This is a genomic window from Kitasatospora sp. SolWspMP-SS2h, from assembly GCF_003259315.1.
Classification (GTDB): domain Bacteria; phylum Actinomycetota; class Actinomycetes; order Streptomycetales; family Streptomycetaceae; genus Kitasatospora; species Kitasatospora fiedleri.
On the sequence record NZ_QLLT01000020.1, the window covers coordinates 56,951 to 113,250 of the forward strand.

A 56,300-nucleotide genomic window follows, 5' to 3' on the forward strand; every position below is an offset into this window, starting at 1 on the left:
CACCACCTCGATCCGCTCGTCGCTGCGGACGTACCCGGCCGCCCCCGCCGCGAACGCCGCCGCGACCCGCCCCGGCGCGCCGAGCGGGCCGAGCACCACCACCGCGATCTCCGGCCGCTCCCGGCGCAGCCGCCGCAGCGGCCCGAACGGGTCGTCCGGCCCGCCCGCCGTCCCCAGCAGGCACACCTCCGGCCGCCGGCCCGCCACCAGTTCCAGCACCGCCCCGCACGGCGCCCCGATCCCCAGCACCCGGTGCCCGCGCTGCTGCAGGGCCGCCCCCAGCGCCTCGGCCATCAGCCGGTGGTCGTCCGCCACCACGAGCCGTGCGCTCATCCGCGCCTCCCCCTCCGGGCCCGACAGACGCACCATCACAGCGCACAATCGCCCGCCCCGCCAGAGCACCTCCGGAACCGGCCCCGGGCAACGCGGAACCCCGGGCAACGCGAAAGGCCCCGCCTCACGGCGGGGCCTCGCTGTCCTGAGCCCCCATGCGGAATCGAACCGCAGACCTTCTCCTTACCATGGAGACGCTCTACCGACTGAGCTATAGGGGCTTGTTGCTCCGGGTCCCTCGCGGTTCCCCTTGCGACGAGGAAAACATTACATGCTCCGCGGACGGGTTGGGAAATCCGCTTCGGCCAGGTCGGAGGGCTAAACTGCCCGAGAAGACCCGATCTGCCGTGCAATGTCGCCCAGCAGCCGCGAACTCCCGTGCAGCGAAGGCGTGATCCTGTGTCAGCCACCGGCCGCAGCCGTGCTTCCGGCGACCCCTCCGCGTGGTGGGCGCTGGCCCTGCGGCCGAGCCGCCCGGTGGTGGCGCGGGCGCTGGTGGTGCGGGCCGCGGTGGGGATGGCGGTGCCGCTGCTGGCCGGGCTGCTGTGCGACCGGATGGCGCTGGGGGTGTTCGCCGCGCTGGGGGCGATGCACGCGACGATGAACGACCGGGTGGAGCCGCTGCGGCTGCGGGCGCCGCGGATCGCGCTGGCGCTGACGGCGTCGACGGCCGGGATGCTGATCGGCGCCGAGCTGCAGTACCGGGGCGCGGGCGGCCTGGAGATCGGGGCGGCGCTGACCGCGGTGGGCTTCGCGGGCGGGGCGCTGTCCGCGACCGGGCCGCGCGGGTCGGCGGCCGGGATGCTGCTGCTGGTGTCGGCCTCGCTGGGCGGCGGGATGGCGCTGCCGCACCCGTGGTGGGCGGCGCCCGCGATGATGCCGTGCGGGGCCGCGCTGGTGCTGCTGCTGGGGGTGCGCTACCGCACCGACCTCCGCTCCGATCCGCGCACCCGGGCGCTCGCCGAGGTCTACCTGGCGCTCGGCGGCCTGCTCGCCGCCCTCGGCACCCCGGACGGCGCGGCGGCCCGCCGCCTGCTCACCGGCCGGCTCAACCAGATGCAGGACCTGCTGCCGCCGCCCCGCCCGGGCCGGCGCGAGTCGGAGCGGCTGCGCTGGCTGCTCCGCTCGTACGAGGCGGCGCTGGGCGCCACCGAGGCGGCGGCCGGGCTGCTGTGGGCCTGGCGCCCGGTGCCACCGGAGGTGGCGGAGCTGCCCGCCCGGCTGGCCGGGCGGATCACCGGCGGCCCCGAGCCCGACTACCCCGAGTGGCGGCCGGACACCCCGTCCCGGACGGCGTTCGACACCGCGCTGCGGGCCGCCGCCGACACCGTCGCGGGCCGCTGGGCGCCGCTGGACACCGCCGCCCCGCCGCCGCCCGACCCGTGGCGGCTGCGCGCCCGGCTGCTGTCCCTGGGCTCGGTGCGCTACGGGCTGCGGGTGGCGCTGTGCGTGGCGGTCGCCGAGACGCTGGTCAACGGGGTGGCGCTGAGCCGCAGCTACTGGGTGCCGATGACGGTGGCGTTCGTCCTGAAGCCGGACCTGGGCTCGGTGTTCCAGCGGGCGGTGAGCCGGGCGCTGGGCACCGTGCTGGGCATCGCGGTCACCGCAGTGCTGCTGGCGCTGACCACGAACCCCTGGGCGCTGAGCCTGGCCATCTCGCTCTGCGTGGCGCTGCTGCCGTACTCGACGGCCGCGCACTACGGGCTGAACACCATCGTGATGACGCCGGTCGCGCTGCTGCTGGTGCAGCTCGGCGGGGAGAGCGGGGCCGCCGAGTTCTGGCCGCGGGTCCTGGACACCGCGCTGGCCAGCGGCATCGTGCTGGTCTTCGGCTACCTGCTGTGGCCCGACCGGCCGCCGCACCGGATCGAGCCCAGCGTCGTCACCGCCGCCGCCACCCTGCGCCGCTACCTGGCCGCGGTGGTCGCCGGACGCACCCAGCCGGTCGCCGAGGTGTGGCTGCGCCGCACCGCGTACCGGTCACTGGCCGACGCCCGCCGGCAGGTGGACCTCGGCCTGGCCGAACCCCCGCCCGCCGGCCGGCTCGCCGAACGCTGGCTGCCCACCACCGCCGCGCTGGAACGGATGTCCGGCGCGGTGGCCGCGTACGCCGCCCAGCTGCGCTACGGCGGCCGGCAGCCGGAGCCGGAGGTGATCGAACGGGTGCTGACCTCGCTGGACCGGATCACCGCCGCCGCCCGCACCCACCGGCCCCCGACCGGCCGGATCGCCGGCCCGACCGGCCCGCACGACCCGTCCCGCAGCGCGCTGGCCCGGGCCGCCGACGAACTCGACCAGCTCCTGGACGGCTGAGGCCCGGGCGTCCGGGCTCACGCCGCCGCGCGGCCGGGGCCGAACCGGACCACCGGAACCGAGCAGGACGGCTGAAGTCCCGCCGGACGGCCGGGGCCCGAGCGGAGCGGCTGCGGTCCGCCGGACAGCCGGAGCCCGGGCCCGGGCGACCGAGGCGAGGCCGAGCAGCCGAGCCGAGCCGGGCGGCCACGGCCCCGCCGGGCGTCCGAGGCCCCGCCGGGCGGGTCAGACCTGGTCGGCCAGTTCCAGCCAGGACATCTCCAGCTCCTCCTTCTCCTCGCGGACCTTGCGCAGCTGCGCGTCCAGCTCGGCGACCTTGGAGAAGTCGGCGGCGTGCTCGGCCAGTTGGGTGTGCAGCTTGGACTCCTGCTGGTCCAGCTTGGCGATCTGCCGCTCCAGCTTCTGCATCTCCTTCTTGGCGGCCCGCAGGTCCCCCGCCGACAGCCCGGTGGTCTCCGCGGCGGCCGGCACCCGGGCGGCGGCGGCCTGGGCGGCGGCCTCCGCCATCGCGGTGCGGCGCTCCAGGTACTCGTCGACGCCGCCGGGCAGCATCCGCATCCGGCGGTCGCCGAGCAGGGCGTACGCGGTATCGGTGGTGCGCTCGATGAAGAACCGGTCGTGGCTGATGACGACCATCGAGCCGGGCCAGCCGTCGAGCAGGTCCTCCAGCTGGTTGAGCGTCTCGATGTCGAGGTCGTTGGTGGGCTCGTCGAGGAAGAGCACGTTCGGCTCGTCCATCAGCAGCCGCAGCAGCTGGAGGCGGCGGCGCTCGCCGCCGGACAGGTCGCCGACCGGCGTCCACTGCTTGTCCTTGCCGAAGCCGAACTGCTCGCACAGCTGCCCGGCGCTCATCTCCCGGCCCTTGCCGAGGTCGACCCGGCCGCGGACCTGCTCGACGGCCTGGAGGACGCGGGTGGCCGGGTCCAGCTCGGCGACCTCCTGGGAGAGGTACGCCAGCCGGACGGTCTTGCCGACCTTGACCACGCCGCCGGCCGGCTGCACGTCGCCCTGGGTGGCGTAGGCGGCCTGCATGGCCCGCAGCAGCGAGGTCTTGCCCGCGCCGTTGACGCCGAGCAGGCCGATCCGGTCGCCGGGGCCGAGCTGCCAGGTGAGGTGCTCCAGCAGCAGTTTGTCGCCGGCCTTGACGGTGACGTCCTCCAGCTCGAAGACGGTGCGGCCGAGGCGGGCGTTGGCGAACTTCATCAGCTCGGACTTGTCGCGCGGCTCCGGCACGTCCGCGATCAGCGCGTTCGCGGCCTCGATCCGGTAGCGCGGCTTGGAGGTGCGGGCGGGGGCGCCGCGGCGCAGCCAGGCCAGCTCCTTGCGGGCCAGGTTCTGCCGCTTCTGCTCCTCGGTGGCCTCGATCCGGGAGCGCTCGGCGCGGGCGAACACGTAGTCCGAGTAGCCGCCCTCGTACTCGCGGACCTCGCCGCGCTGGACGTCCCACATCCGGGTGCAGACCTGGTCCAGGAACCACCGGTCGTGGGTGACGCAGACCAGCGCCGAGCGGCGGTTCTGGAGGTGCTTGGCGAGCCAGGCGATGCCCTCCACGTCGAGGTGGTTGGTGGGCTCGTCCAGCACGACCAGGTCGGGTTCGCCGAGCAGCAGCTTGGCGAGCGCGATGCGGCGGCGCTCGCCGCCGGAGAGCGGGCCGATCACGGTGTCCAGGCCGTCGGCGAAGCCGGGCAGGTCCAGGCCGCCGAACAGGCCCTGGACGATGTCGCGGATGCGGGCGTCGCCGAGCCACTCGTGGTCGGCCCGGCCGGCGATCACCTCGTGCCGGATGGTGGCCGCCGGGTCCAGCGAGTCGTGCTGCGTCAGCACCGCCATCTGCAGCCCGCCGGACCAGGTCACCCGCCCGCTGTCCGGCTCCTCCAGGCCCGCCAGCATCCGGACCAGCGTCGTCTTGCCGTCACCGTTGCGGCCCACCACACCGATCCGGTCGCCCTCGCTGACGCCGAGGCTGACCCCGTCCAGCAGGGCCCTGGTGCCGTACACCTTGGTGACGGACTCGATGGTGGCGAGGTTGACGGCCACGAAGCTGCACTCCTGAGGAAGGGGGGCGGAACGACTCCCCAGCCTAGTGGGACGCCGGACGTGGTCCCGGTGGCGTCAGCGGGCGGAGTCCAGCCGGGCGCGCTGCTCGGCCGTCAGCTCCAGGTCGAGCGCCGCCAGGCTCTCGTCCAGCTGGGCCACCGAGGAGGCGCCGACCAGCGGGACGACCGGCAGCTCGCCGCCGAGCAGCCAGGCCAGCACCACCTGGTTGCGGGTGGCGCCGGTCTCCCGGGCGACGGCGTCGAGCGCGGCCAGGCGGGGCGCGGTGCCGGCGTGGTCGAAGGACGGGCCGAGCGGCTTGTCGGCGCGGACGTAGCCGCCGCCGAGCAGCGGGGAGTAGGCGACCATGGTCAGCCCGGGGTTCTCCCGGAGGTAGGAGATCAGGTCGCCGTGCACGGCCGCCTGGTCGCCGTCGGCGGAGCGGAAGCCGGGCTCGTCGGCGCGGCGGCGCAGGTAGGTGTGGCCGTACTGGAGCACCTCGTAGCCGGGCAGGCCGGCCCGCTCGGCGAGGTTGCGGGCCCGCTCGACCCGCCACGACCAGTGGTTGGAGACGCCGAGCAGGCCGACCGTCCCCTCCTGGACGAGCGCGCCGAACGCGTGCACGGTCTCGGCGAGCGGCACCTCCGGGTCCTCGATGTGCGCGTACAGCAGGTCGAGCCGGTCGACGCCCAGGCGCTTGCGGCTGGCCTCGGCGGAGGCCCGGACCACCTCGGCGGACAGCCCCTCGGCGTTCTCGACGAACCCGGTGCCGGGGGCCTTGGGGCGGGCGCCGAGCTTGGTGGCGATCACCACCTCGTCGGTGATGCCGCGGCTGGCCCGCCAGCGGCCGAGCAGTTCCTCGCTGGCGCCGCCCTGGCTGCCGTCCTGCCAGTACGCGTAGTTGTTGGAGGTGTCGATGAAGGTGCCGCCCGCCTCGACGTAGCGGTCCAGCACGGCGAAGGAGGTGGCCTCGTCGGTGAGCGTGCCGAACAGCATCGCCCCGAGGCTGAGCACGCTGACCTCGCGGCGGGTGCGCGGGTCGGTTCCGATGGTGCGCTTGCGCATCCGGGTTCCCCTCGTTGTCCGCGGCCCGCCCGGTGCGGGCCACGGGAGAGAGTCTGGAACCCGGAGCGCGCTCCAGGTCAAGCAGAGGTGTGGACCACCTGCGGCGGCGTGCGCGGAGATGGCGTACCACCGCGCACGGGTGGCGGACGCCCGTCGTCTCCCTTCCCGTCGCTGCCGCGCGGTACCGTACGAAGACCACGACGGTGAGCCGGAGGTTGTGATGACGGCGGTGGAGGACCGGCCGCAGATGCTGGCCGAGGAGTTCGAGCGCATCGCCTTGGCAGCCGAGCGCGAGGGGGTCCGGATGGAGTTCATCCACGGGCGGATCGGAGTCAAGGCGGTGCCCGACGGCGACCACGACGAGATCATCCGCTGGGTGATGGAGCAGTGCATGCAGCAGCGCCCCGACCTGTGGCTGTACCCCGAACGCGGGCTGCGGGTGGAGACCTACCGCAAGGGCCACGCCAAGCCGGACGGCGTGCTCGCCCCGAAGGGCGGCTTCGCCGGCCAGGGCGAGTGGGCCGACCCCGGCCGGGTCGTCATGGTGGTCGAGGTGACCTCGTACGACCGCGACACCGACCGCCGCGACCGGGATGAGAAGCCGCGTGCCTACGCGGAGACCGGCATCCCGGTCTACCTGCTGGTCGACCGGGACGGCGGCGAGGTGCTGGTCCACAGCGAGCCCGAGGACGGCCGGTACGTGAGCCTGGTGCGGCGGCCCTTCGGCAAGCCCGCCGTGCTGCCCGACCCGGTCCGGATCACCCTGGACACCGAACCGCTCAAGGCCTGGGTGCGCTGACCACCTGCGCGCCCGGCACCGGGCCGTGGGTGGCGTGGGCGGTGCGGCAGGTGCCGGAGGTGCGGAGGGCGGCGGCGAGGTGGGCGGCGGAGTCGGCGTCCTTTGCGAGGAAGGCGCAGGTCGGGCCGGAGCCGGAGACCAGGGCGGCCAGGGCGCCGGCCTCGGTGCCCGCGTGCAGGGTGTCGGCGAGGGCGGGGCGCAGCGAGACGGCGGCGGCCTGGAGGTCGTTGCCGAGGGCGGCGGCCAGCGCGACGGGGTCGCCCTCGGCGAGGGCGGCGAGCAGGGCGGGGTCGGCGTCGGGGGTGGGGACGTCGGCGAGCGAGGAGCCGCGGCCCGACTCCTCGCGCAGGCGGTCGCACTCGCGGAAGACGGCCGGGGTGGACAGGCCGCCGTCGGCGACCGCGAACACCCAGTGGAAGGTGCCGGAGACCGGCAGCGGCTCCAGCAGTTCGCCCCGGCCGCGGCCCAGCGCGACGCCGCCGAGCAGCGCGAACGGGACGTCGGAGCCGAGCTCGGCGGCCAGCTCCAGCAGGGTGTCGAACGGGGTGTCCAGGCCCCACAGGGCGTCGCAGGCGAGCAGGGCGGCGGCGCCGTCCGCGCTGCCGCCGGCCATGCCGCCGGCGACCGGGATGGCCTTGTCGATGTGCAGGTGGACGCCCGGGTCGGCGAGGCCGTGGTGGGCGGCGAGCAGCCGGGCGGCGCGGGCGGCCAGGTTGTCCTCGTCGAGCGGGACGGCGGCCGCGTCGGGGCCGTCGCAGCTGAGCGTGACGCCCGCGCCGGGGGTGGCGGTGACCTGGTCGCCGAGGGCGACGGCGAAGAAGACGTTCGCCAGGTCGTGGTAGCCGTCGGGGCGGACCCCGCCGACGCCGAGCTGGACGTTGACCTTCGCGGGGACGCGGACCGTGACCATCACTGCTCCTGGGGCTGGGTCTTCGGCTTGTGCTCGGCGATCGCGGCGAACTGCTCCACCGTGAGCATCTCGCCGCGCAGCGTGTGGTCGATCCCGGCGCCGCGCAGCGCCTCCTCGGCGGCGGCGGGCGAGCCGGCCCAGCCGGCGAGCGCGGCCCGCAGGGTCTTGCGGCGCTGGGCGAAGGCGGCGTCGACCACGGCGAACACCTCGCGGCGGGTGGCGGTGGTGGCCGGCGGGTCGCGCCGGATCAGCGAGACCAGGCCGGAGTCGACGTTGGGCGCGGGCCAGAACACGTTCCGGCCGATCGCCCCGGCGCGCTTGACGTCCGCGTACCAGTTGGCCTTCACCGAGGGCACGCCGTAGACCTTGTTGCCGGGCTTGGCGGCGAGCCGGTCGGCGACCTCGCTCTGCACCATCACCAGCGTGCGCTCGATGCTGGGGAAGGTCTCCAGCATGTGCAGCAGCACCGGCACGGCGACGTTGTACGGCAGGTTCGCCACCAGCGCGGTCGGCGCCGGGCCGGGCAGCTCGGCGACCTCCATCGCGTCGCTGAGCACCAGGTCGAAGGCGTCCGCCTTCGCGGGCATCCGGCCCTTGACGGTGTCCGGCAGGTGCCGGGCCAGCAGCGGGTCGATCTCCACCGCCGTGACGTGCCGCGCCACCTCCAGCAGCGCCAGCGTCAGCGACCCGAGCCCCGGCCCGACCTCGACCACCGCGTCCCGGTCCGTCACCCCCGCCGCCCGGACGATCCGCCGCACGGTGTTCCCGTCGATGACGAAGTTCTGCCCGCGCTGCTTGGTCGGCTTCACGCCGAACGCCTCGGCCAGCGCACGGATGTCGGCGGCGCCCAGCAGGTGGCCGTCGGAGGTGGGTTCGGTGGTGCTCACCCGCCAAGGATACGGGTCAGAGCTCGACCAGCTGCTTGAGATCGATCTCGACGGGGAACGGCAGCTCGGTGCGGAGCAGCCCCTCGTGCACCGTGACCGGGAGGTAGACGCCCTGCTCCGGGTCGAGCCGGAACTCGTGCACGACGGGGACGTCGTCCTCACCGCGCTCGACGCGCCAGTAGGACGGGACGCCGGTCCCGGCGTACTGCGCCGGTTTGCGGAAGCGGTCGGTGGAGCGGGTGGCCGGAACCACCACCTCGACGGCGAGCAGCACCGACCGCAGCGGCAGGGTGTCCGCGGTGCGGACATCGAGGCCGGACGCGTCGTACACCGTCATGTCGGGCCGGACCCAGTTGCCCGGGTCGAGCGCCAGCGTGACGGGGCCGATCACCGACAGCGGCCGCACCGCGCGGGGGCGGACGGCCGTGGCCAGGGAGTCCCGCACCCGGTCGTGCCACCAGTCGTTCAGCGGCACCGGGGTGATCACCCCGTCCACCAGCTCCCAGTTGAACGGGAACTCGGTGTCACCGATCTCTTCGCCGGTCCACCCGCGCGCGGGCGCGTTCATCCATGTGCTCCACACGCCGCCAGGGTAGCCCGCAGGCACTCTCAGTAGCCGAAGGCCCGCGCCGTGTTGGCGGCGATCGCCGTCGCCAACTCGTCCTCCGCCAGGGCCAGGTGGGCCGCCATCGCGCGCAGCGTGACCGGGATCAGGTAGGGGGCGTTGGGGCGGCCGCGGTAGGGGTGGGGGGTGAGGAAGGGGGCGTCGGTCTCGATCAGGACGCGGTCGAGGGGGGTGGCGGTGAGGGCCTCGCGCAGGGCGTGGTTGGCCTTGTAGGTGACGGGGCCGGCGAAGGAGAGGTACCAGCCGTGTTCGGCGCAGGTCTTGGCCATGGCGGCGTCGCCGGAGTAGCAGTGGAAGACGGTGCGCTCGGGGGCGCCCTCTTCGAGCAGCAGGGCGATGACGTCCTCGTGGGCGTCGCGGTCGTGGATGACCAGGGCCTTGCCGTGGCGCTTGGCGATCTCGATGTGCCGGCGGAAGGACTCCTTCTGCAGGTCGACGCCCTCGGGGCCGGTGCGGAAGTAGTCGAGTCCGGTCTCGCCGACGGCGAGGACCTGCGGGAGGGCGGCGAGGCGGTCGATCTCGGCGAGGGCCGCGTCGAGGGCGTCCTGCCCGCCGGGCCCGCGCCGCTGCCCGGACCAGCTGTCGGGGTCGCCGAGGAAGAGCCGGGGGGCTTCGTTGGGGTGCAGGGCGACGGCGGCGTGCACCTGCTCGTACCGGGCGGCGAGGTCGGCGGCCCACTGCGAGCCGGGCACGTCGCAGCCGACCTGGACGACAGTGGTGACGCCGACCGAGGCGGCCCGGGCCAGGCCCTCGGCAGGGGTGCCGGACTGCATGTCGAGGTGGGTGTGCGAGTCGGCGACGGGGACCGCGAGCGGCTCGGGGAGCGGCGGCGGGGTGCGGTCCTGTTCCTTCTTGCCGGCCATCAGGAGGCTGCCTTCTCTTCGAGTCGGGGGAACAGGATCTCGCCCTTAGTGACGGTGGCGCCGGCGGGCAGCCGGCCCCAGTCGGCGACGGTGGCGATCGGCTGGTCGGCGAGCGCGCCGAGCGCGGGCCCGGCGCCGAGCGAGTCCCAGAGCTTGGCGGCGGAGTCCGGCATCACCGGGTTGAGCAGGACGGCGGTGGCCCGCAGCGCCTCGGCGGCGGTGTACAGGACGGTGGCGAGCCGGTCCCGCCCGTCGGGGGACTTGGCGGCCTTCCAGGGTTCCTGTTCGGTGAGGTAGCCGTTGACCAGCTTGACGAACGCGAAGACGGCGGCGATGCCGCCCGCGAAGTCGAGTTCCTCGCCGATCTTCCGGTCGGCCTCGGCGGCGGCCTTCGCCAGCGCGTCGGCGACGGCCTGTTCGGCGGGGCCGTGCGCAGTGGCGGCGGGGAGCGCGCCGTCGAAGTACTTGCCGACCATCGCGGCGACCCGGGAGGCCAGGTTGCCGAAGTCGTTGGCGAGTTCGGAGGTGTAGCGGGCGGTGAAGTCCTCCCAGGAGAAGGACCCGTCGGTGCCGAACGGGATCGCCCGCAGGAAGTAGTAGCGGTAGGCGTCGACGCCGAAGTGCGAGGTCAGGTCGGTGGGCGCGATGCCGGTCAGGTTGGACTTGGACATCTTCTCGCCGCCGACCATCAGCCAGCCGTTGGCGACCACCCGGCGCGGCAGCGGCAGTCCGGCGGCCATCAGCATGGCGGGCCAGATGACGGCGTGGAAGCGCAGGATGTCCTTGCCGACCAGGTGCACGGAGGCGGGCCAGAGCCGGGCGAAGCGCTCGGGGTCGGCGCCGTACCCGGCCGCAGTGATGTAGTTCTGCAGGGCGTCGACCCAGACGTACAGGACGTGCTTGTCGTCCCAGGGCAGCGGGACGCCCCAGTCGAAGGTGGAGCGGGAGATCGACAGGTCCTTGAGGTCCTGCTCGACGAAGCGCAGCACCTCGTTGCGGGCGGCGGCGGGCTGGATGAAGTCCGGGTGGGCGGCGTAGAACTCCAGCAGCTTCGGGCCGTACGCGGAGAGCCGGAAGAAGTAGTTCTCCTCCTCCAGCCACTCGACCGGGCGCCGGTGGACGGGGCAGAGCTTCTCGTCCTCGGTGGCGCCGGGCAGCAGTTCGCCGGGGAGCTTGTACTCCTCGCAGCCGACGCAGTAGGGGCCGGTGTAGCTGCCCCGGTAGATCTCGCCCTTGTCGTGGAGGTCCTGGACGAACTCCTGGACGCGGTCGGTGTGCCGGGCCTGGGTGGTGCGGATGAAGTCGTCGTTGGCGATCCGCAGGTGCTCCCAGAGCGGCTTCCACTCCTCCTCGACCAGCCGGTCGCACCACTCCTGCGGGGTGGTGCCGTGGGCCTCGGCGGTGCGCAGGATCTTCTGGCCGTGCTCGTCGGTGCCGGTGAGGTACCAGACGTCCTCGCCGCGCTGGCGGTGCCAGCGGGTCAGCACGTCGCCCGCGACGGTGGTGTACGCGTGGCCCAGGTGGGGCCGGTCGTTCACGTAGTAGATCGGGGTGGTGACGTAGTACGCGCCGGTACCGGGGTGCTCTTCCAAGGCCGCCATGGCTCGGAATCCTAGTGGCCGCGCCGTCCCGGGCCGGACCGCCCCGGGCGGGGCGGCCGGGCGGAGGAGCGGCCGGGCGGGGCCGGGGTCAGCCGGTGCGGCGCAGCCAGGCGAGCCAGTGGCGGCGCGCCCGCAGCCGGGCGGGTTCGGGCGGGCCCTCCGGTTCGGCGGTGGGGGCGTAGCCGGGGCCGCGCCTGGTGACGGCGGCCATGTCGGCCACCCGTCCGGCCCGCATGATCCGGACCCGTTCGCCGCCGCAGCCCGGGCAGGCCAGCTCGCGCAGCGGGGAGGGGACCCGGACCCCGTTCGCCGTGTACTCGACGACGGTGCGGCCGTCGCGGGCCGTGTGGTGCTCGATGTCGTACGCCTGCTCCCAGCCGTAGCCGCAGTTGAGGCAGGCGAAGGAGTACGCCTCGTGGACCGTCCGCACGGGGGCGGGACGGCTGGTCGTGCCGAGGCCGCTGGGTGCTCCGCCGTTCCGGGGGCTGTCGATCGTGTCGCTCATGCGCCACCTCGCTTCGCTCGGAGCCCGTCGCCCGGCGCTGCCGCCGGGTGCGGGGTGTTCCATCCCAGGGAATGCCCGGGAGGCTCCGTCCGATGCCCGGCTTGCCAAGTCTTGGTCCCGAATTGGCCCTCCGCTGGGGTGCTCATTCCAACGTACGCGCGATTCCGGCCATCGCCATACAAAATGACCGGTGCCGGGCGGTCACGGGGCGTGCTTGGCCGCCACCACCGCGTCGAACACCACCGACTTGCGCAGTCCCAGCTCGGCCGCGACCGCCGCGATCGCCTCCTTGCGGCGCTCCCCGGCCTCCTCCCGGGCGGCCACCCGGCGGGCCAGCTCGGCCGGGCCGACCTCCTCCGGCGCGGCCGGCGGGGCACCGGCCACCACCACGGTGATCTCGCCCCGGACGCCGTCGGCGGCCCACGCGGCCAGTTCGGCCAGCGGGCCGCGCCGGACCTCCTCGTACGTCTTGGTCAGCTCCCGGCAGACCGCGGCCGGGCGGTCGGCGCCGAACGCCTGCGCCATCGCGGCCAGCGTCTCGGCGATCCGGTGCGGGGCCTCGAAGAACACCATGGTGCGCGGCTCGGCGGCGACCTGGGCGAGCTGCCGGGCGCGGTCGCCGGCCTTGCGCGGCAGGAAGCCCTCGAAGGTGAACCGGTCCACCGGCAGCGCGGAGAGCGCCAGCGCGGTCAGCACCGCGGACGGGCCGGGCACCGCGGTCACCCTGATCCCGGCCGCGACGGCGGCGTCCACCAGCCGGTAGCCGGGGTCGGAGACCGAGGGCATGCCCGCGTCGGTGACCAGCAGCACCCGGGCGCCGCCCTGCAGCGCGGCCACCAGCTCGGGCGTGCGGGCCACCTCGTTGCCCTCGAAGTACGAGAGCACCCGGCCCACCGGGGCGACGCCCAGGGCCTGGGTCAGCCGGCGCAGCCGCCGGGTGTCCTCGGCCGCGATGACGTCCGCCTCGGCGAGTTCGGCGCGCAGTCGGGGCGGCGCGTCCTCGACGTCGCCGATGGGGGTACCTGCCAGTACGAGAACACCAGTCACGGCACCATCCTCCCCTACCGGGGGACGGCTCGTGGCTGGTGAGCGCGCGACCGCCGGGGAGCGCGGGCCGAGTACCCCTTGTGCCCTCAGCCGTTGCCCCTACGATGTGGCCCGTGAACGGCGACATGGAGAGTGGTATGGACCACCCCGAGCGGGGCGGCGTGACCGTGCTGGAACCGGCCGACCCGGCCGCCGTTCCGGCACCGCGCGCGGAGCCCGAACCGACCTCCCGATGGGCCCGCGCGCTGTCCGGCGTCGGCTACCGGGCACCCCGGCGCCCCGGCGCGGCCGAGCAGCTGGTGCCGCCGATGCCGGACGGCCCGGGCGTCACCCCGGCGCGCGTTGCGCCCTCCCCGGTGCTGGTCCGGCTCGGCGTCCGGCTGCCCGACCCGCTCTGGTCCTGGCTGTGCCGGTGGGCCGGCTGGCTCGGGCCGCTGGCCGTCGCGCTGTTCGCCGGGGTGCTGCGCTTCACGAACCTCGGCACCCCGCACGCGCTGATCTTCGACGAGACGTACTACGCCAAGGACGCGTACGCGCTCTGGCACCTCGGCTACGAGAGCAACTGGCCCGACGACGCCAACGCGCTGATCACCGCGCCCAACGCGGTCGTCCCGCCGATCGACCAGGCCCAGGCCGCGTTCGTGGTGCACCCGCCGGTCGGCAAGTGGATCATCGGCCTGGGCGAGCAGCTCTTCGGCATGAGCCCGTACGGCTGGCGGTTCATGGTGGCCGTGGTCGGCACCCTGTCGGTGCTGATGCTGGCCCGGATCGCCCGCCGGATGTTCCGCTCCACCCTGCTGGGCTGCGTGGCCGGCCTGCTGCTGGCCGTCGACGGCCTGCACTTCGTGCTCAGCCGCACCGCCATCCTCGACCTGCTGGTGATGTTCTGGTTCCTGGCCGCGTTCGGCCTGCTGCTGGTCGACCGGGACCGCACCCGGGCCCGGATCGCCGAGCGGATCGACCGCGGCCTGGCCGCCGACTGGTGGCACCTCGGCTGGCGCCCGTACCGGCTGGCCGCGGGCGTCTGCCTGGGCCTGATGACGGGCACCAAGTGGAGCGGCGCCCCGGCGATCCTCGCCCTGGTGCTGCTGGCCGCGTTCTGGGACTCCTCCGCCCGCCGCCTGGCGGACGTACGCCGCTCCCCCGGCGGACTGCCGCTCCCGGCCCGCCAGGCGTGGGACTTCTGCTGGTCCGGCCTGAGCCTCGGCCTGACCGCCGCCGTCACCTACCTGGCCAGCTGGAGCGGCTGGATCGCCTCCTCCGCCGAGCCGGGCAAGGGTGGCTACCTGCGCGACTGGGCCGCCCAGCACCCCGGCGGCTCCTGGAGCTGGATGCCGGACTGGGCCCGCAGCCTGTGGCACTACCACCACGAGATCTGGCACTTCAACGTCAACCTGACCAGCCCGCACACCTACCAGTCCAACCCGTGGAGCTGGCTGCTGCTGGGCCGCCCGGTCTCCTTCTTCTACGAGTCCCCGAAGAACGGCCAGTCCGGCTGCACCACCACCGAGTGCGCCCGCGAGGTGCTCGCCCTCGGCACCCCGCTGCTCTGGTGGGCCGGCATCGTCGCGCTGGCCTACTGCCTGTACCGCTGGGCGCTGCGCCGCGACTGGCGGGCCGGGGCGATCCTGTGCGCGCTGGCCGCCGGCTACCTGCCCTGGTTCAACTACCAGGCCCGGACGATCTTCCTCTTCTACGCGGTCTGCTTCGTCCCGTTCCTGGTGCTCGCGGTGACCATGATGATCGGCGCGATGCTGGGCCGGGCCGACGCCTCGCCCGACCGCCGGCTCGCCGGGGCCACCGGCGCCGGGCTGCTGGTCGTCGCCGTCATGTGGAACTTCCTGTACTTCTACCCGATCTACACCGGGCAGACGATCCCGATGGACGACTGGCGGGCCCGGATGTGGCTCGACACCTGGATCTGACCGACCCGCCCGAACGGCCACGACACCTGCACACGTGTACCGGAACTGTCACAAACCAGCGCCGTGTCGTGAGTGCACGGAGCAGGTCGGCCTATGGTGTCGTGGCCGCTGAACTCCGACGGCCACGACACTCCATGGGGGACACGACGTGAACAAGGGCGCGAAGATCGGCGTCTCGGTGGTCGCAGCGGCGGTACTCGTCGGCGGCGGGTACGGGGCCTACGCCCTGGTCTCCGGCGACTCCGGCGGGGCCGGGGCGAAGAAGCCGCGCACCGTGGTCGCCGAGCCCCCCAGCCAGGAGCTCGCCGCGTCCGGCGCCAAGGCGTTCCTGGACGCCTGGGCCAAGGGCGACCTGTTCGGCGCCGCCAAGCTCACCGACGACCCGGACAAGGCGCAGGCCGCGCTGCAGTCCTTCCAGGACGGCGTGAAGCCCAGCGCCGTCCACCTCACCGTCGGCGGCCCCACCACCGCGCCCAGCCCCGCCGCGTCCAAGTCCGCGAGCGCCGCCGCGTCCGCCCCGGCGTCCGCCCCGGCCGCCACCGGGAGCCCCGCGCCCACCGGCGTGCTGGAGAGCTTCAAGGCGTCGCTGGAGTTCGCCGAGAGCGGCACCCCCTGGAACTACGACGGCGTGCTCGGCGTGGTCAAGATGAGCGACGGCACCGCCGCCGTGCACTGGGCGCCCGGCGTCATCCACCCCAAGCTGGACGCCGGCGAGACCATCTCCGTCAAGCCGCTCTACGCCGCCCCGTCCGCCGTCACCGACCGCAAGGGCAAGCCGCTCACCGGCTACGCCTCGCTCACCGGCCTGCTCAACCAGCTGCGGGCCGCGGCCCCGCAGGGCGGCGACCCGACGGACGCGGGCAGCGGGGTGGTCATCTCCCCGAGCGCCCCCGGCGGCACGGCGAGCGGCGCTCCGAGCGGCGCGGCGACCGGCACCCCGGGCGGCACGGCCGGCGGCAGCGGCTCGGGCGGCACGGAGAAGCTGTTCACCATCAAGGAGCCCAAGCCCGTCCCGAACCTCAAGCTCACCATCGACGCCGGTCTCCAGGCCGCCGCCGAGCAGGAGGTCGCCGCCACCGGCAAGCCCTCCTCGCTGGTCGCCGTCGAGCCCAGCAGCGGCAACATCCTGGCCTACGCCTTCTCCCCCTCGACCGGCCAGAACCGCGCCTTCTCCGGCGCGACCGCGCCCGGCTCGACCATGAAGGTGATCACCTCCGCGGCCCTGCTGGAGGCGGGCGTCACCCCCACCTCCCCGATGCCCTGCCCGGAGACCACCATGGTCACCGGCAAGTCCATCACCAACGACGAGCCCGGCGCGCACCCCGAGTACACGCTCACCGACGCGTTCATCCACTCCTGCAACACCTCCTTCATCGAGAAGGGCAAGGACGCCCTCAAGCCGGGCAGCCTGCCCGCGATCGCCAAGGACGTCTTCGGGCTCGGCCTGGTCTGGAAGACCGGCCTGTCGAACTTCGACACCGACATCCCGACCGAGGGCAACATGGCGGGCGCGGCGAGCGAGTTCATCGGCCAGGGCCGGGTGCGCACCAACCCGCTCGGCATGGCGTCGGTGGCCGCGACCGTGCAGTCCGGGGTGTTCCGCCAGCCGATCCTGATCCCCGGCACGGACCAGGTGAAGGCCGCCCGCAACCTCGCCCCCGGGGTCCTGGACAGCCTGCGGTCGCTGATGGTGCAGACCGTCCGGGCCGGCACCGCCGCCGAGGTCAAGCCGGCGCTGCCGGCCGGTTCCGGCGCGAAGACCGGCACCGCCGAGGTGGACAACAGCCCCGACGCGAACTCCTGGTTCACCGCCTACTCGGGCGACCTGGCGGTGGCCGCGGAGGTCCAGGGCGGCGGCCACGGCGCGACCGCGGCCGGTCCGGCGGTCTCCAAGGTCCTGCGGGTCGGCAACAGCAAGTAGCGGAGCGGACGGAACGGCGGAAGGGCCCCCGCGGGGGCCCTTCCCGCGTGTCGGGGCCGGGTCCCGCCGGGGGTCAGTCCCGCGCCAGCCGGGAGTGCTTGGCGCTGTAGCCGAAGTAGAGCACCGCGGCGAGGGCGAGGACGACCGCGAAGGCCAGGAAGGTGTCGGCGTGCAGCTTGGTGATGAGGTAGACGCAGAACGCGGCGCTGAGCAGCGGGGTGACGGGGTAGAGCGGGACCTTGAAGCCGCGCGGCAGGTCGGGGCGGGTGCGGCGCAGCACGATGATGCCGAGCGAGACCGCGGTGAAGGCGACCAGGGTGCCCATCGAGGTCATGTCGGCCAGCAGCTTGAGCGGGAAGACCGCGGCGAGGACCGCGACCGCGGCGCCGACCACCAGGGTGTTCCAGACGGGGGTGCCGGTGCGGGCGGAGACCCGGGTGAAGGGGGCCGGGAGGAGCCCGTCGCGGCCCATCGCGTACAGGATGCGGGTCTGGCCGTAGACCACCACCAGGGTGATCGAGAAGATCGAGACGATCGCGCCGGCCGCGAACACCAGGGCGGGCCAGGTGTGGCCGGTGACGTCCTGCAGGATCTGGGCCAGGCCGGCCTCCTGGCCGTCGAACAGCTGCCAGGGCTGGGCGCCGATCGCGGTGACGGCGACGGCGAGGTAGAGGGTGGTGACGACGACCAGCGAGATCAGGATGGCGAGCGGGAGGGTGCGCCGCGGGTCGCGGACCTCCTCGCCGGCGGTGGAGACGGCGTCGAGGCCGATGAAGGAGAAGAAGATGGTGGAGGCGGCGGTCTGGACGCCGTCCCAGCCGTTGGGGGCGAACGGGGTGAAGTTGCCGGCGGTGAAGCCGGTCAGGGCGACGGCCACGAAGAGCACCAGGATGGCCAGCTTGACGGTCACCATGACGGCGTTGACCTTGGCGGACTCGCCGACGCCGCGGATCAGCAGGACGGTGACCAGCAGCACCAGGACGACCGCGGGGAGGTTGAAGACGCCGCCGGCGCCGGGCGGGGCGGTGAGCGCGGTGGGCAGGTGGAGGTCGAAGGCCAGGTCGGAGAACTGGTTGAGGTACTGGCCCCAGGTGACGGCGATCGCGGAGGCGGAGACGCCGTACTCCATCAGCAGGCAGACGCCGACCCCGAAGGCGACCAGCTCGCCCATGGTGGCGTAGGCGTACGAGTAGGAGGAGCCGGCGACCGGGATGGCGGAGGCGAGTTCGGCGTAGCAGAGCGCGGTGAGGCCGGCGGTGACGGCGGCGATCACGAAGGAGAGGACGACGGCGGGGCCGGCCTCGGGCACCGAGGTGGTCAGGACGAAGAAGATGCCGGTGCCGACGGTGGCGCCGATGCCGATCGCCGAGAGCTGCCACAGGCCGATGGAGCGGCGCAGGTGTCCGGTTCCGGTGCCGCCGGCTTCGGCGATCAGGATGTCCACGGGCTTGCGCCGCAACAGGCGGGTGGTGCTCATCGGTGTCCTTCTGGTGGGGAATCAGACCGGGACAGTACCAAATGGTGTTTTTCTGATGTTTGGACCCGGCCGGCGGTCGAGCCCGGTCGGCGGTTCAGCACGGTCAGCGGTTCAGCACGGCCTGCATGACGGAGCGGGCGATGGGGGCGGCGAGCCCGCCGCCGGTGACGTCGTCGGCCTGGCTGTCGGCGATGACCACGGCGACGGCGACCGGCGGGACGGCGGTGGAGCCGGCCGGGCGGGCCCAGGCGATGAACCAGGCGTACGGGGTGCCGGAGTTGTCGACGCCGTGCTGGGCGGTGCCGGTCTTGCCGCCGACCTCGGCGCCGGGGATGCGGGCGTTGCGGCCGGTGCCGTTCTCGACCACGTCGACCATCAGCTGCCGCAGCTGCTGGGCGACCGAGGAGCCGAACGCCTGGTGGTAGAGGGCGGGGCGCATCAGCTGGACCTGGCTGCCGTCGGCCTTGGTCAGCCGGTCCACGAGCTGGGGGTACATCACCTGGCCGTCGTCGGCGGCCCCGGCGGCGACCATCGCCATCACCAGCGGGGTGGCGGCAGTGTCGTACTGGCCGATCGAGGAGAGCGCCAGCTGGGAGGCGTTCATGTCGGCGTCGAAGTTGGAGCGGGCGGCGCGCACGGGGGTGTCGAGCCGGCCGTCGTTGAAGCCGAAGTTCTTCGCCATGGCGGTCATCCGGTCGAGGCCGGTCCGCACGCCGAGGTAGCCCATGACGCTGTTGCAGGACAGCGTCACCGCCTCGTCCAGGGAGAGCCCGGCCCGGTCGCAGGCGCCGGTGTCGTTGTTGAGCGGGGTGGTGGTGCCGGGCAGGACGTACGGGTAGGGGGCGTCGGTGGGCGCGTCGATGTCGGTGACCGTGCCGTTGGCCAGCGCGGCGGCGGCGGTGACCACCTTGAAGGTGGAGCCGGGCGGGTAGATCTGGCGCAGCGCCCGGTTGAGCATCGGCTGGTCGGGGTCGTCCTGGAGCTTCTTCCAGGCGGCCTGGTCGGCGGCGGAGGTGCCGGCGAAGCTGCCGGGGTCGTAGCTGGGGGCAGAGGCGAGGGCGAGGATCCGGCCGGTGGCGGGTTCGATCGCGGCGACGGCGCCCTGCTGGTTGCCCAGGCCCTGCGTGGCGGCGCGCTGGGCGGCCGGGTCGATGGTGGTGACCACGTCGCCGCCGGGCTGCTGGTGCCGGGTGATCGCGTCCCAGACCGCCCAGCCGGCCAGCCGGGGGTCGGTGCCGGAGAGCAGGTCGTCGTAGACGCCCTCCAGCTGGGTGTTGCCGTAGGTCTGCGAGGAGTAGCCGGTGACGGCGGCGTACAGCGGGCCGTCGGAGTAGGTGCGCCGGTACGCGTAGCGGCTGCCGGTGGGGGCGGAGCCGGTGACGGGCTGCCCGGCCACCAGCAGGTTGCCGCGGGGCTGGGCGTAGCGCTGGATGGTGGCGCGCTGGTTGGCGTCGTTGTGGTCCAGGCCCTGCTTCTGGAACACCTGGACCCGGGTGGCCTGGACGGCGAGGGCGACGATCAGCAGCATGCAGAAGGTGCCGGCCCGGCGGCCGGTGGTGGAGATGCCGGGCAGGCCCTGCGGTCCGCCGTTGGTGCCCGCGGGGCGGGGCGGCCTCACGCGTCCTCCTCGGGGACGGGCCGCCGGGCGAGGTCGCTCATCCGCACCAGCAGCGCCACGATGATCCAGTTGGTGACCACGGACGAGCCGCCCTGGGCGATGAACGGCAGTGTCATGCCGGTCAGCGGGATCAGGTCGAGGACCCCGCCGGCCACCACGAACACCTGGATCGCCACCAGCGCGGCCAGGCCGATCGCGAGCAGCCGCCCGAACGGGTCGCGCAGCGCGATGCCGGTCCGGAAGCCCCGGGCCACCAGCAGGGCGTACAGCAGGAACACCGCGAACAGGCCGGTCAGGCCGAGCTCCTCGCCGACGGTGGCGAGGATGAAGTCGGACTTGGTGGCGAAGCCGATCAGCGCGGAGTGGCCCAGGCCCAGGCCGGTGCCGAGCTGGCCGCCCCAGGCGAACGCGAACAGCGACTGGGCGATCTGGTTGGCGCCCCGCCCGGCCGCGATCGAGGCCAGCGGGTGCAGCCACTCGGTGACCCGGCCGTGCACGTGCGGGGAGAGCCAGCCGACGCCGACCGCGGCCAGCGCGGACAGCAGCAGGCCGATCACGATCCAGCCGGTGCGGGCGGTGGCCACGTACAGCATCACCACGAACAGGCCGAAGAACAGCAGCGAGGTGCCGAGGTCGGTCTCCAGGACCAGCACGCCGACGAACGCGGCCCAGATCAGCAGCACCGGTCCGAGCACCCGGCCCAGCGGCAGCCGGAACCAGAGCACCTTGCGGCCGGTCAGCGCCAGCGCGTCCCGGTGCGCGGCCAGGTAGGCGGCGAAGAAGACCGCCAGCAGGACCTTGGCGAACTCGCCGGGCTGGAAGGAGAACGGGCCCAGCGTGATCCAGATCCGCGAGCCGTACACCGGCGGGAAGAACACCGGCAGCACCAGCAGGACGAGGGCGACGAACGCGCCGACGTACGCGTAGCGCTGGAGCCGGCGGTGGTCGCGCAGCAGGAGCAGCACCGCGGTGAACAGGCCCACCCCGAGGGTGGACCAGAGCAGTTGGGTGGGGGCGGCGGCGCTGCCGGGGTTGCGGTCCAGCCGGTAGATGACGACCAGTCCGAGGCCGTTCAGCAGCACCGCGATCGGCAGCAGCAGCGGATCCGCCCAGCGGGCGCGCCAGCGCACCGCGGCGTGCGCGAGCAGGGCGAGCACGCCGAGCGCGCCGCCGTACTGGGCGGCGTCCGGCGGGGCCTGGCCGTCGAGGTTGACGCCGACCTCGACGTAGCCGAACACCGCGAGGCCCACCGCGGCCAGCACCAGCACCAGTTCGGTCCACCGCCCGGACCCGGCCCGCGGCACCCGGGGCGCCCGGGCCGCCCGGGTCGCGGAGTCAGTCGCCACCGCCAGCCGTCCTCGCCAGCTCGTAGGGGCACGGACGGCGGGGCACCGGGCGGCGGGCGCCCGGCACCCCGCCGGAGGGGGGCCGTCCGGGGGTCAGAGCGCCGACGCGGGGTACGCCGCCTTGGCGATCTCCCGCAGGTGCTCCTCCTCCTCGTGGCTGAGCGAGGTCTGGATCAGCTCGCCGCCGAACTGCGCGACCGCCGGGATGACCTTGTCCTGCGTCGCCGAGCGGACCAGCGCGAAGACCGCGGCCTTGCCCGGGTCCAGCTTCTCGCCGACCCGCCGCATGAAGTCGTCGTCCACGCCGGTGTCGGTGGAGGCGCCGACCGCCGCGCCGGTCGCGCCGCCGATCGCCGCGCCGAGGAACGGCATGAAGAACAGCAGCCCGATCACGCCGCCCCACAGCGCGCCGGAGGCCGCGCCGAGCCCGGTGTTGGAGACCGCCTGGTGCAGCTTGATCTTCCCGTCCTCACGGCGCTCGACCACCACGACGTCCTCCAGGTCGATCAGCTTCTGCTTCTGCAGCCCGACCAGTTCGTCCCTGACCTTCTGCGCGGTGGGGACATCCGGGTAGGCGATCGCGAACAGGTTGCTCACGGCGGGCTTCCTTCCGACTGGCGTTGGGCACGTCTCCCGCACCTTAGCCAGGGGCGGCGGCATTTGGACCGATCCGGTGCGGTGTGTCCGCTTCCGGCGGGCCGCCGCCGGTCCCGGCGCGCCCGACCCCGCACCCGTCGCCGCGCCCGTCGCCGCGCCCGTCGCCGCCGCCGCGCCGACGGCGTCCCCCGGCCCCGGCCGGACGCGCCGTCAGGTGCTCTCCCCGCCCGCCCCGCCCGCCCGTTCGGGACGGGCGCCGCCCACCACCCGCGTTGGGCGATTCGAACTGACGGTCCCTAGGATGCGGCGGGTGATCACCACTCCCACACCACGACGGACGGCCCGCGCGGCCGCCCTGTTCGGGGCCCTGACGATAGTCGTCGGCACCGTGCTGGGCGGCTTCCCCGCGCACGCCGACGAGCCCGGGGCCCCGCCCGCCGCGACCGAACCGCCCAAGGTCGACCTGGTCCTGGACGGCTCGGGGTCGATGCGCACCGCCGACATCCAGGGCAAGAGCCGGATGGCGGTCGCCCAGCAGTCGATCGACGAGGTCATCGACGCGCTGCCGGACGAGACCGAGTTCGGCATCCGCACCCTGGGCGCGACCTACCCGGGCAATGACCAGAAGGAGGGGTGCAAGGACACCCGGCAGCTCTACCCGGTCGGGAAGACGAACAAGGTGGAGGCCAAGACCGCCGTCGCCACCGTCCGCCCCACCGGCTGGACCCCGATCGGGATCGCGCTGCGCGCCGCCGCGCAGGACCTGGGGACCGGGCCGACCACCCGCCGGATCGTGCTGATCACCGACGGCGAGGACACCTGCGCCCCGCCGGACCCGTGCGACGTGGCCCGCGAACTGGCCAGCCAGGGCATCCACCTGGTGGTGGACACCCTGGGCCTGGCGCACGACGACAAGACCCGGCAGCAGCTGATCTGCATCGCCAACGCGACCGGCGGCACCTTCACCGACGTCCGCACCCAGGAGCAGCTGACCGAGCGCGTCAAGCAGCTGGTCAACCGCGCCCAGGACACCCACACCATCGCCCCGGCGCAGGTGGCGGGCGCCGAGAAGTGCGCGGACGCCCCGGTCCTGACCCCCGGCGTGTACACCGACCGGGAGAAGTTCTCCGAGCACCGGGTGTACCGGGTGCCGGTGAAGGCGGGCGAGGAGCTGCGCGCCTCGGTGAGCGTGACCCCGGACCGGGCGGTCGTCCGGGACTACGGGGTGCTGCTCCAGGCCACCGACAGCGGCGGCCAGGAGCTGGTGCGCGGCAGCGACGCCGGTTCGGGCCGCACCGACGTGGCCTCGACCGGCGTGCGCTGGTCCGCCACCGGGGACGGTCCGGCCTCGGCCTCGGCCTCCCCGTCGAAGGGCGCCGGCGCCGGGTCGGACGTCCGGACGGTCTGCCTGGTGGTCAGCAACTCGTTCGCCGCGCAGGCGGGCGTGCAGGCCGACCCGGGCCTGCCGCTGGAGCTGACGGTGGACGTCGCCGCCGCCTCCCCGGCCCCGGACGGCCCCGCGATGGGCCTGGGCCGCGGCTGGATCCTGCTCGGTGTCCTGACCCTGGCCGGCCTGCTCGCCGGTCTGATCCTCGGCTGGCTGGCACGCTGGCGGATCGCCGTCTGGCGGGAGAACTGACGATGCGCACGCTCCGCACCGCCGCAGCCTCGGCCGCCGCGTTCACCGGCCTGCTCCTGCTGGCCCCGGCGACGGCCTCGGCCGCGTCCCCGTCCGCCGCGGCCTCGCCGTCGGCCTCCGCTTCCGCCTCCGCCTCCGCCTCCGGTGGGGCGAAGCCGGTGCTGCACTCGGTCGGCACCAGCTTCCTGACCGCGACCACGCTGGCCTCCGGCCAGGACGCGGACGTCCCGGTCTCCACCGGCGACTACCTGTACTGGGCGTTCCCGGCCGCCGAGGGCCAGACCGCGACCGTCCAGGTCACCGTCACCCTGCCGGACGCCGCGGACCGGCACGGCCCGCAGACCTGGACGCTCGAACTCTTCGACGGCCTGCGCCGCCGGCAGTCCTGCACCGCGGGGCCGCAGGAGGGCACCGGCGAGCAGGGCGCCACCACCCTGGCGCTGAGCTGCGCGCTGCGGCAGATCCGGTCCTGGGCCGAGCCCTGGTCCGGGGACCCGCTGCCCGGGACGTACTACGTCCGGCTGTCCACCACGGACATCCCGCAGACCGACCTCGGCCTGGCCGCCACCGTCCACGTGCACGTCGCCACCAGGGGCGGCGCGGACGACGCCCAGCCCGAGGGCGGCTCGCTCAAGGCCCCGCTGGTGCCGCCGGTGAACGCCGGCGCGACGGCCGCCGCGGCGGCGGCCACCCCGGCGCCGAGCGCGAGCGCGACGTACGCGGCCGCGCCCGCGCCCGCGGCGGAGGAGTCCCACTGGTACTCGGACCTCTTCTCCGGCTGGAACACCCGCTGGTGGTGGACCGTCGCGGGCGGCGTGCTGGCCGCCCTGGCCGGGGTCCTCGGCTACACCCTCACCCGGCACCCGCGCGGGCACCGGCACCGCCCGCACCACCCGGCTCCGGCCCCGGCCCCGGTGCCGCACCAGGCGCCGCCGGGGCAGCCGCGGCAGGACAACTGGCAGTAGGACGGCCCGAGTCGGACCGGTAGGGGCGCGGGGAACCACACGAGCGGCTGGTTCCCCGCGCCCCTCGCTCCGCCCGCGCCCCTACCGGCCGATGGTCTCCAGGATGCGCATCGCCGACGTCCCCAGGTCCGCCGGGACGGCCGTCTTCGGGGCGAAGTGCCGCCGCAGCGCGTCCTCGGTGTAGCGGTCGCACTCGCGGTGCCAGTGCAGGACGGCGGCCATCCAGTCCTCCAGCTCGCGGACGTACCCGTCGAGGGCCTGCGCGGCCTCGCCCTCGATCGCGAAGTCCTGCTTGAGGATCGGGAGTTCGCCCTTGACCACGTGCGCGAACTGGCTCAGCCGGGAGGCCATCAGGTCGGCCACGATGTCGACCGCGACGGGGTGGTCGCAGGAGAAGAAGTTCTCCACCACCCGGACCAGGTTGTGGAACTCGCCCTCGTACTCGACCTCCTTCCGGTACGAGTGCAGGTCGTTGACCAGGCAGGCGTAGTCCGCCGCGGAGTTCTCGATCGCGCGCATGGTGCCGCCGGCGTACACCTCCTCGGGGATCACCTCGCCGCGGCCGAGCCGGGACAGGCTCATCGTCAGGTCGGAGCCGAAGGTGGCGCGGCGCATCTCGATGTAGTCGACCGGGTCGGGGACGCGGTTCTGCGCGCCGTTGGCGAGTTCCCAGAGCCAGCTGTCGAGCATGTCCCCGACGGCCTTGCGGAACTTGGCCCGGGCGCGCTGCGAGAACGGGGCGCTGGTGCGCTGCCAGAGGTCGGCCAGGCCGGCCTCCAGCGCGTTGCGCGGGGGGAACGGGAGGCTGCCGTCGAGCGTCATCAGCGCGTGCAGCCGCTCGTTGGCGGCCTTCGCGCCGGCCAGGTCGCGCGGGCGGCCGAAGACGGCGGGGTAGTAGTCGTCGGCGTAGGTGCCCCAGGTCAGCCAGGCGGAGGAGAGGTCGAGCTCGGCGGGGGTGCCGTCGGGGTCGATGCCGGCGGCGCACAGCGCGAAGTCGTAGTCGCGGAGCTTGCGTTCGTCCCAGATGTCGGAGGCCGGGACGCCGGGCTCCGGGTCGAGCAGGCCGAACTCGCGGGCCCAGTCGACCACGTACGCGCGGGAGGCGTCCAGGTGCGGGTTGAGGCCGAGCGGGTACGGCATCGGGAAGTCGGGCAGCGGGGACGGCCCGGACGTCCGGTGCGGGGCGTGGACGAAGCTGCGCAGGCCGCGGATGCCCGCCGCGAGGCGGATGTTGGCCGCGGAGGTGCCCAGGCCCCGGGGGCCGGGCACCGGGGCGGCCGCGCCGCCGCCGTTCATGTAGCGGCTGGAGCGCAGGTGCCACTCGTGGCCGCCGGACTGCCAGTCCTGCATGCCCTTGACGTAGGCCAGGACGCGGGCGGCCTCCTCCGGGCCCAGCGCGTGCTCGGCGAAGAGCGGGGCGAGTTCGGTGAGCGCGGTGTTCTCGAACTGCTGGAGCCGGGAGGTCAGCAGGTCGTTGACCGCGTCCGCGGCCTCCTGGGTGGAGCAGCCGAGGAAGGTCTCCAGCACCAGGACGCCGTTGGACAGCTCGCCCTCCTCGCCGATCTCGCGCTCGTACGAGAACAGGTCGTTGCGCAGGTGCACGCCGTCCGAGAAGGCGTCCCGCAGGATGCGCAGCGGGCGGGAGTGCGCCACCGCCTCGGGCACCTCGGCCCCCGCCGCGTACTCGATCAGCCCGGCCGACCAGGGCGCGCCGCCGACCTTGCGGCGCATCTCGATGTACTCGACCGGGTTGGAGACCCGGCCCTCGTTGATGTTCGACAGCTCCCAGAGCGACTCGTTCAGCAGGTTCCTGGTCGACTCGGCGAACCGGGCCCGCCAGTCGGCCGACATGTGCGGGACGGTCCGCTGCCACAGGTCGGCCAGACCGGCCTCGACCGGGTTGGCCGCCTCCGGGTAGCCGTCCGCGAGGTCCATCGGCATGAAGGCGGGCAGCCGGTCCAGGTACGCCTTGCCGCCCGCGCGGTCCAGGGTGCGCTTGAAGGTCTCCAGGAAGTGGTCGTCGAAGAAGAACACCCAGGTGTACCAGTCGGTGACGAGGTCCAGCGCCCCGCCGTCGCAGTCGGGGTGGGTGTAGGAGCAGAGCAGCGCGTAGTCGTGCGAGTCGAGGTCGTGCTCCTCCCAGACGCCCGAGCCCTCCAGCATGCCGAAGCGGCGCGCCCACTCCTTGGTGTGGACCCGCGCCTGCTCGTAGTGCGGGTTGATCCTGGCCGGGTACGGCACGTAGAAGTCCGGCAGTTCGAACGGCTGAGCCACTGGGTCCCGCCCCTGGGTGTGCGTCTGATGGGGTGCCGTCGAGGGAGACCGGCACGCTGCCTAACGAGCCCGCGGGCCCGCGGTCACCGGTACCCCGCTGGGCCACCCGGATTCCGCAATCCACCCGTACGGATGAAACCCGGGCGCGCCGCCGTGACGGCCGGTGCCGCCCGGCCCCGGGCGCCCCGCGCGGTGCCCGCGTGGTCCCCGTCCCGCGGCACCCCGTAGAGTCCTGTCGGTCCGCGCCCCCTTCCGACCTGTGGGAACCCGTGCTCGCCGATCCCCCGCTCGCCCGACCCGGTCCCGACGGGCCCGCGGCTGCGCGCGGGCGCGAACCGTTCTTCGACCACGTGAAGCTGCTGGCGACGGTGCTGGTGGTCTGCGGGCACTTCTGGGAGCCGCTGGCGCGGGTGCCGGGGCACCGGGTGCTGCACGCCGCGTACCTGCTGGTGTACGCGTTCCACATGCCGGTGTTCGTGTTCGTGTCCGGCTGGTTCTCCCGCTCCTTCACCGCCCGCCCGGACCAGCTCGGCCGGCTGCTGAGCGGCGTGCTGGCCCCGTACCTGCTGTGGACCACCCTGCTGGGAGCGTACACGGCATGGCTGGACGGGGGGCGGTTCGCGCTGGACCTGCTCACCCCGGTCTGGGTGACCTGGTTCCTGCTGTCGCTGTTCCTGTGGCGGCTGAGCGCCCCGCTCTGGCACCGGCTGCGGGCCCCGCTGACCACCGCCGTCGCCGTCTCGCTGCTGGCGGGGGCGCTGCCGCTGACCCCGCAGCTGTCGATCGGCCGGACCCTGCAACTGCTGCCGTTCTTCGTCGCCGGGCTGACCCTGGACCGCGACCGGGTGCTCGCGCTGCGCGGCAACCGGCGGCTGCGGGCCGCCGCGCCCCCGGTGTTCGCGGCGGCGGCGCTGCTCGCGTACTGGCTGGTGCCGCGGCTGGACGCGGCCTGGTTCTACCGCAGCGCCGGCGCGGCGGGCCTGCACGCGGGACTGCCCCGCTGGCTGGCGCTGTCGCTGGCGGTCAACCTCGCGGGGGCGGTCCTGGGCGTGCTGTTCCTGGCCCTGGTGCCGGTCCGGGCCGGCTGGTACAGCGGGCTCGGCGCGGCCAGCACGGCGGCGTTCCTGGTGCACCCCTTCGTCCAGCTGGCCCTGGTCCGCGCGGGCGGCTACCGCGGGGGCCTCCTCACCTCGGCGGCCGGACAGGCGGCCCTGACCCTCGCCGCCGCCGCGCTGGCCCTCCTGCTGTGCACCCCGCCGGTCACCCGGCTGCTGCGCCCGCTGCTGACGCCCCGGCTGCGGCTGCTGCTGCGGGACTGAGCGGCGGCGGCCGGGCGTCGGCTGTGCGGCGGCTGTGTGGCGGCCGACCGCCGGCCGTACGGCGGCCGGGTGTTCGAGCCGACTATGATCCCCGGGAACTGCCGCCCGGCCGGGCCCGACGACGAACGACGGCGCGCGGGGAGCGGGCGGAACACCGGGGGGGTAGGGATGTCCGCTGTCCGCGCCTGGCACCGCAGGCCGCTGACCTGGGTGCTGATCGCGCTGCTCGTCCTGGGCGGCGGCCTGGTCGGCGCCCGCCGGGCCTGGGGCGGCTGCTGGCCGCTGCACCCGCACGACGCCCGCGCCTACCGGCAGTACGACTGCGCCAACCTCGGCGGCCCGCGCAACCTGCCCACCCTGCTGCGCTACTACGACGTCACCCTCCCCGGGGGCGTCACCGGGGTCCGCTACTACAGCGACGACAACTCGGCCGCCGGCCCGGACGTCCTCTTCCTGCGCTTCACCGCCCCGCCCGCCACCGCCACCGCCTACCTCGCCGCCCTGCGCGCCACCGCCGTCACCACCGACCCGGACACCGCCCTGCACGACACCGACGTCCTGCGCCGCCGCGACCACGTCGACTGGGACTTCCCGCCCGGCCTCGCCCACCAGGTCCTCACCTTCGGCCCGTCCCCCGCCGGCACCGCCGTCACGACCCCCGACGGCGACGCCACCACCGTCCGCCTGACCGTCCTGAAGCCCTGACCCCCCGCCGGCCCCGGCCGCCGTCCGGTCTGTCGTGACGGCCTGTCAGACTCCCGGCATGAAGGACACGGGGATGAACGCCTACCAGCGGATGGCCGAGCGGTTGCACGAGTTCGGCCTGACCACCCGCGCGCTGGCGGACGAGACGATCGAGGACGCCGCCGACTGGCCGGAGCTCCCGCCGGAGCGGCGGGAACGGGACCTGATCGCGGTGGCGGCCCTCTGCGAGGCGGTGGTCCAGGCCCACAGCGACGACGTGGACTTCGCGGAGGACGCCTACCGCGCGATCTTCCGGACGGCCGGGCGGCTGTCCGGCGGCGCGGTGACCGTCACCGACGTGGAGCTGGTCGGCGACGAGGACTCCCTCCGGGACCTGCGCTTCAAGGTCAACGGCGTGCCGAAGTGCTGGCCGATCGACCAGGAGTCGGACGACTACCTCGACCTGGCCGCCATCGCGGAGGGCATCGACGACCTCGCCCCGGGCGGCGGCGACCCCCGGGTCTTCCACCTCCTCCCGGGCGTGCGCCGCCACGACGACGACCACTACCTGCTGGCCACCCCGGAGCAGGCGGCCGCGCTGCACGCGGAGTTCGGCCTGCGGATCGAGGTCCGCGGCCCGGACGGCGAACTGCTCGGCGAGACCCCGCCGCGACGCCGGTAGCCCCCGCCCCGGTGGCGGCCGCCGACGGCGAACAGCGGGACTGCGGACCGGGGCTCGGACAGCCGTGGTGACGTCCGCGCGAACAAGCCCGCGGAAAGCAGAAATCCCGCCCGGTTTCCCGGGCGGGATTTCTGTTGGTGGAGCTGAGGGGATTCGAACCCCTGACCCCCTCGATGCGAACGAGGTGCGCTACCGGACTGCGCCACAGCCCCAACAAGAAAGAACTCTATCACCTCCGCGGAGGTCCTCGTGACCATGGTCGACGCGGTCCGGCGGCGGGGTGGCGGGGGACGCGAACGCCCCGGCGCGGGGGGAGCGTTGCGGCCGGGGCGGGGGCGGGCGGGGCTGCTACTCGTTGGCGGCGCGGGGGCGGGTGGCCCAGTCCGCGGCGGCGGGGGGCTGGGCGGGGTCGCCGCCGTACTGGTCGTAGAGCGGGGTGGCCGGGCGGCCGGAGTCCCAGGTGCCGGGGGCGGAGAGGTCGAGGCCGCGGGTGGTGCGGGGGGCCACGGGGGCGGTGACGTAGGTGGGGAGGGGGACGGGGACGGGCTCCCAGGAGTCCGGTCCGGCGGCGGCCCGGGAGCGGACGCCGTCGGCCCACTCCTCGTGCTCGGTGGCCTCGGCCAGGACGGTGGCCCGGGTGGTGCCCGGGTCCGCGGCGGCGGCCGGTTCGGCGGCGGGCGCGGAGCGGTCCGCGGCGGGGGCGGCCGGGCGGGCGGTCCGCTCGCGTTCGCGCTCGCGCAGCCGCTCGGCGGCCTGCGCGGCCCGGCCGCGGTCGAACTTGACCTCGTAGCGCTGCCGCTCCAGTCGGCGCAGGTGGCCGATGTAGAGGGTGAGCAGCACGCCGGGGACGGCGGGCACCCAGAGGAAGGCGAAGCCGGCCACCCCGGCGACCACGGCGCCCAGCGCGAAGGCCAGGAACAGCATGGTGACCATCCGCCGCCGGCGGGCGAGCAGCCGGGCCCGCCGCTCGGCGGAGCGCCGGTCGCCGTGCTCGCGCTCCCGCTCGGCGCGGCCCTCGGCGGACTTCGCCGCCGCGAGGGGGTCGGCCGCCGGTTCGGCGGCCGGTCCGGCCGCGGGCCCGGCGACCCGGGTGGGCACGTCGGCGGGATCGGGCGCGGGGCCGGACTCGCGCCCGGAGGCGGGATCGGGATCGGGGGCGGGATCGGCGAGGGCCCCGTCCGGGTCCTGCCCGGCGGGGTGCTGCTGGTCGGCGGTCTGGTCGCCGAGGACCCGGGCCGCGCGCCGCTCCATGGCCGATCGACCGGCCAGCAGGCGGATCGCGGTACTGAAGCGTTCCGTCGGACGCGACTCGTTGAGCTCGTCCTGCCTGCGGAGCCACATCGGCACCAGATAGGCAGCCCAGGCCCCTACGATGACCGCGTAGATAAGGCCGCTACTGCTCACGTTTCACACGGTACGGGCGCGGGCGAAGGCACTGCAGCAATTTGGCGCGGCGTGTCGTGTGATCAAGCTGATTCTCAGACTATTTTGCCGGTATTTGTGGCGGCTCGCCCCGGCCCCGATGCCATATCGATATCAATTTCGAACAAGTATTCAATTATCCTGCGGCGGCCGGTTCCTGAGGGCGTGCCAGCGCCGCAGCAGCCCGTCGGCGGCCTCCTCGGCGGTGAGCGCGTACACCAGGTGGTCGCGCCAGTCGCCGTCGATGTGCAGGTAGCGCGGGCGCACCCCCTCCTCGCGGAAGCCGAGCTTCTCCACCACCCGGCGGCTGGGCCGGTTCTCCGGGCGGATGCAGACCTCGACCCGGTGCAGGCCCAGGTCGCGGAAGCAGTGGTCGACGGCGAGCGCGACGGCGGTGGGCACGATGCCGCGTCCGGCGACCGCCTCGTCCACCCAGTAGCCGACGTTGGCCGAGCACATCGAGCCCCAGGTGATCCCGCCGACCGTCAACTGGCCGACCAGACGGCCCTGGTGGAGCAGCACGAAGGGCAGCATCCGGCCCGCCGCGGCCTCGGACCGCAGGTAGCGGACCATCTGCCGGTAGGTGGGCCGGGGCAGCGGGGCCCGGCCGGGCGGGGCGGGCGGGACGGTGGCCTCCCAGCGGCGCAGCCAGTCCCGGTTGCGCCGGCTGACCTCCTGCCACTCGGCCTGGTCGCGGCGGCGGATGGGCCGCAGCAGGACGTCCCCCTCGGCCAGTTCGACGGGCCAGCCGGCGTTCAGTGGGCGCTCCCGGAGGGATCGGTGGGTCGCGGGTGGTCGCCGCCGGCCAGCTGGTCGACGGCGTGCGGCAGCAGCGGGGCGAGCACGGCCAGGCCGTCGCGGACGCCGCCGGTGGAGCCGGGCAGGTTGACGATCAGGGTGCGTCCGGCCAGGCCCGCCAGGCCGCGGGAGAGCGCCGCGGTGGGCACCTTGTCCCGGCCCTGCGCGCGGATCGCCTCGGGGATGCCGGGGATCGGCCGGTCGAGCACCCGGGCGGTCATCTCGGGCGTGAGGTCCTGCGGGGAGATGCCGGTGCCGCCGGTGGTGAGCACCACGTCGTACCCGGCGGCGACGGCCTCGCGCAGGGCGGCCTCGACCGGCTCCCCGTCCGGGACGACGACCGGCCCGTCGGCGGCGAAGCCCATCGCGCGCAGTCCGGCGACCAGCAGCGGGCCGCCCCGGTCCTCGTACACGCCGGCCGAGGCCCGGTTGGAGACGGTGACGGCGAGCGCCCTCACTTGGCGTCCTCCCGGTGCCAGTCGCCGCTCTTGCCGCCGGTCTTGCTGAGCACCCGGACGTCCTCGATGGCGGCGGCCTTGTCGACGGCCTTGACCATGTCGATGACGGTGAGCGCGGCGGTGGCGACGGCGGTGAGCGCCTCCATCTCGACGCCGGTGCGGTCGGCGGTGCGGACGGTGGCGGTGATCTCGACGGCGGTGTCGGTGACGGCGAGGTCGACGGTGGTGCCGGTGAGCGCGATCGGGTGGCAGAGCGGGATCAGCTCGGGCGTCCGCTTGGCGCCCATGATCCCGGCGATCCGGGCCACCGCGAGGGCGTCGCCCTTGGGGACGCCCTCGCCGCGCAGCAGCTCCACCACCCGGGGGGAGACCCGGACGCGGCCGGCCGCCACCGCGACCCGGGTGGTGGCGGCCTTCGCGGAGACGTCGACCATCCGGGCGGCGCCGGTGTGGTCGACGTGCGTGAGGCGGTCGCCGGGGGGTGTGTCGGTCACGAGTGGCTCCAGTGGCACGGTGCGAATCTCGCGCTACCGTACAGCCCCGTCCCGGTCAGTCCGTGAGAAGGACCACGTCGACGGCGCTCCCGGCGGGCAGCGCGGTGACGTCCTCGGGGACGGTGATCAGGCAGTCGGCCTTCGCCAGCGCCCCGACCAGGTGCGATCCCTCGCCGCCGACCGGGCCGACGGTGCCCGCCGCCGGGTCGTACCGGCCGCGCAGGAACTGCCGCCGCCCGGCCGGGGAGCGCAGCGCGGCGGTGGTCGCGGCGCGCACCACGGGGCGGTGCACGTCGGGGGCGCCGAGCATGGTGCGGATGACCGGGCGGACGAACAGCTCGAAGGAGATGTAGGCGCTGACCGGGTTGCCGGGCAGCGCGAGCAGCGGCACCCCGGCTCCCCCGCCGATCCGGCCGAAGCCCTGCGGCTTGCCGGGCTGCATCCGCAGCCTGCGGAAGTCGACGCCGCCGTAGTCCGCGAACACCTCCTTGACCACGTCGTACGCGCCGACCGAGACGCCGCCGCTGGTGACGATCAGGTCGGCCCGGCCTAGCTGGTCCTCCAGCACGGCGCGCAGCGTGTCCGCCTCGTCGGGGACGCCGCCGACCCGGAAGGCGACGGCGCCGGCGGCGATCGCGGCGGCGGTCAGGGTGAAGGAGTTGGAGTCGTGGATCCGGCCCGGGCCGGCGCTCTCGCCGGGCTGGACGAGTTCGCTGCCGGTGGAGAGCACGACCACCCGGGGGCGGGGCGCGACCCGGACGGTGCCGCGGCCGATCGCGGCGAGCAGGCCGAGCTGGGTGGGGCCGAGCACGGTGCCGGCCTCCAGCACGGTGTCGCCCGCGGTGACGTCGCTGCCCCGGCGGCGGATGTGCGCGCCCTCGGCGACCGGGCGCAGCACCCGGACCTCCTCGTCCGCGACGGGCGCGCCCATCGCGTCGGCGGCCTCCCCGGTGCCGGTGCCGCCGTCGGTCCACTCGACCGGGGCGACGGCCTCGGCGCCGGGCGGGACGGGGGCGCCGGTCATGATCCGGGCGGCCTGGCCGGGGCCGACCCTGGGCAGGTCGGCGGCACCGGCCGCGATGTCGCCGACCACGGCGAGCACCGACGGGTACGGCCCGGTGGCGCGCACGGTGTCGGCGGTGCGCAGCGCGTAGCCGTCCATCGAGCTGTTGTCGAAGGGCGGCAGGTCGTCGTCGGCCCGCACGTCCTCGGCGAGCCGGCAGCCCTGGGCGTCCAGCAGTTGCAGTTCGATGGGCGGCAGCGGGGCGACCGCGGCCAGGACGTCGGCGAGGTGCTCGTCGACGGTCCACAGCCGCGGCGCGGCCGGGGAGCCGGCCTCCGCGCAGCAGGGGTCGTGCTTCCCGGTCATCGCCTCACGCTCGCCTTCTACCGCCTTCTACGCCGGTCTTCGTGGTGGGCCGGTCCAGCCTCCGCGGTGGGCCGGCCCCGCGCGGGTCGGCCGCGCCCGGGTCAGTCCTGCATCTCGGTGGCCACGAACTGCCGCAGCCAGCCGCGGAACTCGGGGCCGAGGTCCTCGCGCTCGGCGGCCAGCCGGACGATCGCCCGCAGGTAGTCGGCGCGGTCGCCGGTGTCGTAGCGGCGGCCCTTGAACAGCACGCCGTGCACCGGCCCGCCGGCGGACTCGTCGCGGGTGGCCAGCTCGCGCAGCGCGTCGGTCAGCTGGATCTCACCGCCGCGGCCGGGCGGGGTCTCGCGCAGCACGTCGAAGACGGTCGGGTCGAGGACGTAGCGGCCGATCACGGCGTAGTGGGAGGGGGCGTCGGCGGTGTCGGGCTTCTCGACCAGGTCGGTGACCTGGAAGACGTCCTCGCCGAAGCCGTTGGCCTTGACGGCGGCGCAGCCGTACAGGTGGATCTGCGCGGGGTCGACCTCCATCAACGCGACGACGGAGCCGCCGAGTTCCTGCTGCACCTCGATCATCCGGGAGAGCAGCGGGTCGCGCGGGTCGATCAGGTCGTCGCCCAGCAGGACGGCGAACGGCTGGCCCGCGACGTGCTGTTCGGCGACCGAGACGGCGTGGCCGAGGCCCTTGGGGTCGCCCTGGCGGACGTAGTGCATGCTGGCGAGCTGCACGGACTCCTGCACCCGGCGCAGCCGCTCCTGGTCGCCCTTGCGGCTGAGCAGCTCCTCCAGCTCGTAGGCGCGGTCGAAGTGGTCTTCCAGAGCACGCTTGTTGCGACCGGTGACCATCAGTATGTCGGACAGGCCCGCGGCGGAGGCCTCCTCGACGACGTACTGGATGGCCGGCTTGTCGACGACCGGGAGCATCTCCTTGGGCGTGGCCTTGGTGGCGGGGAGGAACCTGGTACCGAGGCCGGCGGCCGGGACGACTGCCTTGGTGACCGGCTGGCGGGCGTGCTTGTTCGTCATGCGTCGACCTTACTGAGGCGGGCATCCCACCCCGCTGGGAGCGGCGTGAGACGTTGGTTAGGGCCTGTCACCGGTCGGGCCCGGGCCGACGGTGGTCGCATGCGGGGTGGGGGGTCCCCCGCCGGGGCCGGAAGACACCTTACCGGGCGCCGGTGAAGCGTCCGGACCGGCCGGCTCGGGCGGGAGCTGCTCGGTGGAGCGCCAGCGGTCGCCGCCCGCGGCGCGCGCGGCGGCCAGCGCGCGGTCGGCGGCCCGCAGCAGGACGGCGGAGTGCGCGCCGTCCCGGGGCAGCACGGCCAGGCCGACGGAGGCGGTCAGGCCGCTGCGCTCGCCCGGGTCGGCGCTCTCGCCGGGGTGACGGTCGGTCAGCCGGTGGCGGCGCACCGACCAGCACAGCCGCTCGGCGACCTGGGCGGCGCCCTCCGGGCCGGTGTCGGGCAGCAGCGCCAGGAACTCCTCGCCGCCGTAGCGGCCCAGGGTGTCGCAGCCGCGGATCTCCATCGCCAGGCGCTGGGCGAGGTCCCGGAGCATCGCGTTGGCGCGGGCCCGGCCGTGCTCGGCGACCACCGCGTCGAACCCGGCGACCTCGATCATCAGCACCGCCAGCGGCCGGGGGTCGATCGCGGTGGCCTCGGCCCGGCGGGCCCGTTCGATCTCGCGGTCGAGGGTGAGCTGGAGGTGCCGGTAGTTCCACACCCCGGTCAGCGGGTCGCAGGAGGCGGTGCGGACCAGTTCGTCGCGTTCCGCCGTCAGTTCCGCGAGCTTCGCCAGGAGTTCCGCCTCCCGGCCGCCGCGCTCGGCCCCGTCCCGCCGCCGGCGCAGCGCGAGGACGCCGGCGGCGGCCGGGGCGGCCGCACCGAGCGCGGCCAGGGCCTGGAGCAGGAGCGGGGTGGACATGCGGCGGCCTCGGGGCGTGTCAGGCTCGTGTCAGTGCACGGAACGGAGTGGAGGGAATCGAACGGTGACTGCGGATCGGTTGTCCAACGACAAGGCGGCGCTGAGGTCACGCCTGCTCGCCGAACGACGGGCGCTCGACGCGGCCGAGCGCGCCGCCGCGGCCGGGGCGCTGGCCCGGCACGCCGCCGCGCTGGTGCCGCCGGGCGGCACCGTCGCCGCGTACGTCTCGGTCGGCGCGGAGCCCGGCACCCGCCCGCTGCTGGCCGCGCTCGCCGCGGCGGACGTGCGGGTCCTGCTGCCGGTGCTGCTGCCGGACAACGACCTGGACTGGGCGCCGTACGAGGGCGAGGACCGCCTCTCCCCCGCCGGCCGCGGCCTGCTCGAACCCGCCGCGCCCCGGCTCGGCCCGGACGCCGTCCTGGGCGCCGACGTGGTCCTGCTGCCCAGCCTGGCCGTCGACCCGCGCGGCACCCGGCTCGGCCGGGGCGGCGGCTCCTACGACCGGGTCCTGGCCCGCCTGACCCGGGCCGGGGCCCGCCCGCTGCTGGCCACCCTGCTCTACCCGGGCGAGCTGCTCCCGGCCCTCCCGGCCGAACCCCACGACCTGCCGGTGCACGCGGTGGTGACGCCGGAGGGCGTGACGCGCTTCTGACCGGAGCGGGGGGCGGGCCCCCGGCGGTCCGCTCCCCCGCCTCCGGGGACGCGCGCCGCCGGGTGTCCGTACCAGGCCCGGTCCGGCCGGTCTTGCCGGGCGCGCGACGCCGGATCATCCCGGCTGGAAGCACCGGCGAAACACCCGAGTACACCCAGGACGAGGGCGTTCCGCCGGCACTCCCAGCCGGGCGCCCGACGCCGCGCGCCGATCCGACAAGACCGGCCGGACCGGGCCTAGTCGGTCAGGGTGAGGGTGTCCTTGCCCGCCTTGGCGACCGCGTCCTTGGTGTAGGCCCAGGGCAGGAGTCGGCCGGAGGCCCACAGGTCGGTCTGGTCGTTGTAGTGGGGGTGGAAGGCGTGGCCGGAGGCGCCGCCGACGTTGATCCAGCGGGAGGCGTCGAAGTCGCTGAGGTCGACGACCATCCGCATCGAGGGGATCCAGTCGACGTCGTAGCCGGCGGCGGCGTTCCAGCCGGTGGCGTCGACGGCGGCGCTGCCGCCGGAGAGCTCGTAGGGGCCCCGGTCGAGCAGCTTGTGGACCACGCCGGAGGCGATCGAGGAGTCGTCGCTGCCGAGGGTGGGCTCCTGGAGGGTGAGCTGGTGCAGGCGGCCCCAGCTCCAGGTGGAGATGTCCTTGCTGAGGCGCGAGGTGAGGTCCTGGCGGGCGTCCTTGAGCGCTTCGGCGAGCAGGTTGCCGAGCCCGTGCTGCTGCTGGTGGTCGGAGTCGATGTAGTCCCACCAGGGCGAGTCGGGGGTGGCGAGCTGCTGGCGGACGACCTCCATCCAGCGGTCGCCGCCGTCCGGCTGGGCCTGCGCGGGTTCGCGGGTGCCGCACTCGGTGACGGCCTGCGCGGCGCCGCCGAGGGCGTCGTCGGGCAGGGTGTTGTCGCGCTTCTGGCGCACCAGCAGGCAGTCTCCCTCGACCCGGAGGTCGGCGGGGAACTTCTGGCCGAAGGCGAGGGTGAGCAGGGCCCGCCAGACGCCGTTGTAGTAGGCGGCGGCGGCGGAGTCGGCGTCCTGGTGGTAGTTCCAGTCCTTGAGCAGGTCCTGGGCCTCGCGCACGTACGGGTCGTCGATCTTGACCTTGAGCAGCAGCGGGACGAGTTCCTTGGCCATCACGCTGGTGTTGTCGAGCTGCATGGACTGCATGTCGTCCAGCGAGACCTTGCCGCCGTTCTTGAGCTTGGCCTGGATCTGGTCGGTGATCTCCTTGGCGCGGGTGCCGTACTCCCAGTCGGTGGTGAGCGTCGGCTTGTAGCTCTGGTCGACGACGGCCTGGTTGGCCGTGACGATGTAGCCCTCGGGCGGGTTGTACGCGTAGGGCAGCGACTTGAACGGGAGGAAGGCGGTGTTCCAGGCGTACGCGGGGTCCCAGCCGGGCGAGGGGTAGCGGCCGTCGTTCTTCTTGCCGCGGACCGGGATCAGGCCGGGGGCCTGGTAGCCGATGTTGCCCTTGGTGTCGGCGTAGACCAGGTTCTGCGCGGGGACGGCGAAGTCCTTGGCGGCGGACCGGAAGGACGTGAAGTCGGTGGCCCGGTCGATCTCGAAGACGGCGTCCATGGTGCGGCCGGGGACGAGCGCGGTCCAGCGCAGCGCGACGGCGTAGCCGGCCGCCCGGTCGGGGGCGGCGTTGCCGGCCGGGGCGTACCGGCCGACCTTCTGCTCCTCGGAGGACTGGTCGGAGATCAGCGGCATGCCGTCCTGGGTGGTGCGGACGGTGATGGTGCGGTCGTCGCCGCCGGCCACCTTGATGGTCTCCTTGCGGACGGTGAACTTCACGTCCTTGCCGTCGTAGAGGTAGGTGTCGGGGCCGGTGACCTTCTCCAGGTACAGGTCGGTGACGTCGGCGCCGAGGTTGGTGAAGCCCCAGGCGATGTCCTTGTTGTGGCCGATGACCACGCCGGGCATGCCGGCGAAGGTGTAGCCGGCCATGTCGTAGCCGCAGGTGGCGGAGACGGTGCGGCAGTGCAGGCCCATCTGGTACCAGATGGACGGCATGCCGGGGCCGAGGTGCGGGTCGTTGGCGAGCATCGGCAGGCCGGTGGTGGTGTGGCTGCCGGCCACCACCCAGGAGTTGGAGCCGATGCCCTGGCCCTGCGGGCCGAGCAGCTGCGGCAGCGCGCCGACCTGCTGGGACAGGCCGCTCAGCAGCGCCTGGGTGGCGGCCCGGGCCTGGGAGCTCTCGGCCGGGGCGGAGCCGCCGGTCAGCGGGGGCACGGTGTCGCCGGCGCCGGGGGTGTAGGTGCCGTCGGCGGAGACCTTGCCGGTCTTCACGATGGTGCCGTTGCGGTCGTACGGGTACCCGGGGTAGAGCTGGTCGATCTGCTCGGCGGTGAAGTCCTGGGCGAGCAGCGAGCGGTCGATCTCCTCCTGCATGTTGCCGGACAGGCTCCAGGCCATCGCCTTGAGCCAGGCCACCGAGTCGATCGGGTCCCACTTCTCGGGCCGGTAGCCGGAGTTGACCGTGCCGAGCAGCGCGTACTCCAACGAGGCGCCGGCTCCGCCGGGGTGCTCGGCGAGCCAGGCGTTGACGCCCTCGGTGTAGGCGGTCAGGTTGCGCTTGGTCTCCTCGGAGAGGACCTCGTTCCACTCCTTCTCGGCGACCTCGCGCCAGCCCATGGTGCGCAGGAAGGTGTCCTGCTCGACCGAGGAGGAGCCGAACATCTCGGAGAGCCGGCCGGAGGTGATGTGCCGGCGCACGTCCATCTCCCAGAACCGGTCCTGGGCCTGCACGTAGCCCTGGGCGCGGAACAGGTCGGCGTCGGTGTCGGCGTACAGCTGCGGGACGCCCTTGTCGTCGCGGACCACGTCCACCGGCGCGGACATGCCGGCCACCTTGACGGTGCCGCTGACCTGCGGGAAGGAGGACCGGACGGTGTCCACCGCCCACCAGCCGCCGCCTACCAGACCCGCCACCAGCAGCACGGCGAGCAGGATCATGATCAGACGTGCGCGCCGGAACTTCTTCGAGCGGGGCATCCGAGTCCTTGTATGAGGGAGCGTGCGGCCGTGACAGGTCACCACATTAGGGCGAGCGCACCGGCGGCCGTGCACGGGGGACGCCCCGGCGGTTCGACGGCACCGCAGGGACCTTACCGGGTGCGGCCGGGCGGAGGCGCTGGCGTAAAGATCAAGTAAAATGTTAGGATGAGTAACGATCCGCCAGAAGCCCCCTCCCTGCCCCGAGGTGCCCCTGCGTGACCGTTGACCACCTGAACACCCTGCTGCTCGAGTCCGCCGTGATCCTGCTGTTCGCCGTCGTGGCGGTGCGGATCTCCACCCGCTCGGGGCTGCCCTCGCTGCTGATCTACCTCGGCATCGGCGTCGCGCTCGGCCAGAACGGCATCGGCATAAGCTTCAACAACGCCGAGCTCACCCAGGTCCTGGGCTACGCCGCCCTGGTGGTCATCCTCGCCGAGGGCGGGCTCAAGACCAGCTGGCGGTCCATCAGGCCGGTGGTCCCGGCCGCCGCCGTGCTGGCCACCCTGGGCGTCGCGGTCTCCGTGTTCGTCACGGCCGCCGGCGCGCACTGGCTGGTCGGCCTGGAGTGGCGCACCGCGCTGCTGCTCGGCGCGATCGTCTCCTCCACCGACGCCGCGGCGGTCTTCTCGGTGCTGCGGATGGTGCCGCTGCCCAAGCGGCTGACCGGCCTGCTGGAGGCCGAGTCCGGCTTCAACGACGCGCCCGTGGTGATCCTGGTGGTCGCCTTCGCCGCCACCGGCGAGCTCGACCCCTGGTACGTGCTGGTCGGCACCATCGTCGTCGAGCTGGTGGTCGGCGGGGCGGTCGGCTACGCGGTCGGCAAGCTCGGCGCGTACGCGGTGCGCCGGATCGCGCTGCCCTCCTCCGGCCTGTACCCGATCGCGGTGCTGGCGCTGATCGTGCTCGCCTACGCGGGCGGCTCGCTGCTGCACGCCTCCGGCTTCCTCGCCACCTACGTCGCCTCGGTGATCCTCGGCAACTCCAAGCTGCCGCACGGCCCCGCGGTGCGCGGCTTCGCCGACGGGCTGGCCTGGATCGGGCAGATCGGCATGTTCGTGGTGCTCGGCCTGCTGGTGACGCCCACCAGCATGGGCGCGGCGGTCGTGCCGGGCCTGGTGGCCGGCGCGGTGCTGGTGTTCGTCGCCCGGCCGCTGTCGGTGCTGCTGACCATGACGCCGTTCCGGATCCCCTGGCAGGAACAGGCGCTGCTGTCCTGGGCCGGGCTGCGCGGCGCGGTGCCGATCGTGCTCGCCACCATCCCGCTGGTGTCCGGCGCGACCGACGCCCAGCAGCTGTTCAACGTGGTCTTCATCCTGGTCGTGGTCTTCACCCTGCTCCAGGGCCCGACCCTGCCGCTGGTCGCCAGGTGGCTGCGGATCGGCGAGGGCGACATCGGCCAGGACCTGGGCATCGAGTCCGCCCCGCTGGAGAAGCTGCACGGCCACCTGCTCTCCGTCCACCTCGCCCCCGGCTCCCGGATGTCCGGCGTCGAGGTCTCCGAGCTGCGGATGCCCGAGGGCGCCGCCGTCACCCTGGTGGTCCGCGAGGGCTCCAGCTTCGTGCCGGACCGGACGACGGTGCTGCGCGAGGGCGACGAACTGCTGGTAGTCACCACCGACGAGGTCTCCGAGGCCGCGGAGCGCCGGCTGCGCGCCGTCGACCGCGGCGGCAAGCTCGCCGGGTGGCTGGAGCACGCGGAAGGCCCGTCCGGCGTTTCGCGGACGTCCCGCCGGACGCCTTCCCCCGGCGGGAAGCCCTCCGTCGCCGGAAAGCCTCCCCTGGCCGTCAAGCCTTCCATCGCCAGGAAGAAGACCGGCTGAACCGCTAAGCTGAAGGCCGGAACACCCCGATACATCCGATACACCCGCTTTTCCGTATCTGCCTGATGCAGAGTCGGCGCGACCGCTCGGCGGCCGGGCCCCGCGGCACCTCGCCCGGGCCCGGTAACAACCCCGGTCGACGCGCGAGAGGACGACCCTCGGCGCCGGACCGGTCCCCACCCCCGACCGCGGCGCTACCAGGCAGCAGAGAGGACCGACCGTGGCGGCGCGCCGACCGGTCGACGACACCACCACCCACGGCTCCGGCTACGGGGCGCTGCTGCGCACCCCCGGCGCCTGGACCTTCCTGCTCCCGGCGCTGGTCGCCCGGCTGCCGTACGCCATGCTCAGTCTCGGCATCGTGCTGCTGGTCCACGACACCACCGGCTCCTACGGCCTGGCGGGCGCGGTCGCCGCGGCCGCCGCCGTCGCGCAGGCCCTGATCGGCCCGCAGACCGGACGGCTCGCCGACCGCCACGGCCAGGCCGCGGTGCTGGTCCCGGCCGTACTGGTGCACGCCGGGGCGGTCGCCGCGCTGATCGTGCTGGCCCACGCCGGCGCCCCCGACTGGACGCTGTTCCTGGCCGCCGCGCCGGCCGGTGCGGCGGTGCCGCAGGTCGGCGCGATGGTCCGGGCCCGCTGGGTGCACCGGCTGGGCGAGCGGCCGGCCCTGATGAACACCGCCTTCGCCTTCGAGTCCGTCACCGACGAGTTCACCTTCGTCCTCGGCCCGATGCTGGCCACCGGCATCGCCACCCTGGTCAACCCGTCCGTCGGGCTCACCGCCGAGGCCGCCCTGACCCTGCTCGGCGGCCTCGCCTTCGCCGCCCGCCGGGACACCGCGCCCGCACCCACCGGGCCCGCCGCCCCCGGCCACCGGCGGGCCTCCGCGCTCTCCTCCCCCGGCGTACGGCTGCTGGCCGGGGCCTTCCTCGGCCTCGGCACCGTCTTCGGCACCCTCCAGGTCTCGATCACCGCCTTCGCCGAGGACGCCGGCTCCGGCGGACTCAGCGGCCTGGTCTACGGCCTGTTCGCGGCCGGGTCGATGGTGGCCGGCGTGCTCTACGGCCTGGTCCCCTGGCGCTCCACCCCCCGGCGGCGGATGATCGCCTGCTACGCGCTGCTGGTGCTCGGCTGCTCCACCCTGTGGGCGATGCCCGACCTGGCCGCGCTGACCGCGGCCGGCCTGTTCTGCGGCCTGGCCATCGCGCCCACTCTGATCACCGGCTACACCCTGGTGGAGACCCTGGTCGCGGACGGCGCCAAGACCGAGGCGTTCACCTGGCTCACCGGCGCGATCGGCCTGGGCCTGGCGCTCGGCTCCACCGCCGCCGGGCAGCTGATCGACCGCTCCGGGCCCTCGCTGGGCTTCACCGTCGCCCTGGCCGGCTCCGGCCTCGGCCTGGTGGCGCTCGTCACGATGCGCCGCCTGCTGGCCGTTCCGGCACCCGCGCCCCGTACCGTGGCCCGGGGAGGCGCGGTCCGCGAGGAGCCGGTCGGCGCGGCCCGCCACGGCTGAGCCGCTGGACTCCTCCAGCGGAATGCCGCATCATGGACCGTCGTTAGCACTCATAGCGTGAGAGTGCCAGGGGGAGTGCAGGAGGAAGCGGAAAGTGCCCACGTACCAGTACCAGTGCACCGAGTGCGGCAACGGCCTCGAGGCGGTGCAGAAGTTCAGCGACGACGCGCTGACCACGTGCCCCGACTGCCAGGGGAAGCTCCGCAAGGTCTTCTCGGCCGTGGGCGTGGTCTTCAAGGGCTCCGGCTTCTACCGCACCGACAGCCGCTCCAGCTCCAGCAGCTCGGTGGGCTCGTCGTCGTCCTCGACGCCCTCCTCGTCCTCCTCGACGGGCTCCTCGACGGGCTCCTCCAGTGGCGGCAGCGCCTCGTCCTCCTCGACGGGCTCCGGTAGCTCCAGCTCCAGCAGCTCCGCCTCCAGCACGAGCTGACCGCGACGCTCCACGGACACCGGGTCCCGCACGGGCCCGGTGTTCCGCGCTGACGGCCCGGCCCGCGGCGCCGTGACCGCTCAACCGGACCGCTCCTGGCGGACCTCGCTCCACACGGCCTCCTTCGCCACTCCGCCGTGGCGCGACGGGGGCGAGCGGCGGTGCCCCCAGCGGTCGCCCAGCGCGAGGGCCTCCAGCACCCCGAGCTCGTCCGGCGCGGGCCCGCTCAGGTGGAGTTCGACCCGGTAGCCGCCGGGGACGGTGGTCAGCCGGGCCTCCCCGCCACCGGCCGCCGCCAGCTTCTCGGCGATCGCCCACGCCCGGTCCCGGGCCGCCTGCCGCGCCTCCGCGTCCCCCACCGGATCAGTGCGGACGGCCGGACGCGACGAGGACCGCCGGCGCCGCCACCCGGACCGCGGACGTGACCCTCCGGGCTCCGCCACGCTCACCGCCGCTCATGAGGCGATCTCCAGCGCGGGACGCTCCTCGGAACCGGGCCGGACGAAGGACAGGTCGCCGCGCAGGAGGGCGAGTTCGAGCAGCGCCTCGGCCAGCCGCTGCACCCACGGCAGCCCGGCGCACCCCAGCGCGACGCCGCCGGACTCCGGCGGCACCTCGGCCCGGTAGACCGGCGACAGCCCCGGCGGCGGATCGAGGCGGGCCGGCCGGAACGCCCGCTCCAGCAGCTCGGCGGCCCGTTCGGAGTCGGCGAACCCCGCGCGCAGAAAACGCCGGAGGGCATCGACCGCCTCCGGCGGCTGTCCGGTGTACAACACGTGCATCCCTTCGTTCGGGTGTCGGGTCTCGGGTGTCGGCTGGACGGGACGACCGGCCGGTCAGGCCGCGTCAGGCTCCCGCGCCCCGTCGCGGTCGCCGCAGCGCGGGCACCGGCAGGCCGGCCAGACCAGCGCGGAGACCAGCGGCAGGAAGCGTTCCTCCTCGGACGTGCAGGACGAGACCTGCACCCGGGCTCCGTCGGCCCGCACGGTATAGACCCGGATCGTCAACTTCGCTTCCGGCTCCGGGTCCTGGTGGTTCGGCATGGCGATCGACCTCACGGCTTGTTGAGCTGTGCAAGGGGAGTTCGGAGGGCGTTCACGCCCCCCTCGGACGACCCGGACCGCACGCGCGCCGGGAGCGAGCCCCCGCACGCCGGTCACCGTCCGCTTCTTTCTGCGTTCTCTGCGTCACAAGCATCGGCGGGAACGGCTACGCTCACCAGGGCTTGACCGTTGACCGTTCCGGTCCGTCAAAGGGGGACAACCATGGAAACCGGCAACGAAGTTGATGTGGTGTCATCGCCCGCCCTGCGCTTCGGCCGGGAACTTGCCAGGTCACGGGCGGCTCGTGGGTGGTCGCAGGTCAGGTTGGCCAAACACATGGGCTATACGAACGGCTACATCTCGCTCATCGAACGAGGTAAGCGGGCCCTGACTTTTACTTTCGCTGTAAAAGCCGACGAGGTGTTCGGCACCGGCTCGCGATTCCAGGAACTCTGGCGGCTCTACTCGAACGCGAGCCTGGTGGAGGGGTTCACGGAGTATGTCGAAGCAGAGGCGAGGTGCCGGATGCTCCGCACTTTTGAGTTGGGCATCGTTCCGGGACAGCTTCAGACGCGCGCCTACGCCTCGGCCTTGGCGATGGCGGCGGTGCAGCGTGGAGACATCACCGAAGCCCAGGCGGAGGCGCGAGTATCTTTCCTGTTGAACCGCCAACAGATCTTCCAGCGCCCCGCCGCACCTATCGTCCACGCGGTGCTGGACGAGGGGTGCATCCGTCGGGTCATAGGCGGACCCGAAGTCATGGCGAACCAACTTGCGCATCTTGAGGCCATGGCAGCGAGCCCTCACATCGTGCTGCAGATCGCTCCGTTCACGCTGGGCGAGTGGGCACCGTTCAGAACGTCGGTAGTCCTGCTCACCCTGCCCGACAGGTCGGTGCTCGGCTATGCGGAATCCCTGGCCCGAGGACATGTGGAGCGAAACCGGGAGACTGTTGCCTCCTGGTCCAAGCGCTACGATCGGCTTCTGGTGGAGTCCCTCCCAACGGCCCCTTCACTAGCCATGATCCGAACTGCTCGGAAGGAACTCGCATGACCCACATCGACCTGCATAACGCCCAGTGGGTGAAGAGCAGCCACAGCTCCGACGGTGGCAACTGCGTCGAGTTCACGCCGGAGTTCACCGCCACCCACGGCATCGTCCCGGTCCGCGACTCCAAGGACCCCCACGGCCCCGCCCTCCTCTTCACTGAGCCCGCCTTTACCGCCTTCGTCACGGCGATCAAGGCCGAAAACTTCGAATCGATCTGACCCGCCACCAGAACCACCGAGCCCCGCAGGCCGGCCACTTGGGCGCGCGGGGCTTCTTCATGCCCGATACGGAAAACCTCACCCCGTCGCTTCCGCCCCGAAGTACGATCGCCAGCGCCAAGCAGCCCCACCGACCCACCACTGCAATGGCCACAGGAGGAACTCGCATGACACCCATCGACCTACACAATGCCCAGTGGGCGAAGAGCAGCCACAGCACCGACGGCGGCAACTGCGTCGAGTTCACGACGGAGTTCACCGCCACCCACGGCATCGTCCCCGTCCGCGACTCCAAGGACCCCCACGGCCCCGCCCTCCTCTTCACTGAGCCCGCCTTCACCGCCTTCGTCACGGCGGTCAGGGCCGGCCATTTCACCGAGGTCTGATCCATCACCGAGACTCGCGGACCCGCTGTCGCCGGGTCGGGTTACGCGGGTTCCTCCGGACGGTGGGGGCGGGTGGGGTACGGGGTGGGGCCGGATGGCGGGGGGGTTCACTCGGTGGGGTGAGGTCGGTTTTCCACAGGGGCGGGTTTTCCACAGGGTGGGGGAATTCGGGGCGGGGTGGTCCGGGTGGGGCCCAGGATGGCTGGCGCGGCTCCGTCCGGGGTCGTGTGCTTCGTTCGGGAAGGCCCGTGCCGTGACCTCTTTCCTGCTGCCCGCCGTGCTCGTTCCGCCGCGTCGTGAGGTGCCTGACTTCCCGCCGATCCTGGGCGTCGCGTCGGGGCGCCACCGCTTGTGGCGGGCGTTGCGGCGGCGTTCCGGTCCGCTGGCGGTGGCCTGTCTGGCGCTGTCCGCCGTGCTGCTCTGCGGGTCGCCGCCGCCCGGGTCGGGGGCGGGCGGCGGGGTGGCGGGGTGTGCTCGGGCGTCAACCTGACGGCGGGGGGTTCACCCGTGACCTTCGGGGGCGTCCGACGTTCGACGCGGCATGAAAGGCTTCAAGGAATTCCTGCTCCGCGGCAACGTGGTGGACCTGGCCGTCGCCGTCGTCATCGGCGCGGCCTTCACCAGCGTCGTCAACGCGTTCGTCAAGGGCGTGATCAACCCGCTGGTCGGGCTGTTCGGCACCAAGGACCTGGCCGCCTACAGCTCCTGCCTCAAGGGGCCGTGCACGGTGGACGATGCCGGCAACGTCACCTCGGGCATCTTCATCCTCTGGGGTTCGGTGCTCAGTGCCGCGCTCAGCTTCCTGATCACCGCCGCCGTCGTGTACTTCCTGCTGATCCTGCCGATGAACCACTTCATGCGCAGGCGCAAGTCCGTGGACGACGAGGCGCTGGACGTCGAACTGAAGGAGGTCGAACTGCTCGCCGAGATCCGCGACGCGCTGGTGCGCCGCGGCTGATCCCGCCGTTCCCGCTGCTTCCCGGTCCCGCTACTTCTCGCCGTGGTGCGGGGGCCGCTGGCTGCGGTACCAGTCCAGCCCCCGCTCCTCCGAGGTGTCGCCCCAACCGCGGTCGGTGTCGTCGGAGGTCTGCTGGTCGAACGGGTCGGTGAAGACCAGTCGGGGCCGGGGGCGGCCGGTCTCGGGCCGGGGCTCGGGCTTCTGCGCGTCCGGGGAGGTCATGCCTCCACTGTAGGACGGCCGCGGGCCCCGGCGGCCCGCCCGCCGGGCGGGCTACGCCGCCTCGAAGCCCGCGTGGTCGGCGATCTTCTTGAGTTCGGCGAGGGCGTGCTTCTCGATCTGGCGGATCCGCTCGCGCGTCAGACCGTGCTGCTTGCCGACCTCGGTGAGCGTCCGCTCGCGGCCGTCCTCCATGCCGTAGCGGCTGCGGATGATGGAGGCGGTGCGGTCGTCGAGGCGGCCGATCAGGTCGTCCAGCTCCTCGCGGCGCATCATCACCATGACCGCGTCCTCCGGGGAGACCGCGCCGGTGTCCTCCACCAGGTCGCCGAACTGGGTCTCGCCCTCGTCGTCGACCGACATGTTGAGGCTGACCGGGTCCCGGGCCCAGTCCAGGACGTCCTTGACCCGCTGCTCGGTGGTGTCCAGTTCGGCGGCGATCTCGGCGGGCTCGGGCTCGCGGCCCAGCTCCTTGGCCTTCTCGCGCTGGACCCGGCGGATCCGGCCGAGCTCCTCGACCAGGTGGACGGGCAGCCGGATGGTGCGGGACTGGTCGGCGATGGAGCGGGTGATCGCCTGCCGGATCCACCACGTCGCGTAGGTGGAGAACTTGAAGCCCTTGGAGTAGTCGAACTTCTCCACCGCGCGGACCAGGCCGGCATTGCCCTCCTGGATCAGGTCGAGCAGCGGGAGGCCGCTGCGCGGGTAGCGGCGGGCGACGGCGACGACCAGGCGCAGGTTGGAGCGGATGAAGACGTCCTTGGCGCGCTCGGCGTCGTCGGCTATCGCCTGGAGCTCCTCGGTGGTGACGCCGTCGGGCCGCTCCTCCTCGTCGAGCAGGTGCTGGGCGAAGACCCCGGCTTCGATGCGCAGGGACAGCTCGACCTCCTCGGCGGCGTCGAGCAGGGGTGTCCTGGCGATTTCGTCGAGGTACATGCCGACCAGGTCGCGGTCGGCTTCGAGGTTGGTCGGGCGGGCGGTGCGAGTCCGATCGGCCCTGTCGCGTACGACGGCACGGGTGGCCATGCTTGCTCCCTCACTGACGCTGCCGGGGGCGCTCCGTTCCGCCACTCGGCACAACCCTGTGGGCCCGTTCGTGGCTCACACGTAACGATCCAACGCACAGAAAACGGACAACATTCCCAAGTGACTCAGCTTTCCACGGGCCATGCAGTATCCTGCCGGTTTTCACTCGAACGATAGACGGAGCGTGACGCGCCCTGCACGGTGCGCACCGGGCGATCGGCACCGAATCCGTGCGGGGCCTTCGCGGCGCGTCCGCACAACCGATGCCGAATCGCGATCGGACCAGCGCCGGTTCGCCTCCTGCCGCTGGGAAGGTTTCTGTCATGCACCAGCCCATCGACCCCGGTTCCCGGTCGGCCGCCGGGTGCCCGGGCGGCGGCCGGGGCACCGGCCGTCTCGCGGCCCCGCCACGGTTACAACGCCCGGGGGCGCTCCGTTGTGCCTGGCCCGCCCTGGCGGGTGCGCTGGCGTTCGCGGCGCTGCTGGTGCTGGTGCGGGCCGGCTGGCCGCCGCTGGCCCGGCTGGACCGGGGCTGGGTGGCGCTGCTGCACCGCTACGCGCTGCGGCACCCGGTGTGGACGGCGGCCCTGCAGACGCTGGCCGACCTGGGGCCGACCTGGGTGATGCGGGGGCTGCTCGGGGCGGTCGCGGTGCGGCTGTGGGTGCTGGGTGCCCGGGTGCCGGCGGGCTGGACGGTGGCGGTGGCACTGCTGGGCTGGGCCGCGGGCCGGGCGGGCGGGGCGCTGGTCGACCGCCCCCGGCCGCACTTCGCCGAGCCGGTGGCCGCCGGTTCCGGGGGGTCCTTCCCGTCCGGGCCCGCGCTGGCCTCGGCGGTCACCTGCGGGGCGCTGCTGGTGCTGGTGTGGCCGCGGGCGGAGCGGCCGGTGCGGGTGGCGGCGGGCGTCGCGGCGGGCCTGGTGGTGCTGGCGGCGGGCTGGACCGGGATCGCGCTGGGCGTGCACTGGCCGAGCGACGTGCTGGCGGGCTGGGCGGCGGCGGTCGCGGTGCTGGCCGGGTCGGCGCTGGCGGTCGAGCTGTGGCGGCCGGGCCGGTTCGGCCGGGACGTACTGCTGCTGCACCGGCGGCACCGGCCCCGGGTGCAGCGGGTGCTGGCCGCGCCGCTGCCACCGGCGGAACCCGCGGCGGAATCCGTCGTGGAATCCGTCGCGGAACCAGCTGCGGAGCGCGATCCGGGGCGTTCCTGACGGATCGTGAGCAACGTCACACCGCGTCGCCCGCCTCCTCCGCGCGGGGGAACCGCGCGGGCAGCATTCCGCGTGTTTCCGGGCGCAAACGGCGCTCCACGGCCGGTGCGGCAAGGGCTCCGGACACCGGTGCGACCGGCTCGAACAGCGCGCCGGTCGGCACCCGACTCCCCATCGGGTGCCGAAGTGGGGCAGACTTCTGCGGCTGGTGCACCCTGCAACCGGCAGGCGGAGTCCGGACCAGGGCCGAATCTCCCGCACTCACCCACGCAACGCCGGACGGGCACCGATCGACGGGGGGTCCGATGACCTTGCACACTGCGGACGGCCCCGGCGACCCGTACCACCCCCAGGGCGGACCGTACGAGCAGGGCGCCCCGTACGAGCAGGGCGGACCGCGCCGGCCGGACACCGCGTACCGCCAGGGCGAGCCGCAGCCGCCGCAGGGCGGCCCGCACCCGCAGGGCGCCCCGTCCTACCCGCCGCCGGGCGGACCGCACCCGGGGCAGGACCAGCCGACCATGCAGCTGGGCCGGATCCCCGCGCAGGGGTTCGAGCAGTACGGCCAGCCGCCGCCCTTCCCGCCGCAGGCCCCCGCGCCGCAGACCCCCCCGCCGGGCGCCGAGCGGCCGGTACCGGCGCCGCGGGTCGGCGAGGAGCCGGACGGGCCAGAGCCCGCGGTCAAGAAGCCCGCCTCCACCGGCCGCAACGGCCTGATCATGGCGCTGGGCTCGCTGGCCTCCCGGGCGCTGGGCTTCGTGCGCAGCGCGGTGATCGTGGCGGCGCTGACCAACGGCCCGGTCGGCGAGGCGTTCAACGTGGCGAACTCGCTGCCGAACATCGTCTACATGATGCTGATCGGCGGCGCGCTGGCCTCGGTGTTCGTGCCGGAGCTGGTGCACGCGATGCAGACCCACCGGGACGGCGGCCAGGCGTACACCGACCGGCTGCTCACCCTGTGCGGCGTGATCCTGGTGGTGCTGACGGTCGGCGCGTTCCTGTTCGCCCCGCAGATCGTCGACCTGTACTCGCAGTTCGACGGCGCCCAGCGCGAGTTGGCGATCGACTTCGCCCGGTACTGCCTGCCGCAGATCTTCTTCTACGGCGTGTTCACCCTGCTCGGGCAGGTGCTGAACGCCCGCGACCGGTTCGGCGCGATGATGTGGACGCCGGTGCTGAACAACGTCGTGGCGATCGGCGTGTTCGGCGTCTACCTGGTGATCGGCCGGCACGCCTACCAGGTCGGCGACGTGACCTCCGGCGACACCCTGCTGCTCGGCCTCGGCTCGACCATGGGCATCGTGGTGCAGGCCGCCGCGCTGCTGCCCTCGCTGCGCTCCTCCGGCTTCACCTTCCGGCCGCGCTTCGACTGGCGCGGCGCGGGCCTGACCCGGCCGCTGCGCTCGGCGGGCTGGGCGCTGCTGCTGGTGGTGGCCACCCAGCTGTCCTTCGCGGTGATCACCAGCCTGGGCACCGGCGCGGGCAAGGCGGCGGCGGACGCGCACATCGCCGGCGGACGCGGCTACGCCGCCTACGCCAACGCCTACCAGCTGTTCGTCGTCCCGCAGGGCGTGATCACCATCTCGCTGGTGACGGCGCTGCTGCCGGGGATGGCGCGGGCCGCGACGGCCGGCGACTACCGGAAGATCGGCGAGGACCTGTCGGGGATGCTGCGTTCCTCGGCCGCGATGATCGTCACCGCCGCGGTGCTCTTCCTGGCGCTGGCCCCGCAGATCGCGATGGCCGCGTACGGCTACGGCTCCGGGCCGACCGTGCACGCCGACGCGATGGTGGTGGCCTCGCTGCTGATGGCCTTCTCGGTCGGCCTGCCCGCGTTCTGCGCCCAGTACGCGCTGGCCCGCGGCTTCTACGCGATGAGCGACGCGCGCACCCCGTTCTGGCTGACCCTGGTGACCACCGGCACCAACGCGCTGATGTGCTGGGTGGCGTACGAGACGCTGCCGCTGCGCTACAAGGTGGTCGGCATGGCGTTCGCGCACACCACGGCCGCGCTGGTCTCGGTGGCGGTGACCGGCATCGCGCTGGGCCGCCGGCTGTCCCGGGGCGCCGCCCCGGCGGCGGTGCCCGCGCAGGCCGGTCCGGGCCAGGGCCCGGACGCCACGATGGTGCTGCGCACCGACGCCTTCGCGCCGGGGGCGAACGCCACCGTGGACCTGGGCGTGCGGCGCGGCTGGCGGCGCGGCAGCGGGCTGGAGGGCGGCCGGCTGGTGGTGCTGCACCTGGGGCTGCTGGTGGCCTGCGCGCCGGGCGCGCTGGCCGCGCACTGGCTGGCCGGACGGTTCGGCGCGGGGCTGTTCGGCAGCCTGGCGGGCCTGGCCGCGGGCGCGCTGGCGGTGCTGCTCTCGCTGTTCGTGCTGGCCCGCCCGCTGGGCGTGGGCGCCTCGGTGGCCCCGTTCGCCCGCAAGCTGCGCATCCCGTACCCGACCCCGGCCCCGACCAGCGGCAAGCACCGGCGCTGAGGCGCGCCGCGCCGGTGTCGGCCGCGTCGCACCGGCTCCGGCGCGTCCCCACCGGTGCTCGGGGCCCTCGTCCGGACGGTAAAGGCCCGGTACGGGCCGCGCTGGACGCCCGGCCGGGCCGCGGGGGCCCGCGCGGGCGGCGCGCTACGCCGGGGCGTCCTCGGCGGCCTCCAGCCAGCCGAGGGCGGCGATCTGGATGCCGGCCTGGAAGCGGCTGCGGGCGTCCACCCGGACCATCAGGTCGGCCATCATCCGGCGGACGGTGCGCAGCGAGACGCCCAGGCGCTGGCCGGCGCGCTCGTCGGTGAGCCCGTCGGCGAGCAGGCGGAGCAGTTCGCGCTCCTGGCCGGTGAGGCCGTGCGGGTCGCGCTGGGGGCTCTTCTCGCCGAGCGGGCGGGCGTGCTCCCAGACCTGGTCGAACAGGGCGCGCAGGGCGGCGACCACGCCGGGGCTCTGGAGCAGGACGGCGCCCTTGCGGGGGTCGTCGGGGTCGATCGGGACGATGGCGGTGGCGTTGTCGACCACGATCATGCGCAGCGGCAGGGTGGGCGTGGTGCGGACGGCGCCGCCGAGGCCGTGCAGCCAGCGGGCGTACTGGACGGTGGCGGGGTCGTTGCGGACGCTGTCCTGGTAGACGGTGCGCATCCGGACGCCGCGTTCCAGGGTGTCCTGGTCGAGGGCGCGGCTGGCCTCCATGACGGGGGCGGGCTGCGGGCCGCCGGGGGCGAAGGAGAGCACCTCGGCGGTGGCGTCGGAGGCCAGTTGGATCAGCCGGTCGCGGACCTGGTCGAGGCTGGAGAGCATCTCGATGCCGCGCTGCCCGTCGGCGCCGGGGGCGTGGATGCTGGCGTACTCGGCGATCAGTCCGGCCATCGCGGCCCGGCTGCGCTCGGCCTCGCGCTGGCGGCGGGCCTCCTCTGCCTCCTGGTGGGCGAGCAGGGCGGCCAGGCCGCGTTCGGGGTTGACGGCGCGCCAGCGGGTGCCGCAGCTGGTGGGGCGGGTGAGGGCGAGGTCGGCGAGCCGGTCGAGGGCGTGGCCGACCTCGACCTCGGTGGAGTCGAGGTGGCCGGCCAGGCCGCCGGTGTCGAGGTCGGGGTGGAGCAGCATGGCGCGGTAGACCGCCTCGCCGAACGAGTCGAGCCCGATCGGGCCGCCGGCGGTCAAGATCCGGTCTTCCGCGTGCCCCGGCTCGGGTCCGTCCGCGTGGTTCTGCGCATGTCGACCTCCAGCGCGCCGTGGCGCGCCCCCCGGATTCCTGCTGACCGGGCGTCAGACTAGCGCTGACCGGTCACCGTCGAGAACTGGCTTGCGGAGATTCTGTCGTACAGGTGGGCGAGCCGTGAAGAGCGCCCGGCAACTGTCATATTCGTGCCAGGCGGGGATGTGACACCCGTCGTACCGCGCGGATCGGATGCGGATTTGCCACGCTGGACGGATGTACGCGATCCGCCTGGAGTTGGACCCGCCGCCCGCGCCGGGTCGGTGCGCGGTGTCCGCCGGGGCCGGTCCGGTGCGGGCCGCGCTGCTGCGGCTGCCGCTGGACGGGGCCCGGGTGTGCCACGTCCGGGTGCTGGAGGTCGCGGACGGGCTGGCGGCGATGTGCTTCCTGACGGCGGCGTCGCTGCTGTCGGCGGAGTGGGCGCTGCGGGCGGGCGCGGCGGCGCTGGTGGGGCCGGACGGGCCGCTGGCGGGCTGGTCGGTGGCGCTCTGCGAGGCGGACCCGTGGATCGCGCTGGGCACGTGGCAGGACAGCGCCCGTAGCTGACGGTACATCAACAACCCGGTGGCGGAGCTGGCACCACAGTGTCACGGCACTGTGGTGACAGCTCCGGCTACTGACACGGAGGTGCCACCGGGAGCACTCTCGTTGTTGTCGGCAGGACGACGGAGCGAGGAAGCGGGAGCAGCCCCCGGCGGGGGACGCGGATCGCACCGGGCACCTGACGACGGCTCACACCACACGCCCCGGTGGCAGCCCGGGGCATCAGCCGAACGCGAGAGGATCGGGCACTCCCATGGCGCTGAACATCCGAATTGTCACGATTGCGGTACTTGGTGCGCTGACGGTAGGCGGCGTCGCCACCGCCGCCGAACTGGCCGGCCCGGCACGTCCGGGCGCCGTCGTCACCGCCGACGGGGCGGTCGCCGGCGGTCCGCAGCAGCCCGGGGACGCGGCGGCCCAGAACGCCGTGGTCGGCGGCGGCGTCTCGGACCCGAGCCCGGTCCCGTCCGGCAGCCCGACCCCGACCAGCAGCCCGAGCGGCCCGCAGCAGTCCGGGACCTGGGGCTGGGGCTGATCGGACCGGAGCGGACCGGAGAGGCACGCGGATGACGACCGCACTGGAACGCCCGCTGGTGCAGCGGGCCACGGCCCACCGCTTCCCGGTCCCCGGGATCGCGGCGGCGACGGACCCGACCGGGATCCTGCTGGCCGACGGGCACCACCTGTTCCGCTCCGGCCTGGGGGCCCTGCTGGACCGGGAGGAGGACCTCGCGGTGGTCGTCGAGGCGGCCGGCGGGGAGGAGGCGGTCGCGGCGGCGGCCCGGGTGCGGCCCGCGGTCGCGGTGCTGGGGCTGGACCCGGAGCAGCCGGACGGGCCGGCGCTGGCCCGGCAGGTGCAGCAGGCGGCGCCGGGCGCGGCGGTGCTGCTGCTGGTGCCGGCCCTGCCGCGGACGGCGGAGCTGCGGCGGGCCCTGGTGGAGGGCGCGTCCGGGGTCCTGCTGAAGGACGTGCAGGCGCCCGCGCTGATCGCGGCGGTGCGCGAACTGGCCCGCGGCGGCCGGGTGTACGACCCGCGGCTGGTGCTGGACGTGGTGCGCACCGGGCAGGCCGGGCCGCTGAGCCGCCGGGAACTGGCGGTGCTGGGCGAGATCGCCGCGGGCAGCACGGTGCGGGAGGCGGCCGCGGCGCTGTCGCTCTCCCCGGGGACGGTGCGCAACTACGTCTCGGCGGCGATCGCCAAGACCCGGGCCCGCAACCGCTGCGACGCGATCCGGATCGCCCGCGAGTGCGGCTGGCTGTAGGCCGGCGGACCGCGGCCCGGGCAGGCCGCGAGGACGGCAGGACAGGAACGCAGGCTCGCCGACGACCCGTCAGATTCCCGCTGACGGGTCGCAGGCGTGCCTGCGTCCGGGCTCTGTGCGTAAGGGCGTTGTGCGTCCGGGCGTGGTGCGCCCGGGTGTCGCGCGTCAGGACGTCGCGCGGCCGGGTGCGGCGCGGCGGGCCGGTCAGAAGCTCTCGCCGAAGCCCTCCCCGGCGCGGGCGGCGGCCACCACGTCCGCGAAGCCGTGCGCGGTGCGCGGCACCCCGGCCGGGCGGCTGCCGATCAGGAACTCGCCGACCGAGGACTCCGCGGTCCAGTCCAGGCCGAGCGCCCGGGCGGCGGCGTCGGTGTCGCCGGAGCCGAGCCCGCACGGGGCCAGGCCCATCGCGGTGGCCACCAGGTAGAGGGTCTGGTAGAGCACGCCGACGTGCTTGAGGGTCAGCGCGTAGGCGATCTGGCTGTACTTCCAGGACAGCCGGCCGAACCGGCTGGTGACGGTGAGCAGCACCTGCGGGTCGACGGTGCAGGCGGTGGCGCGCCAGGCGGCGGTGACGAGTTCGTTGAACGCGGCCTCCTCGCCGGGGTGCTGGAACGGGCGGGGGCGCAGCCGGTGGGCGGCGGCGTCGTAGCGGTAGACGCCGGGCTCCAGGCCGACGCACTTGACCACCGAGAGGTAGACCTCCAGTTCGCCGGTGGCGCCGCCGGCCGGGTAGGGGCGCTCGACGCCGTCGTAGCCGTGCGGGTCGGCGGGGTCGCCGGGGATCACCCGGCGGACCCGGGCCACCCGGTAGAGCAGTTCGGCGAGCTGGTCGAGGGTGACCGGGGTGTCGGCGTAGGAGCGCACCGAGCGGCGGCCTTCGAGGACCTCGCTGAGCGCGGGGTCGCGGGCGACCACGGTGTCCCAGTCCGGGACGGGCAGGTCGATGCCCTCGCCCTCCTCGCGGGCGCCGGGGGTGGAGACGGCGGGCAGTTGCGGGACGTCCTGGTGGGCGAAGACGCCGCCGGTGGGGTAGTCGTGCCGGCCGGGGCGGCTGCGGGCGTGGAACAGCAGGTCGTGGAAGTCCCAGAGCGGGGCCTCGGAGCCCTGCCCGGCGTCCAGGAAGCCGCCGCCGGCCAGCAGTCCGGCCAGCGCCTCGCCCTCGCCGGGGGACATCCCGGCGAGCAGGGCGGCCTCCTCGGCGGTGCGGGAGGCGCTGAGCGCCGCCACGAAGGCCCCAGCGGCGGCCTGGTGGAGGGTGAGCCGGAACGGCGCCATCGGCGATTCGAGGACGCAGCTCTCGCCGTCCTGGCCCTGGCCGTCCGGCAGGCGGCGCAGGTAGGCGAACCGGGAGAGCACCAACCGGCCGGTGGGGCGGGCGAATCCGGGCAGCGCGGCGG

General features: G+C 74.2%; 52 protein-coding genes and 2 tRNA genes (2 of these 54 running past the window's edge). 22 read left to right on the plus strand and 32 right to left on the minus strand.

Annotation, left to right across the window (positions count from 1 at the left end):
• Positions 1–333 carry the 5' portion of a LuxR C-terminal-related transcriptional regulator gene (locus K353_RS24095; protein ID WP_111555643.1) on the minus strand. Its footprint begins 327 nt before the window's first position, so 333 of the gene's 660 nt are visible here — the first part of the coding sequence; its start codon is at positions 331–333; its stop codon lies beyond the left edge, outside the window.
• A gap of 148 nt (positions 334–481) precedes the next feature.
• A tRNA-Thr gene (locus tag K353_RS24100) sits at positions 482–554 on the minus strand.
• Positions 555–732: 178 nt separating this feature from the next.
• Between K353_RS24100 and K353_RS24105 the strand changes: the two genes are divergently transcribed.
• On the plus strand, positions 733–2,646 hold the full coding sequence (locus tag K353_RS24105) for an FUSC family protein (RefSeq protein ID WP_146616555.1): 1,914 nt from the start codon (positions 733–735) through the stop codon (positions 2,644–2,646).
• Positions 2,647–2,871: 225 nt separating this feature from the next.
• Here K353_RS24105 and K353_RS24110 read toward each other — a convergent pair whose 3' ends face one another.
• Both K353_RS24110 and K353_RS24115 read right to left on the minus strand, forming a co-directional pair.
• Positions 2,872–4,683, minus strand: coding sequence for an ABC-F family ATP-binding cassette domain-containing protein (locus tag K353_RS24110; RefSeq protein WP_111555645.1), 1,812 nt, complete (start codon positions 4,681–4,683; stop codon positions 2,872–2,874).
• A 75-nt stretch (positions 4,684–4,758) separates the two neighbouring features.
• Positions 4,759–5,745, minus strand: a complete 987-nt coding sequence (locus K353_RS24115) for an aldo/keto reductase (RefSeq protein WP_111555646.1) — start codon at positions 5,743–5,745, stop codon at positions 4,759–4,761.
• Positions 5,746–5,965: 220 nt separating this feature from the next.
• Here K353_RS24115 and K353_RS24120 point away from each other — a divergent pair, with 220 nt between their 5' ends.
• Positions 5,966–6,544: a Uma2 family endonuclease gene (locus K353_RS24120; RefSeq protein ID WP_111555647.1), complete on the plus strand. Its 579-nt coding sequence runs from the start codon at positions 5,966–5,968 to the stop codon at positions 6,542–6,544.
• On the opposite strand, the gene K353_RS24125 is transcribed toward K353_RS24120, so the two are convergent.
• From K353_RS24125 to rsmI, 7 genes are all read right to left on the minus strand, one after another.
• Positions 6,525–7,454 (minus strand): 4-(cytidine 5'-diphospho)-2-C-methyl-D-erythritol kinase, encoded by a 930-nt coding sequence (locus tag K353_RS24125; protein WP_111555648.1) that lies wholly within the window; start codon positions 7,452–7,454, stop codon positions 6,525–6,527. The genes K353_RS24120 and K353_RS24125 overlap by 20 nt on opposite strands.
• The gene (rsmA, locus tag K353_RS24130) at positions 7,454–8,341 is read right to left on the minus strand and encodes a 16S rRNA (adenine(1518)-N(6)/adenine(1519)-N(6))-dimethyltransferase RsmA (RefSeq protein WP_111555649.1); all 888 of its coding nucleotides are present in this window, start codon (positions 8,339–8,341) and stop codon (positions 7,454–7,456) included. The genes K353_RS24125 and rsmA overlap by 1 nt, the downstream gene beginning before the upstream one ends.
• 16 nt (positions 8,342–8,357) lie before the next feature.
• Entirely contained in the window at positions 8,358–8,909 is a 552-nt protein-coding gene (locus K353_RS24135) for a Uma2 family endonuclease (protein WP_111555650.1), read from the minus strand.
• A 41-nt stretch (positions 8,910–8,950) separates the two neighbouring features.
• On the minus strand, positions 8,951–9,829 hold the full coding sequence (locus K353_RS24140; RefSeq protein WP_111555651.1) for a TatD family hydrolase: 879 nt from the start codon (positions 9,827–9,829) through the stop codon (positions 8,951–8,953).
• Positions 9,829–11,430, minus strand: a complete 1,602-nt coding sequence (gene metG, locus K353_RS24145) for a methionine--tRNA ligase (protein WP_111555652.1) — start codon at positions 11,428–11,430, stop codon at positions 9,829–9,831. Before metG ends, K353_RS24140 begins: the two co-directional genes overlap by 1 nt.
• Before the next feature lie 88 nt (positions 11,431–11,518).
• Positions 11,519–11,935: a hypothetical protein gene (locus K353_RS24150; RefSeq protein ID WP_111555653.1), complete on the minus strand. Its 417-nt coding sequence runs from the start codon at positions 11,933–11,935 to the stop codon at positions 11,519–11,521.
• Between the two features lie 201 nt (positions 11,936–12,136).
• Complete coding sequence (gene rsmI, locus K353_RS24155) at positions 12,137–12,982, minus strand: 16S rRNA (cytidine(1402)-2'-O)-methyltransferase (protein WP_111555654.1); 846 nt, start codon at positions 12,980–12,982, stop codon at positions 12,137–12,139.
• A gap of 137 nt (positions 12,983–13,119) precedes the next feature.
• On the opposite strand from rsmI, the gene K353_RS24160 reads away from it, so the two are divergent.
• Both K353_RS24160 and K353_RS24165 read left to right on the plus strand, forming a co-directional pair.
• Positions 13,120–14,907 carry a dolichyl-phosphate-mannose--protein mannosyltransferase gene (locus K353_RS24160; RefSeq protein ID WP_111555655.1) on the plus strand — a complete coding sequence of 596 codons (1,788 nt, stop codon included), beginning with the start codon at positions 13,120–13,122 and terminating at the stop codon, positions 14,905–14,907.
• A 148-nt stretch (positions 14,908–15,055) separates the two neighbouring features.
• The gene (locus tag K353_RS24165) at positions 15,056–16,828 is read left to right on the plus strand and encodes a penicillin-binding transpeptidase domain-containing protein (RefSeq protein WP_111555656.1); all 1,773 of its coding nucleotides are present in this window, start codon (positions 15,056–15,058) and stop codon (positions 16,826–16,828) included.
• A gap of 73 nt (positions 16,829–16,901) precedes the next feature.
• Here the strand turns inward: K353_RS24165 and K353_RS24170 are convergent, their stop codons facing one another.
• The 4 genes from K353_RS24170 to K353_RS24185 all read right to left on the minus strand — a co-directional run bounded on the left by K353_RS24170 (position 16,902) and on the right by K353_RS24185 (position 21,866).
• Entirely contained in the window at positions 16,902–18,305 is a 1,404-nt protein-coding gene (locus tag K353_RS24170; RefSeq protein WP_111555657.1) for an APC family permease, read from the minus strand.
• 103 nt (positions 18,306–18,408) lie between these two features.
• Positions 18,409–19,833: a penicillin-binding transpeptidase domain-containing protein gene (locus K353_RS24175; RefSeq protein WP_111555715.1), complete on the minus strand. Its 1,425-nt coding sequence runs from the start codon at positions 19,831–19,833 to the stop codon at positions 18,409–18,411.
• Between the two features lie 86 nt (positions 19,834–19,919).
• Positions 19,920–21,269 (minus strand): FtsW/RodA/SpoVE family cell cycle protein, encoded by a 1,350-nt coding sequence (locus tag K353_RS24180; protein ID WP_111555658.1) that lies wholly within the window; start codon positions 21,267–21,269, stop codon positions 19,920–19,922.
• A gap of 93 nt (positions 21,270–21,362) precedes the next feature.
• Positions 21,363–21,866, minus strand: a complete 504-nt coding sequence (locus tag K353_RS24185; RefSeq protein WP_111555659.1) for a DUF1269 domain-containing protein — start codon at positions 21,864–21,866, stop codon at positions 21,363–21,365.
• A gap of 301 nt (positions 21,867–22,167) precedes the next feature.
• Between K353_RS24185 and K353_RS24195 the strand changes: the two genes are divergently transcribed.
• Together K353_RS24195 and K353_RS24200 are read left to right on the plus strand one after the other, a co-directional pair.
• Entirely contained in the window at positions 22,168–23,505 is a 1,338-nt protein-coding gene (locus tag K353_RS24195; protein WP_199528228.1) for a VWA domain-containing protein, read from the plus strand.
• 2 nt (positions 23,506–23,507) lie between these two features.
• Positions 23,508–24,470 carry a peptidase gene (locus K353_RS24200; protein WP_233533797.1) on the plus strand — a complete coding sequence of 321 codons (963 nt, stop codon included), beginning with the start codon at positions 23,508–23,510 and terminating at the stop codon, positions 24,468–24,470.
• Between the two features lie 81 nt (positions 24,471–24,551).
• Here K353_RS24200 and K353_RS24205 read toward each other — a convergent pair whose 3' ends face one another.
• Entirely contained in the window at positions 24,552–26,744 is a 2,193-nt protein-coding gene (locus K353_RS24205) for a terpene synthase family protein (protein ID WP_111555661.1), read from the minus strand.
• 269 nt (positions 26,745–27,013) lie between these two features.
• Here K353_RS24205 and K353_RS24210 point away from each other — a divergent pair, with 269 nt between their 5' ends.
• From K353_RS24210 to K353_RS24220, 3 genes are all read left to right on the plus strand, one after another.
• Positions 27,014–28,063 carry an acyltransferase family protein gene (locus K353_RS24210; protein ID WP_158585478.1) on the plus strand — a complete coding sequence of 350 codons (1,050 nt, stop codon included), beginning with the start codon at positions 27,014–27,016 and terminating at the stop codon, positions 28,061–28,063.
• 168 nt (positions 28,064–28,231) lie between these two features.
• Entirely contained in the window at positions 28,232–28,768 is a 537-nt protein-coding gene (locus K353_RS24215; protein WP_111555663.1) for a hypothetical protein, read from the plus strand.
• A 58-nt stretch (positions 28,769–28,826) separates the two neighbouring features.
• Entirely contained in the window at positions 28,827–29,429 is a 603-nt protein-coding gene (locus tag K353_RS24220; RefSeq protein ID WP_146616556.1) for a hypothetical protein, read from the plus strand.
• A gap of 135 nt (positions 29,430–29,564) precedes the next feature.
• Here the strand turns inward: K353_RS24220 and K353_RS24225 are convergent.
• From K353_RS24225 to K353_RS24260, 8 genes are all read right to left on the minus strand, one after another.
• Positions 29,565–29,641 (minus strand) — tRNA-Ala (locus K353_RS24225).
• A gap of 136 nt (positions 29,642–29,777) precedes the next feature.
• Entirely contained in the window at positions 29,778–30,833 is a 1,056-nt protein-coding gene (gene glpR / locus K353_RS24230; RefSeq protein WP_146616557.1) for a gephyrin-like molybdotransferase receptor GlpR, read from the minus strand.
• A 150-nt stretch (positions 30,834–30,983) separates the two neighbouring features.
• On the minus strand, positions 30,984–31,610 hold the full coding sequence (locus tag K353_RS24235; protein WP_111555666.1) for a GNAT family N-acetyltransferase: 627 nt from the start codon (positions 31,608–31,610) through the stop codon (positions 30,984–30,986).
• Positions 31,607–32,107, minus strand: coding sequence for a molybdenum cofactor biosynthesis protein B (locus tag K353_RS24240; protein WP_111555667.1), 501 nt, complete (start codon positions 32,105–32,107; stop codon positions 31,607–31,609). The genes K353_RS24235 and K353_RS24240 overlap by 4 nt, the downstream gene beginning before the upstream one ends.
• On the minus strand, positions 32,104–32,541 hold the full coding sequence (moaC, locus tag K353_RS24245) for a cyclic pyranopterin monophosphate synthase MoaC (protein WP_233533806.1): 438 nt from the start codon (positions 32,539–32,541) through the stop codon (positions 32,104–32,106). The genes K353_RS24240 and moaC overlap by 4 nt, the downstream gene beginning before the upstream one ends.
• A gap of 115 nt (positions 32,542–32,656) precedes the next feature.
• Positions 32,657–33,970, minus strand: coding sequence for a gephyrin-like molybdotransferase Glp (gene glp, locus K353_RS24250; protein WP_111555668.1), 1,314 nt, complete (start codon positions 33,968–33,970; stop codon positions 32,657–32,659).
• A gap of 101 nt (positions 33,971–34,071) precedes the next feature.
• A complete protein-coding gene (gene galU / locus K353_RS24255; RefSeq protein WP_111555669.1) occupies positions 34,072–34,992 on the minus strand; it encodes a UTP--glucose-1-phosphate uridylyltransferase GalU in 921 nt (306 codons plus the stop codon).
• Between the two features lie 57 nt (positions 34,993–35,049).
• On the minus strand, positions 35,050–35,889 hold the full coding sequence (locus K353_RS24260) for a GGDEF domain-containing protein (RefSeq protein ID WP_111555670.1): 840 nt from the start codon (positions 35,887–35,889) through the stop codon (positions 35,050–35,052).
• A gap of 64 nt (positions 35,890–35,953) precedes the next feature.
• On the opposite strand from K353_RS24260, the gene K353_RS24265 reads away from it, so the two are divergent.
• A complete protein-coding gene (locus K353_RS24265; protein ID WP_233533798.1) occupies positions 35,954–36,541 on the plus strand; it encodes a 5-formyltetrahydrofolate cyclo-ligase in 588 nt (195 codons plus the stop codon).
• Positions 36,542–36,777: 236 nt separating this feature from the next.
• On the opposite strand, the gene K353_RS24270 is transcribed toward K353_RS24265, so the two are convergent.
• Complete coding sequence (locus K353_RS24270; RefSeq protein ID WP_111555672.1) at positions 36,778–39,522, minus strand: penicillin acylase family protein; 2,745 nt, start codon at positions 39,520–39,522, stop codon at positions 36,778–36,780.
• A 218-nt stretch (positions 39,523–39,740) separates the two neighbouring features.
• Between K353_RS24270 and K353_RS24275 the strand changes: the two genes are divergently transcribed.
• The 3 genes from K353_RS24275 (at position 39,741) to K353_RS24285 (ending at position 43,294) form a co-directional block, all read left to right on the plus strand.
• Positions 39,741–41,345 carry a potassium/proton antiporter gene (locus tag K353_RS24275; protein ID WP_233533799.1) on the plus strand — a complete coding sequence of 535 codons (1,605 nt, stop codon included), beginning with the start codon at positions 39,741–39,743 and terminating at the stop codon, positions 41,343–41,345.
• 220 nt (positions 41,346–41,565) lie between these two features.
• Positions 41,566–42,864, plus strand: a complete 1,299-nt coding sequence (locus tag K353_RS24280; RefSeq protein ID WP_111555673.1) for an MFS transporter — start codon at positions 41,566–41,568, stop codon at positions 42,862–42,864.
• 94 nt (positions 42,865–42,958) lie between these two features.
• Positions 42,959–43,294: an FmdB family zinc ribbon protein gene (locus tag K353_RS24285; protein WP_111555674.1), complete on the plus strand. Its 336-nt coding sequence runs from the start codon at positions 42,959–42,961 to the stop codon at positions 43,292–43,294.
• A gap of 80 nt (positions 43,295–43,374) precedes the next feature.
• Here the strand turns inward: K353_RS24285 and K353_RS24290 are convergent, their stop codons facing one another.
• The 3 genes from K353_RS24290 to K353_RS24300 form a co-directional block, all read right to left on the minus strand.
• The gene (locus K353_RS24290) at positions 43,375–43,653 is read right to left on the minus strand and encodes a hypothetical protein (protein WP_111555675.1); all 279 of its coding nucleotides are present in this window, start codon (positions 43,651–43,653) and stop codon (positions 43,375–43,377) included.
• A 96-nt stretch (positions 43,654–43,749) separates the two neighbouring features.
• Positions 43,750–44,070 (minus strand): hypothetical protein, encoded by a 321-nt coding sequence (locus tag K353_RS24295; protein WP_146616558.1) that lies wholly within the window; start codon positions 44,068–44,070, stop codon positions 43,750–43,752.
• Between the two features lie 60 nt (positions 44,071–44,130).
• Positions 44,131–44,337: a hypothetical protein gene (locus tag K353_RS24300; RefSeq protein WP_111555677.1), complete on the minus strand. Its 207-nt coding sequence runs from the start codon at positions 44,335–44,337 to the stop codon at positions 44,131–44,133.
• 222 nt (positions 44,338–44,559) lie between these two features.
• Between K353_RS24300 and K353_RS24305 the strand changes: the two genes are divergently transcribed.
• From K353_RS24305 to mscL, 4 genes are all read left to right on the plus strand, one after another.
• Positions 44,560–45,390, plus strand: a complete 831-nt coding sequence (locus tag K353_RS24305) for a helix-turn-helix transcriptional regulator (RefSeq protein ID WP_111555678.1) — start codon at positions 44,560–44,562, stop codon at positions 45,388–45,390.
• Entirely contained in the window at positions 45,387–45,605 is a 219-nt protein-coding gene (locus tag K353_RS24310) for a DUF397 domain-containing protein (protein WP_111555679.1), read from the plus strand. The genes K353_RS24305 and K353_RS24310 overlap by 4 nt, the downstream gene beginning before the upstream one ends.
• A 167-nt stretch (positions 45,606–45,772) precedes the next feature.
• Positions 45,773–45,991 (plus strand): DUF397 domain-containing protein, encoded by a 219-nt coding sequence (locus tag K353_RS24315; protein ID WP_111555680.1) that lies wholly within the window; start codon positions 45,773–45,775, stop codon positions 45,989–45,991.
• 541 nt (positions 45,992–46,532) lie between these two features.
• Positions 46,533–46,949: a large conductance mechanosensitive channel protein MscL gene (mscL, locus tag K353_RS24320; protein ID WP_111555681.1), complete on the plus strand. Its 417-nt coding sequence runs from the start codon at positions 46,533–46,535 to the stop codon at positions 46,947–46,949.
• Positions 46,950–46,979: 30 nt separating this feature from the next.
• Here the strand turns inward: mscL and K353_RS24325 are convergent, their stop codons facing one another.
• Both K353_RS24325 and K353_RS24330 read right to left on the minus strand, forming a co-directional pair.
• The gene (locus K353_RS24325; protein WP_100836668.1) at positions 46,980–47,171 is read right to left on the minus strand and encodes a hypothetical protein; all 192 of its coding nucleotides are present in this window, start codon (positions 47,169–47,171) and stop codon (positions 46,980–46,982) included.
• A gap of 51 nt (positions 47,172–47,222) precedes the next feature.
• Positions 47,223–48,194 carry an RNA polymerase sigma factor RpoD/SigA gene (locus tag K353_RS24330; protein ID WP_111555682.1) on the minus strand — a complete coding sequence of 324 codons (972 nt, stop codon included), beginning with the start codon at positions 48,192–48,194 and terminating at the stop codon, positions 47,223–47,225.
• 323 nt (positions 48,195–48,517) lie between these two features.
• Here K353_RS24330 and K353_RS24335 point away from each other — a divergent pair, with 323 nt between their 5' ends.
• Positions 48,518–49,399, plus strand: a complete 882-nt coding sequence (locus tag K353_RS24335; RefSeq protein ID WP_111555683.1) for a phosphatase PAP2 family protein — start codon at positions 48,518–48,520, stop codon at positions 49,397–49,399.
• Between the two features lie 305 nt (positions 49,400–49,704).
• Positions 49,705–51,879, plus strand: coding sequence for a murein biosynthesis integral membrane protein MurJ (murJ, locus tag K353_RS24340; RefSeq protein WP_233533800.1), 2,175 nt, complete (start codon positions 49,705–49,707; stop codon positions 51,877–51,879).
• A gap of 144 nt (positions 51,880–52,023) precedes the next feature.
• On the opposite strand, the gene K353_RS24345 is transcribed toward murJ, so the two are convergent.
• A complete protein-coding gene (locus tag K353_RS24345) occupies positions 52,024–53,043 on the minus strand; it encodes a LuxR C-terminal-related transcriptional regulator (RefSeq protein WP_370447645.1) in 1,020 nt (339 codons plus the stop codon).
• 271 nt (positions 53,044–53,314) lie between these two features.
• Between K353_RS24345 and K353_RS24350 the strand changes: the two genes are divergently transcribed.
• The 3 genes from K353_RS24350 to K353_RS24360 all read left to right on the plus strand — a co-directional run bounded on the left by K353_RS24350 (position 53,315) and on the right by K353_RS24360 (position 54,903).
• Positions 53,315–53,644: a hypothetical protein gene (locus tag K353_RS24350; protein ID WP_111555684.1), complete on the plus strand. Its 330-nt coding sequence runs from the start codon at positions 53,315–53,317 to the stop codon at positions 53,642–53,644.
• A 250-nt stretch (positions 53,645–53,894) separates the two neighbouring features.
• Positions 53,895–54,176 (plus strand): hypothetical protein, encoded by a 282-nt coding sequence (locus tag K353_RS24355; RefSeq protein WP_111555685.1) that lies wholly within the window; start codon positions 53,895–53,897, stop codon positions 54,174–54,176.
• 31 nt (positions 54,177–54,207) lie between these two features.
• Positions 54,208–54,903: a response regulator transcription factor gene (locus tag K353_RS24360; RefSeq protein WP_111555686.1), complete on the plus strand. Its 696-nt coding sequence runs from the start codon at positions 54,208–54,210 to the stop codon at positions 54,901–54,903.
• Positions 54,904–55,107: 204 nt separating this feature from the next.
• Here the strand turns inward: K353_RS24360 and K353_RS24365 are convergent, their stop codons facing one another.
• Positions 55,108–56,300: the 3' portion of a SagB family peptide dehydrogenase gene (locus K353_RS24365; RefSeq protein WP_111555687.1), read on the minus strand. The gene runs 334 nt beyond the window's last position; the window shows 1,193 of its 1,527 coding nt (coding positions 335–1,527); the start codon falls outside the window, past its right edge; it ends in the stop codon at positions 55,108–55,110.

Coding starts and splice junctions, on each gene's coding strand:
- K353_RS24115 (WP_111555646.1), bottom strand. CDS start 5,745: ATGCGCAAGCGCACCATCGGAACCGACCCGCGCACCCGCCGCGAGGTC.
- K353_RS24335 (WP_111555683.1), top strand. CDS start 48,518: ATGCACCAGCCCATCGACCCCGGTTCCCGGTCGGCCGCCGGGTGCCCG.
- K353_RS24270 (WP_111555672.1), bottom strand. CDS start 39,522: ATGCCCCGCTCGAAGAAGTTCCGGCGCGCACGTCTGATCATGATCCTG.
- K353_RS24140 (WP_111555651.1), bottom strand. CDS start 9,829: ATGGCCGGCAAGAAGGAACAGGACCGCACCCCGCCGCCGCTCCCCGAG.
- moaC (WP_233533806.1), bottom strand. CDS start 32,541: ATGGTCGACGTCTCCGCGAAGGCCGCCACCACCCGGGTCGCGGTGGCG.
- K353_RS24160 (WP_111555655.1), top strand. CDS start 13,120: ATGGACCACCCCGAGCGGGGCGGCGTGACCGTGCTGGAACCGGCCGAC.
- K353_RS24305 (WP_111555678.1), top strand. CDS start 44,560: ATGGAAACCGGCAACGAAGTTGATGTGGTGTCATCGCCCGCCCTGCGC.
- K353_RS24150 (WP_111555653.1), bottom strand. CDS start 11,935: ATGAGCGACACGATCGACAGCCCCCGGAACGGCGGAGCACCCAGCGGC.
- galU (WP_111555669.1), bottom strand. CDS start 34,992: ATGACGAACAAGCACGCCCGCCAGCCGGTCACCAAGGCAGTCGTCCCG.
- K353_RS24135 (WP_111555650.1), bottom strand. CDS start 8,909: ATGAACGCGCCCGCGCGCGGGTGGACCGGCGAAGAGATCGGTGACACC.
- K353_RS24355 (WP_111555685.1), top strand. CDS start 53,895: ATGGCGCTGAACATCCGAATTGTCACGATTGCGGTACTTGGTGCGCTG.
- K353_RS24175 (WP_111555715.1), bottom strand. CDS start 19,833: ATGCTGCTGATCGTCGCCCTCGCCGTCCAGGCCACCCGGGTCCAGGTG.
- K353_RS24330 (WP_111555682.1), bottom strand. CDS start 48,194: ATGGCCACCCGTGCCGTCGTACGCGACAGGGCCGATCGGACTCGCACC.
- K353_RS24200 (WP_233533797.1), top strand. CDS start 23,508: ATGCGCACGCTCCGCACCGCCGCAGCCTCGGCCGCCGCGTTCACCGGC.
- metG (WP_111555652.1), bottom strand. CDS start 11,430: ATGGCGGCCTTGGAAGAGCACCCCGGTACCGGCGCGTACTACGTCACC.
- K353_RS24310 (WP_111555679.1), top strand. CDS start 45,387: ATGACCCACATCGACCTGCATAACGCCCAGTGGGTGAAGAGCAGCCAC.
- K353_RS24125 (WP_111555648.1), bottom strand. CDS start 7,454: ATGGTCACGGTCCGCGTCCCCGCGAAGGTCAACGTCCAGCTCGGCGTC.
- K353_RS24170 (WP_111555657.1), bottom strand. CDS start 18,305: ATGAGCACCACCCGCCTGTTGCGGCGCAAGCCCGTGGACATCCTGATC.
- K353_RS24350 (WP_111555684.1), top strand. CDS start 53,315: ATGTACGCGATCCGCCTGGAGTTGGACCCGCCGCCCGCGCCGGGTCGG.
- K353_RS24360 (WP_111555686.1), top strand. CDS start 54,208: ATGACGACCGCACTGGAACGCCCGCTGGTGCAGCGGGCCACGGCCCAC.
- mscL (WP_111555681.1), top strand. CDS start 46,533: ATGAAAGGCTTCAAGGAATTCCTGCTCCGCGGCAACGTGGTGGACCTG.
- K353_RS24220 (WP_146616556.1), top strand. CDS start 28,827: ATGAAGGACACGGGGATGAACGCCTACCAGCGGATGGCCGAGCGGTTG.
- murJ (WP_233533800.1), top strand. CDS start 49,705: ATGACCTTGCACACTGCGGACGGCCCCGGCGACCCGTACCACCCCCAG.
- K353_RS24315 (WP_111555680.1), top strand. CDS start 45,773: ATGACACCCATCGACCTACACAATGCCCAGTGGGCGAAGAGCAGCCAC.
- K353_RS24325 (WP_100836668.1), bottom strand. CDS start 47,171: ATGACCTCCCCGGACGCGCAGAAGCCCGAGCCCCGGCCCGAGACCGGC.
- K353_RS24120 (WP_111555647.1), top strand. CDS start 5,966: ATGACGGCGGTGGAGGACCGGCCGCAGATGCTGGCCGAGGAGTTCGAG.
- K353_RS24300 (WP_111555677.1), bottom strand. CDS start 44,337: ATGCCGAACCACCAGGACCCGGAGCCGGAAGCGAAGTTGACGATCCGG.
- K353_RS24215 (WP_111555663.1), top strand. CDS start 28,232: ATGTCCGCTGTCCGCGCCTGGCACCGCAGGCCGCTGACCTGGGTGCTG.
- K353_RS24195 (WP_199528228.1), top strand. CDS start 22,168: ATGCGGCGGGTGATCACCACTCCCACACCACGACGGACGGCCCGCGCG.
- glp (WP_111555668.1), bottom strand. CDS start 33,970: ATGACCGGGAAGCACGACCCCTGCTGCGCGGAGGCCGGCTCCCCGGCC.
- K353_RS24260 (WP_111555670.1), bottom strand. CDS start 35,889: ATGTCCACCCCGCTCCTGCTCCAGGCCCTGGCCGCGCTCGGTGCGGCC.